The sequence below is a fragment of the Azospirillum sp. NS33 genome (assembly GCF_059703765.1).
Genome location: NZ_BAAKJB010000050.1, coordinates 1 through 42,193, shown reverse-complemented (window position 1 = coordinate 42,193; position 42,193 = coordinate 1). Strand labels below are relative to the sequence as shown.

Genomic DNA, 42,193 nt, shown 5'->3' with positions numbered 1-42,193 from the left:
CGGCAACCTCGGCAACGACACCATGGAAGGCAACGCCGGCGCCGACACCTTCGTCATGGCCCCCGGTGGCGGGGCCGACACCGTCACCGACTTCGACGCCGCCGCGGGCGACCGCCTGCAGGTGCTCGGCGGCATGACCTGGAGCGTCGGCGACGGCCCGGGCGGCGCCGTCGTCACCTTCAGCACCGGCGACCAGGTCACCCTGGTCGGCGTCCAGGCCACCGACGTCACCGGAAACTGGTTCGACGTGGTCGGCTGACGCCGCCCCCCGGGCCCGGCCCCGCGCCGGGTCCGGGAGCGGTCGTGCGGAACGGCGGCCGGCGCGTCAGTCGCCGGCCGCCGTTCCGGTGTCCAGGCCCGGCACCGGTGCGTCCAGCAGGGCCGCGGCAAACCGGTAGGCGTCGGCCACGGCGTGGGGGATCAGCGATCCGTGGGTCTCCCCGTCATAGCGGCGGAAGACGACGCCAACGCCCGGGCGGGCGGCCAACGCCGCCGCCACCTCCTCGCCCGTGGGGCCTGCCCGCAGCGCCTCCAGCCGGGCCATCTGGGCAGGATCGAGTCCCGGCCGCGGCGCCTTGGTCCCGGCGGTCTCGATCAGCACCCGGACGCCCGCCGGAGGGGCCCGGCTTGCCGACATCTCGGCAAGGATCGACCCGCCGTCCCACCAGATCGCCGGGTCCGCCGCGATGTACGCGCGGAACGCCTGCGGCCGCGTGACGAGGACGTGCAACGCGAAATGCCCGGCCAGGGAATGGCCGAACAGCGCCTGCCGGGCACGGTCGACCGGCAGGCGCTGCGCGATCGCCGGCTTCACCCGCTCCTCGATGAACCGCAGGAACGCCGCCCGGCCGCCCGTACGCGGCACCGGATCGCCCGGTCGCAACGGAATGGCCTCGGGCGGTGTCGGAGGGGTGAGGTCGTGGTAGCGGCGCTGCACCCGGGTGTCGGGCCCCCGGGTGTCGGGCCCCCGGGTGTCGGGCCCCCGGGTGTCGGGCCCCCGGGTGTCGGGATAGCCGATGCCGACGACCGCCAGCGCCGCGGCCCCCGGCACGCCATCGCGCCCGCGCCTGAGCGCGCGCAGCGGCGGCAGCGACAGGCTGCCGTCGAGCAGGTAGAGCACGGGGTGCCCGGCGGCGGGGGCCGGCGCGTCCGGCCGGACCAGCACGATTTCGTAGGCCTCGCCGGCGGCCGAGCGCAGGGTGAACCGCTCCTCCGCCGCCCGCAGCGGGCCGGCCGGCGCCGCCACCGCGGCGAGGCCGGCGATCACGGCAACGGCGGCCAGCGGTGTGGTGCGTCGGCGATCGGTCATACCGGGCCCCGGGGGGTGGGTTCCGCGGCGGACCGGTGTCGCGTCGCGGGCGCCGTCAGGGACGCCGCGGCCGGACGATAGGGCGAAATGCGAGGCGTTCGCAATCCCCGCCCTCCGGGCTGCGGTCGGGGACGGCGGGCGCCCCCAGGGGATCGCTCAGCCCACCGCTTCCCGGACGCTCAGACGGAACTGATCGTCCAGCCGCTCCACCCGCATGTAGAGGCGATGGCTGCGCTCCAGCAGGCTGCGGAGGCCGGCGGGAAGATCCTCGTTGTCGGGGCCGGAGGGATCGGTGCAGATCTCGCCGCCGGTGAGGGAGTAACCCTCCGACGCCTGGGCCTCGCTCATCTCGCCGGCGTGCACCGCCTTCTGCGCCAGCAGCCACGCCATCACCTGGGTGAGACGGCTGGTGACGCGCATGGATTCGTAGCTGACCTGCAGGCGCACCTGGGGCGGGCGCCCGCGCTGGTCGATGGCTTCGTGGTAGGCGATGTAATTCCTGGCCTCGACGAGGAGGGTCATCGTCTCGTCGTACGTGCCGTTGAAAAAGGTGGGATGTCCGTTCACGGCCTTTCCCTTCCCGCGGCCGCGTGGCCCAGACGTGAGCGTGGCCGCAACTGATTAACAAAACATGACCCGGAGCGGGCCGCCGGCAAGGCAGGCCGGGCGCCGAACCACGGATTCGCGCCCGGGGCACCCTTGAACGGGTGTGGACCTCGCCTATGTCTCAGGGCGCCGGAAGACGCCCGTACGGGGTCGTCCGGATCGACCGGATCGGGGGCCGACGCGGAGCGTGGCCCCCGGATGAAGTATCGCTCTTCAGGAGGATATGTCATGCGCAGCTACGACCTTTCGCCCCTGTTCCGTTCCACCGTCGGTTTCGACCGCCTGACGCGTCTGATGGAACACGCGCTCAACGCCGACGACGCGTCGGCCTCCTACCCGCCCTACAACATCGAGAAGGTGGGGGAGGACGCCTACCGGATCACCATGGCCGTCGCCGGCTTCGGTCCGGAGGACATCGAGATCACGGCCCAGCAGAATGCGCTGGCGGTCTCCGCTAAAACTAAGAAGGAGCAGGAGACCGGCCAATTCCTCTACCGGGGTATCGCCGGCCGCGCTTTCGAGCGGCGCTTCCAGCTTGCCGACTTCATCAAGGTGAAAGCCGCCTCCATGGAGAACGGGCTTCTGCACATCGACCTGGTGCGCGAGATCCCGGAGGCCATGAAGCCGCGGACCATCGCCATCGCGTCGAAGGCGGGCACCGCGGAGCTGCCGCGCCAGGCCGCCTGACCCGGCTCCTGCCCTCGACCGCAGGACGGCGCACCTTGGGGTGCGCCGTCCGCACGACGGTGCGGCGCCCGTTCCGGGGCGCCGCGCCGTCACGGCGCCACCGCGCGGAGCCGCGGCGGGGCCGGCCTGCGTGACGCCGTCGCCGTGCGCCGACACGGTGCCCGGCTGGTTCGTTCCCTGGACCGCACCGTGTCCTCCGTTCCCGTTTTGGCGCCGCGCCGGCACAGCCCTGCACGTGGCCGTTGCGGCCGATGACACTAAAACCCGGGAATGTTAAAGCGTGATGTCCGGTTTGACATCGACGGCGGGTTTCACCACCCGGAGCCGCCGATGAAGCGCGCCAGGGCCGCGCTGACCGGCCCCGGCGCCTCGAGCATCATCATGTGCCCGGTGTCCGGCAGCACGAGGACCTCGGCGTCGCGGGTCCGCGCCGCCAGCGCCCGTCCCGCCTTGGCCGGCGTCATGCGGTCGAGGGCGCCGAGCAGGAACAGCGCGGGGCACGCCAGGGCGGCGGCGGCGGCGGCCGCGCCGGCGTAGGCGTCGCAGGCCGCGAGGTCGACACCAAGGACGCCGCCGCCGGCGCGCGCCATCAGGCGCAGGCCCAGCGGGACCAGGGCGATCCCGGGCAGCGCGCTGCCACCGATCCGGCCGCGCGGCCCGGTGCCCCACGCCACCACCAGCGCGGCGGCCCGCGGATCGCCGTCGCGGGCGGCGGCCAGCAGGTCCGGGTGCACCGGCATCCGCTCCGCCACCCCGAGCAAGGCCACGCCGGCGACCCGGCCGGAATGGCGGGCCGCCGTCTCCAGCGCCACCAGGGCGCCCATCGAGTGGCCGACGAGGTGGGCCCGCGCCACGCCCGCCGCGTCGAGCGCCTCGGCCGTCCAGTCCGCCAGCCGGTCGACGCCGGCCAGCGGCGCTCCCCCGGACCGGCCGTGGCCCGGCAGGTCGAGGGCCAGCACCGCGACGCCGCGGCGGGCAAGGCGCCGGCTCTGCAGCGCCCACACCGTGTGGTCGAAGCCGGCACCGTGCAGCAGCACCGCCACCGGCCGCTCCGGATCGAGGGGGCGCCCGCCGGTGTGGGCGAAGACCGGCGCGCCGCGGACCGTGAGTTCCATCCCCGTTCCCTTCGTCCTTCCTTTTTGCCGGCCGCCCGTCGCCGGCCGCTCAGACCCTGGTCGCGACGCGCAGCGCCTGGCGCAGGTCGTCGATGAGGTCGTCGGAATCCTCCAGCCCGATCGACAGGCGGACCATGTCCTCGCCGACCCCGGCGGCGGCCAGCGCCGCCGCGTCGAGCTGGGCGTGGGTGGTGCTGGCGGGGTGGATGACCAGCGACTTGGCGTCGCCCACGTTGGCGAGGTGGGAGAACACCGTCAGCGCCTCGATGAAGCGGCGGCCCGCGGCACGGCCGCCCCCCGCCGCGCCGTCCGGCGGGCGGATGCCGAAGGACACGATGGCGCCGGCGCCGCGCGGCAGGAGCTGCGCCGCCAGCGGGTGGTCCGGATGGTCGGCCAGTTCGGGATAGGTGACCCAGGCGACGGCGCCGCCGGGCGCCGCCATCTCCGATTCCAGGAAGCCGACGACCCGGCGGGTGTTGTGGATGTGCCCCTTCATGCGCAGGGGCAGCGTCTCCACCCCCTGCAGGATGTGGAAGGCGTTGGCCGGGCTCAGGCACGCGCCGAAGTCGCGCAGGCCCTCGGCGCGGGCGCGCATGACGAACGCCGCCGGTCCGTACTCCTCGACGAAGTCGATGCCGTGATAGGCGGCGTAGGGCTCGGTCAGGGTGGGGAAGCGGCCCGACGCCTCCCAGTCGAAGGCGCCGCCGTCGATCAGCACGCCGCCCACCGCGACGCCGTGGCCGCCCAGCCATTTGGTGGCGGAGTGCATGACCAGGTCGGCGCCGTGCTCCAGCGGCCGGCACAGGTAGGGCGTGGCGAAGGTGGAATCCACCAGCAACGGCACGCCGGCCTGGTGGGCCACCGCGGCCAGGCCCGGGACGTCGAGCACCTCCAGCCCGGGATTGCCGATGATCTCGCCGAACACCAGGCGCGTCTGTGGCCGCACCGCGGCGCGGAACGCGTCGAGGTCGCGGGGATCGACGAAGCTGGTCTCGATGCCCAGGCGCGGCAGGGTGTGGGCCAGCAGGTTGCGGCTTCCGCCGTAGAGCGAGGACGAGGCCACGATGTGCCCGCCCGCCCCCATCAGGGTCAGCACCGCCAGCGTCAGCGCCGCCTGGCCGCTGGCCGTGCAGACCGCGCCGACCCCGCCGTCCAGGCGCGCCAGCCGCTCCTCCAGAACCGCCACCGTCGGATTGGAGATGCGGCTGTAGATGTGGCCCGGCGCCTCCAGCCCGAACAGGGCGGCGGCGTGGTCGACGTCGTCGAAGACGAAGGAGGTCGTCTGGTAGATGGGCACCGCCCGCGCCCCGGTCGCCGGGTCCGGCCGCTGCCCGGCGTGGAGGCTGAGGGTGTCGAACTTCAGGAACCTGGGATCGGCCATCCCCACTCCCCTTCCGGGCCTCCCGTGGCGGGATGCCCACTGCGCGCGTGGCGGCGCTTGCCCGCGCCCGCACCGGAAAGCCTATGGAGTGCCGGCAGTGGCGTCAAGGCGCGGCAGGGCGGCGAGCCCGGGCGGTTTGTCCCACCGCCCGGCCCGCGGTGCGGCGCGCCCGCGCCGTGACAGCTTGCCACGCGGCGGCCCCCCCACCGCCTGTGGCAGGCTGGCGCCCACCAAAGGACAAGGTTCGGAACGACCATGTCGGCGCGCACCACCGTCATCCTGGGCCTGGCAAGTCTGCTCATGGTGCTGCTCGGCACCCTGACGGTCGGCCGCGCGCCGGTCTACTACGCCGGCCTCGCCGTGGTGTTCGCTGTGCTGGCGGCGGTGCTCATGCTGGGCGGCCGCGGCGGGGGCCGGGCCGGCCGCCCCTGAGGGCCGGGCCGGGGGTGTACCGACGCCCGCCCGTCATTCGGGGCCGCTGCGGGCGCCGTTGCGGGCGCCGCCGTCCGGCCGCTCCGCGACGAACACCGTGGCGCTGGAGACGTTGCCGTCGGCGTCGAGCACCGTGACGTCGACGAAGCCGGTGCCGTCGGGCTGCCAGGTCGTGCCGCGGCGCCAGTCGCCGTCGCCCAGCGGCCGGTCGTTGACCAGCCAGCGCAGCGGCCGCCGCCCGCCCTCGGCGCGCAGCGGCAGGGCGTCCAGCCGCCCGTGACCGCCATCCGCCGCCGCCCTGGGCCGGGCGCCCAGGGACACCACCGACCCGTCGACCGGGAAGGCGATGCGCAGCCGCCCCGCGGCCTGGGCGACCCCGTGGCGGGCCACCGCCGGCGCATCGGCAAAGCGGCGCAACCCCTGGGGCAGATCGGCGGTGCCGCCGGCGATGACCCCGGCCGGCGGGCCGGCCACCATCACCGCAGGCCCGGCGGGCACCGGGAGCAGGTCGAACAGCCGGAACAGCAGCGGCGCCGCCGCCTCGATGCCGACGCAGCGCAGGCACGGCGCGCCGTCCGGCCGGCCGACCCACAGGCCGACCGTGTAGCGGTCGGTGAAGCCGACCGCCCAGGCGTCGCGGAATCCGTAGGAGGTTCCCGTCTTGAAGGCGATGCCGCGGGCGTCCCCGGCGCCCTGGACATCGGCGTAGCCGGGCGGGCGCGGCGCGCCGCGCAGCACATCGGCGACGTACCAGGCCGCCGGCTCGCCCATCAGCGCCTCCCCCACCGGCCGGTCGGGGCGCCGGCTCGCCGTCGGTGGCCGCACCGCCAGCGGTGCCACCCGCCCGCCATGGCTGAACGCACCGTACAGGGTCACCAGTTCCTCCAGCGACAGCCCCACCCCGCCCAGCGCGATCGGCAGGGTTGCCCGGCCGACGCGGCGGTCGAAGTGCAGCGTCACGCCGGCACGGCGCAGCGCCGCGTCGAAGCTGAGCGGTCCGACCCGGTCGAGCACCGCGACCGCCGGCACATTCAAGGAGTACTGCAGCGCCTCCGCCACCGTGACCTCGCCGGAGTGGCCACCGCCGAAGTTCTCCGGCGCGTAGGCGCCGAACCGCCGCGGCACGTCGGCGATCACGGTCATGGGGTGGACGATCAGCCGGTCGAAGGCCAGCCCGTAGATCAGCGGCTTGAGGGTCGAGCCCGGCGACCGCACGGCCTGGACCATGTCGACCATGCCCTCGCGGCTGCGGTCGAAATAGTCGCCGGCGCCGACATAGGCCCGCACCTCGCGGCTGGCGTTGTCGACCACCAGCGCCGCCAGGCCGGCCTTCGGCTCCAGCCCCTCGGCGCGGCGGCGCAGCAGCGCCTCCACCGTCTCCTGCAGCGCCGCGTCCAGGGTGGTCGCGATTCGCGCCTCCCCCGGGGCGCCGGCGCGCAGCCGCTCCGCCAGATGCGGGGCGAGAAAGGGAAAGGCCCGCCGTGCCGTCGGCAGCGGGGCGTCCTTGGCCCGCCCGGCCTCGGCCGGGTCCAGCACCCCGGCGGCGGCGGCCCGGTCCAGCACCTTGGCCCGGGCCGCCCGGGCGGCCGCACCGGCCGCCGCGCCGCCCGCCACGCCACGATCCGGGCGCAGCCGCGCCGGCGACTGCGGCAGGGCGACCAGCAGCGCCGCCTCGGCCGGGGTGAGGTGGCGCGGCTCCTTGCCGAACCAGGCCAGGGTCGCCGCCCGCACCCCCTCGAGGTTGCCGCCGAAGGGGGCCAGCGTGAGGTACATGGCCAGGATCTCGTCCTTGCCGTGGCGGCGCTCCAGCTGCACCGCCCGCGCCATCTCCACCAGCTTGGACCACAGCGTGCGCGGCCGCGGCTCCAGCAGGCGGGCCACCTGCATGGTGAGGGTGGAGGCACCGGACACCACCTCGCCGTGCCACACCGCCTGGCCGGCCGCCCGCAGCACGGCCAGCGGGTCGACCCCCCAGTGCCGCTCGAACCGCTTGTCCTCATAGGCCAGCAGCATGGCCCGGTAGAGCGGCGCCACCGCGTCGGGGCGGACCGGGAAGCGCCAGGCGTCGTCGGCCGCGGTGAAGGCGCGCAGCACCACCCCCTGCCGGTCCACCACTTCGGCCGCCCGGTCGCGGAAGCGCGACAGGTCGGGCGGGCAGGCGCGGTCGAGCGCATCCAGCCCCAGCCACGCCGCGCCCAGCAGCAGCGCGCCGGCCGCCGCCCGGCGCCAGCGGGGGAACGCGGGGGCCATGGCGCGTCCCGTCAGGGCGCCCGCACGGCCAGCCGCCCGGCGGCGCCGCGGGCGAACAGGTACGGGCGGTACATGTCCTCGACGTGGGGGCCGGGCTGGGCGAAGTCGCCCGCGGTGACCGCCCGCACGAGGTAGACCAGGCGGAAGGTCGGGCTCTGCGCCGTCAGGTCCACGGCGGCGACGAAGCGGTCGTCGCGGTAGTCGACGTGGCGCACCGCGCTGAGCTCGCCCAGCCAGGAGAGGTCGCCGAGCTGGGCGCTGTCGGCGAGGCGGACGTTCTCGATCTCCAGCCCCGCCGGCAGCAGATCGACCACCAGCGCCTGGTGGTCGATCTGGTCGGTGGAGCGGCCCTCCAGGATCACCACCAGCATGCCGCTCTGCGGCACCGGGCCATCGGCGGGATCGAGGGGCGAGCCGTCCATGGTGTAGATCGAGCGCCGCACCGTCATCCCCATCGCCTCCGCCGGCTGCGGCTCAAGCGGCACGCCGGCCACCGTCAACGCCTGGAACACCGGCTCCGACCCGGCGTTGCGCAGGGTCACCGGCGGGCCGTCCGGGTCGATCGTCTGGTAATGGGCCTTCTTGCCCTCCACGGCCCGGTCGCCGATCGCCACCCGCATGGGCGCGGCCTGGTCGACCAGCGCATGGGCCGCCATCAGCAGCCACGCCTGCTCCTGGGTGCTGGTGCGGCTCTGCCCGGCGTAGGCCTTGTTGAGCCGCACCGCCGCGGCCAGGAGACGGTCGCCGTCGACCACCCCGGACTCCGCCATCAGCGCCACCACCCCGGCCTCGTCACGCACCGCCGAGCCGTAGTCGCGCAGGCTGGCCTGGACCACCCGCGCGTGGTTCAACCCGGCGAAGGCGTCCGCCGCGCCGTCGCGGTCGCCCAGCGCCGCCAGGGCCATGGCCACCTGGGCGCGGGCAAGGTCGGTCTGCAGGCGCGCCCAGTAGGTTTCGCGGAAGTAGCGCACCGCGGCGACGTCGGTGGCCCCGGCGCGGGCCAGCACCATGAGCGCGTAGGCGCGGGCCGGCAGTTCGGCCTCCTCGTACCAGGAATTGTCGACCAGCCCCTTCAGCCACTCCAGCCCCTTGCGGTAGGGGAAGTCGGGCACCGTGTACCCGGCGCCACGGGCGCGCCCCAGGAAGTCCATCACGTAGGGCGTCAGCCACAGATCCCCGTCACCGCGCGGCGACCACATGGCGAAGGACCCATCGGGACGCTGCATGGTCATCACCCGCTCCACGGCGCGGGTGATCCGCGCCTTGAGCGCGTCGTCGCCGGCCAGCCCCAGCGAGCGCGCCACGTCGTTGACGTAGAGCAGAGGCAGCGCGCGGCTGGTGGTCTGCTCGGCGCAGCCGTAGGGATAGCGGTCCAGCGCCATGAGCAGGCCCGGCACGTCCATCTCGGGCAGCGGGCTGACGGTCAGGGCGAGCGCCGCGGTGCCTGGAAGGAACCCGGCCGCGAGGTCGTCGGTGACGGTCAGGCTGGCGCCCGGCTCCAGCTTCGTCATCATCCGCCGGGTGACCAGGGGATTGCCGGGACGGACGGCGATCTCCCAGCGGTGCTCCAGGCGCAGGCCGCCGGGTCCCTCCACGGTCATGGTGACGGCGCCGGGGCCGACCGCGTCGGCGCTGAGGATGCGCAGCGCCGTCGCGCGCCGGCCCGCCGCCAGGCCGGGAACCGTGATCGCCCCGTCCTCCAGGGTCACGCTGCCGCTGGCCGCCAGGGTGACGGCGTAGTCGCCGTCCGGCCCGTGCAGGTTGTCCAGCGTCGCCAGCACCTGGGCCCGGTCGCCGGGGGCCAGGAAGCGGGGCAGCGACAGCTCGGCGACGACGGGATCGCGCACCTGCATGGCGGCCTCGGCGTGGCCGACCCGGTCGCCGCTCCACGCCACCGCCATCAGCCGCAGGCGCCCCTGGAAATCGGGCAGCTCCAGCGGCACCGCCACCCGGCCGCCCTCGCCCACCGGCAGCACGCCGGAGAACAGCGAGACGATGCGGGTGGTCTTCTGCGGCAGGGCTCCCACCTGCTTCACCCGCTGCTCGTCGCCGCCGGTGCGGATGCGCCCGCGCCGTGCGCCCGACGGGTCGATCAGCTTGCCGTAGACGTCGCGCAGCTCGACCGCAAGGCGCCGCTTGCCCAGGTAGTGGTCGTTGGGATCGGGGGCCCGGTGGTCGGTGAGCTGAAGCACCGCCTCGTCGACCGCGGCCAGGGTCACGAAGGCGGGGGCACCGGGCTCGGCGCCGGCCACCGTCACCTCGGCGCTGACGGTGCGCCGCGGCAGGGTGTCGGCGGGCGCCGCCAGCGCCACCTCGAGCGACCGCGGCGCCGGGTCCATGGCCAGCCAGGACAGGCCGAGCGCGCGGCGCGGCGGCCCCTTGTGGGAGTCGTCGGGCACGGCGTAAGCGGTGGCGACGACGTAGACGCCGGCGGTCCAGTCCGGGTCGACCGGGATCTCCAGGAAGGCGCCCTCGGGACCGATCGGCCGGCTGAACGCCTGCCGGACCTTGCGGTCGGCGACGGCGATCAGCACCTGGCTGCGGTAGGGCGGCTTGACGTGCACCCATGCGGTCTCGCCGCCGCGGTAGCCCGGCAGCATCACCGTGACGTCGACCTTGTCCGGGCGGTCGCCGGCGCTGGGACCGACCCACCAGCCCGCGGCGAAGCGCACGCTGGTGGCCACCCCGGTGGCGCGGTCGAACACCTCCAACCGGTAGCGGCCGGCCGCCACCGGCTCCTCCACCACCGCCGGGGCGGCGGCCGCCGCGCGCACGGCGCCGCCGGTGACGCGGCGGTCGCGCACCGTCACCTCGTAGTCCCAGCGCCCGTTGGCCTGGTACCAGACGTAGTCGTACTCCTCCTCGAACAGCTCGTAGGCGAGGTCGGCCTTGTCCAGGGCGGCGCCGTCGGGCGCGACGGCGATCACGTCGAAGGCCACCGTGGCACCCTCGGGGACGGCGTCGCCGTCGAAGTGGGGGCGCACGCCGATGGCGAAGGGCTGGTGGCGCACCGGCAGCACCACCTCGCGGTTGACCGGACGGCCGCCGATGTCGAAGACGGTGGCGCGGATCGCCGCCTCCAGCGGCCGCGTGCTGTCCGGCAGGTCGGCCAGGGTGGCGTCGACGGTCGCCCGGCCGTCCGGTCCGGTGGTGAAGCCGGGCAGCTCGCTGCGCACCGGCAGGAACTCCTCCTGCTCCAGCCCGAAGCGGAATCCGGGATGGTCGGGATGGGCCGAGGACGCGGCGCGCAGGGTCAGCGTCATCTCGCCGGGCAGGCCGCCCGCCGGGGCGCCGTAGAAATAGCGGGCGTCGATGGTCAGCGGCGTCGGCGCGTCGGCCGTCATGGCCGGGGCGGCGCTCTCCAGCGCGAACTCCAGGCGCGGCGGCACGAAGTCCTCGACCAGGAAGTCGACGCTGCCGATGGCGGTGCCGTCGGGATCGGCGTGGACGGTCACGCTCCACTGCCCGGTGTAGGCGGTGCCCGGCAGGGCAAGGTCGATGGCGTAGCTGCCGGCCCCCTGGTCGGTGACCCGGCGCCGCTCGACCTCGAAGCCGTCGGGGCGCAGCACCTTCATGGTCAGCGGCAGGCCGGCGACGGCCCGGGCGTCGGGGTTGCGCAGCAGCGCCGCCAGCTGGACCGTCTCGCCCGGACGGTAGATCCCGCGCTCGGTGTAGACGAAGGCGTCGAGCGGCCCCGGGGGCTCGCGCCCGCCGACGCCGCGGTCGGACAGGTCGAAGCCGGGCGCACCGACGTCGAGAAAGCCGAAATCCTCGCCCAGATAGGCGAACAGCGCCTGCGCGGCGTTGCCGCCGTCGCCGCGCATCAGCCCGGCGTCGAGCCGGGCCATGCCGTCGGCGCCGGTGGCGGCGGTGCCGAGTTCGGCGTTGTTGCGGGCCAGCAGGCGGACGGTCACGCCCGCGACCGGCTCGGCCGTGGCCAGGGAGCGGGCGAACACCAGCAGCCCGTCCTCGGCCTGGATGGCGCTGAGGCCGAGGTCGGACACCACGAACCACTGGGTCGCCTTGGACTCCCACTCCTCCTTCTTCACCCCGTCGGCGCTGGCCACCGCGATGTAGACGCCGGGCTTCAGGGTGCCCAGCACGGCGTCGATGGGGAAGGCGGTGACCACCGGGGTGTTGCGCACCGTGTCGATGGCCATCTCGCCACGCCACACCTCCTCGCCGGAACGGTCGACGATCTCGCCGACCTCATACTCGGCGAGCTGCTGGCTGACGCGGCCGTAGTAGATCTGCTCCACCAGGTTGCGGTCGTTGATGCGCAGCACCTGCAGCTGGGCGCGCTCGACGTTGACGGTGCGCAGCGGCAGCCCTTCGGAACCGACCCGCGGCAGGATGTAGCCGGCACCGCGGAACGCCAGGGCCGGCGCCCGGTCGGGCACGGCGACGGGGTGGCGCTCCGCCGCCGCCAGCCGCTGCCCGCCGCCCGAGGGCAGCCCTTCGCGCAGGCGCAGGGTGTAGGACCGGCCGTGCTCCAGCCCCTCCACGCACAGGGTCTTGTCGCGCGCCGTCGCCACCGTCTCCACCGCCGTCCCGGCGGCGGCCGGCTCCACCACCACATAGGCGCCGTAGTCGACGGCGCGGGACTTCTCCAGGGGCTGCGAGAACGTCACGCAGACCTGCGGCACGTCGCGTTCGGCCACCACCTCCAGGTTGGTGACGGCGAAGCCGGTGTTCTCCGGCGGCGGCGGGTCGTCGGCCAGGGCGGGCGCCGACCAGGCGACGAGAACGGCGAGCGCGCGTGCCAGGAAACGGTTCATGGTGGAAAGGGCCCCCGAACCCGGTGTTGGGTGTTCCGGCCGCAGCACCCGTGCACCGCGCCATCCGCGCCAGAGTATGCCCAAACCGCGGCGAACCGGCAAATCCTGCCGCGCGGCCGGAATGACCGCCCCGCCAGCCCCTCCAGCCTTCCGGTTTTCCTATGCGTGCCCAAGGGCTTGGCGGGATCCGGCGGGATGGCCCGCAAGGTGCATCACCGGCCCCGGACGCATTCCAAATCCAAAAGGTGATCGGCATGGGCGGACTCTCCAGCATCAGCGGGATGGCAGCCAGCCTCCAGCAGTCGATCGACAGCGCGCTGAAGAAGATCCAGACCGACGCCGCCGCCAGCAACCCGGCGCCGGACAACGTCGAGCGATTCGAGCAGGACGTCCGCAAATCGTCCATCAACGCCACCCCGTTCGCCACCAACGTCGGCGTCCTCGCCAAGGACGAGAGCCGGCTGAACGTGTTCAGCATCCTCGGCGCCAACGACACCGTCGACTTCTACAAGTTCAAGGTGACCAGCGAGGGAGAGGTGGCGCTCGGCCGGGTCGGCGATTCCGGCCTGCGGGTCCAGCTCATGGACAAGACCGGCAACGTGCTGGCCGACAGCAACGAGTCCGCGGGCGACGCCCACGAGGCCTACAAGAAGCTGGCCGGCGGCAGCCTGACCCTGGGCCGCGGCGACTACACCGTGCGGGTGACGCGGGAGAAGGGGGTGCCGGCGGGCAAGGAGGTGCAGTACGCGCTGCAGCTCAGCCAGGGAACCTACACCAAGGACTACGACACCTTCGCCAAGCAGCCGGACAAGAGCAGCGAGATGCCGTCCTACGTCCGCACGCTGCAGCAGCTCCTGAACGGCGGCAGCGGCAGCGCCGGCACCGGCCGGCTGGCGATGCTGCTGGGTTCGCCGACCGGCAGCCAGACGAAGGGAAGCCTGTTCGACGGGATCTTCTGAGATCCGCGCCGTCCCCGAAGAGACCGGGGCGGGGGAGAGGACTCCCGCCCCGGCCCCTCCGGAAGGGAATGTCGCCGCCGCCGCCGTCAGGCCGCGGGCGCCAGCTCCCGCGCCACGATCAGGCGGGCATAGCCGTCGCGCTCGTCGCGCAGGCCGGAGAGCAGATCGGTGAGGCTGTCGCGAACGAACGCGTCGCTGTGGGCCACCAGCTTTTCCTTGGTAACCCGAATGAATTCATCGAGAAGGTCCGCGTGAACCTGCGCGGAGATCTTGATCTTGTGCGAAATCTGAGCCTCGAACATTCCCGTCTCCATCGGATGGGCGGCGACGACTGCCGCGTGTCTGATGACTCATTTGTCGCCGAACCAGGTTAACGAGTTACTAACGGCCGTTAACTCCTGGCCGGCTCTTGGGTATTACCCCGGGACCCGGTCATACTCCGTGGTATTACTTGCAAGGATTACCTCGAACGGCGCGGCGGGTCACGCCGCGCGGCCGATGGCCGCCAGCCGCGGCTCGGCGGTCCAGAGGTGGGCGCGCAGCCGCGCCCGGCCGACCAGGGGCCGCGAGACCGCCGCCAGCGGCGCCAGCGCCGGCGCCGGCGCGAGATCCGGGTCCGGTCCTTCCATCAGCAGCATCCCCTCACCCGCCGGGCCGATCACGGTCCAGCCGCGCCCCAGCATCTCGCCGGCGCGGGGCTGGGCGATGCGGGCGCGCACACGGTCGATGGTCGGGACGTCCATGGATCACCTCCCAGCAAAAAGAACGAACCATGAACCGTAGTGTGCCCCGTCGATCCGAACACTTCAAGAACAAACGCCCGTCGACGGCCCGACCCCTTGCCAGCGGCGGCGATGCGGTCGAGAGTTGCGGAACCCCAGGGGAGCGAGAGCGAGGACGAGGACCATGAGCGGCAAGCCGGCGGTGCGCAGCGAGACCGATTCCTTCGGCGCCATAGAGGTGCCGGCCGACCGCTACTGGGGGGCGCAGACCCAGCGGTCCCTGCAGAACTTCAAGATCGGCGGCGAACGGCTGCCGCAGCCCCTGGTCCGCGCGCTGGGCGTGCAGAAGAAGGCGGCGGCGCTGGCCAACATGGACCTCGGCGCGCTGGACCCGGCGCTCGGCCGGGCCATCGCCGACGCCGCCGACGAGGTCGCCGACGGCACCCTGGGCGATCATTTCCCGCTGGTGGTCTGGCAGACCGGCTCGGGCACGCAGTCCAACATGAACGCCAACGAGGTCATCGCCAACCGGGCGATCGAGCTGCTGGGCGGGGTCATCGGCTCCAAGCACCCGGTCCATCCCAACGACCACGTGAACCTGGGGCAGTCGTCCAACGACAGCTTTCCCACCGCCATGCACATCGCCGCGGCCGAGCAGATCCACCACGAGCTGGTGCCGGCGCTGGAGCACCTGCACGCCGCCCTGACCGGCAAGGCCGAGGAGTTCGCCGACATCGTCAAGATCGGCCGCACCCACCTGCAGGACGCCACGCCGCTGACCCTGGGCCAGGAATTCTCGGGCTACGCCACCCAGGCGGCCTACGCGGTGCAGCGGGCCAAGGCGGGGCTGCCCCGGCTGTTCGCGCTGGCCCAGGGCGGCACCGCCGTGGGCACCGGGCTGAACGCGCGGGCCGGCTTCGCCCGGGCCTTCGCCGAGCGGGTCGCCGCCATCACCGGCCTGCCCTTCGTGCCGGCCGAAAACCACTTCGAGGCGCTGGCGACCCACGACGCGCTGGTCGAGGTGCACGGCCAGCTCAACACCATCGCCGTGTCGCTGATGAAGATCGCCAACGACGTGCGGCTGCTCGGCTCCGGCCCGCGCTGCGGCATCGGCGAGCTGGCCCTGCCGGAGAACGAGCCCGGCTCCTCGATCATGCCCGGCAAGGTCAACCCGACCCAGTCGGAGGCCCTGACCATGGTCTGCACCCAGGTCATGGGCAACCACACCACCGTCACCATGGCCGGCGCGACCGGCCATTTCGAGCTGAACGTGTTCAAGCCGGTGATCGCCTACAACGTGCTGCAGTCGATCCGCCTGCTGGCCGACGCCGCGGTCAGCTTCACCGACAACTGCGTCGTCGGCATCGCCGCCAACCGCGAGCGGATCGCCCGCCTGCTGCAGGAGAGCCTGATGCTGGTGACCGCGCTCAACCCGCACATCGGCTACGACAACGCCGCCAAGATCGCCAAGAAGGCCCACGCCGAGGGCACCACCTTGAAGGAGGCCGGCGTCGCCCTCGGCCTGCTGACGGCCGGGCAGTTCGACGAGTGGGTGCGCCCGGAGCGGATGACGGGCCCGCGCTGAGCGGCGGACCCGGCCGGACCGGCGTCAGCCCGGCGCCGCGATCACCGCCTGGCGCTGCTCGCCCAGGCCGTCGATGCCCAGCCGCATGACCTGGCCCGGCCGCAGCCAGGGCTGGGGCTGGCGGCCCAGCGCGACGCCCGCGGGGGTTCCGGTGGCGATGACGTCGCCCGGCAGCAGCGTCATGTAGCGGCTGATGTCGGCCACCAGCTCGGCCACGCCGAAGATCATGTCGGCGGTGGCGCCGTCCTGCATGCGCACCCCGTCCACCTCCAGCCACAGGGCCAAGGCCTGCGGGTCGGGCACCTCGTCGCGGGTGACCAGCCAGGGCCCCAGCGGGCAGAAGCCGTCGGCGCTCTTGCCCTTCACCCACTGCCCCGTGCCCTCGAGCTGGAAGGCGCGCTCCGACACGTCGTTGACCACGCAGTAGCCGGCGACGTGGCCAAGCGCGGCGGCGCGCGGCACGCACCGCGCGGTGGTGCCGATCACCACGCCCAGCTCGACCTCCCAGTCGCCCTTCACGGCGCCCGGAGGCAGCACCACGGGGTCGGTCGGACCGGCGATCGCGCTGGTCGCCTTCATGAACAGCACCGGCTCGGCCGGGGCCGCCATGCCGGCCTCGGCGGCGTGGGTGGCGTAGTTGAGTCCGACCCCCACCACCTTGGAGATCCCGGCCACCGGCGGTCCCAGCCGGACATCGCCCGGCACCGCCGGCAGGCGCGCCGGGTCGAGGCGGCGCAGGCGGTCCAGGGCGGCGTCGGACAGCGCGGCCGGGGCGATGTCGGCGACCACGCCCGACAGGTCGCGGATGGTGCCGCCGGCATCCAGCAGGCCGGGGCGCTCCATGCCGGGGGGGCCATACCTGAGCAGTTTCATCGGACATCTTCCTTCGCCGTGGGGCATCGCGCTAGACTGGGACGAGGGTGGCCGGCCGGCGCGCACCGTCCCAGCCTGTTCCCCCCTCGTCGGGTTTGATGTACGCTTTTCCCCCGTCGGGGGGAACCAGACTGGAGGCGGTCATGCCGATCAAGCGCTGCTATCTCGTCCGGGAGGAATCGGGACGACTCGTCGACCTGCCGAGCCGCGCCTTCGACCACGCCGACGACGGGGTGGAGCCGATTCCCGCGTTCGCCGGCCGCTGCGTGGACCTGGTGTCGGCGATCCTGATCTCCGAACGGGGCGCGCGCCCCCACGTCGCCGAAGTGGCCTTCACCAAGCTCTATTTCGACGATTCCGGCTTCATCGACGCCGACAAGCGCGAGCGCATGATCCGCCTCATGCTCGAAAGCTGCGCCGACCGCCGCTGCCGGTCGCCGGAGACCCCGGACTGCATCGACCTCAACCGCCGCGCCTACGCCGCGCGCACCGAACTGGCCCAGGAATTCGGCTGGCAGCCCGGCCCGGCCGAGGTCCACGAGGTGCTGCACCGGCTCGATCCGCGCAGCGCCGGCGAGACCGCGGCGACGGTGCACTGAGCCGGCCGGCCGGGGACGGGCCGAAACCTTTTCGTGACCGCCGCGATCCCCTGTTCCGCCGGGCGGCGAAACCCCATATGCCGGTGACGACACAACCCTCTCGACACGACCCTCTCGACACGCCCCTCTCAACGCCGCATCGCCAGGAGCCCCCGGCCGCGCCATGCCCAGCCCCGCCACCGCCCTCTCGCCGCTCTCCCGCCTGCGACGGCGGCTGCTGATCGGGCTTGGCTGGGCGATCATCGCCTTCGGCGTCATCATCACGCCGATCCCCGGCCCGGGCGGCGTGCCCGTGGCCTTCCTCGGCGGCCTGATCGTGCTGCGCCATTCCCCGGATTCACGCCGGCTCTTCGTGCGCATGAAGCGGCGCCACCCGCGCCTGCTGTCGCCGTTCGAGCGCATCCGCGCCTATCTGCGCCGCCGCCGCCAGCGCCGTCTGGCGCCGGCCTTCGCACCGGCCTGAGGCGACGGAAAAGGGCGTTGCCGCCGCCCCGCGGAAACCGCCATTGTGTCGCCCCGCAGACGCGCGAGGAGACCGCACGGTGAAGCCCGCCAACCCCATCCTGTCCAGCTACGGAACCACCATCTTCGAGGTGATGTCGCGCCTCGCCGACGAGCACGGCGCGATCAACCTGGGCCAGGGCTTTCCCGACGACCGCGGTCCCGCCGACGTGCTGCAGGCCGCCGCCACGGCGCTGCTGGAGGGATGGAACCAGTACCCCTCGATGATGGGCACGCCGGAGCTGCGCCAGGCGGTGGCCGCCCACGGCCGCCGCTTTTACGGGCTGGAGCTGGACTGGCGGACCGAGACCATGGTCACCTCCGGCGCCACCGAGGCGCTGACCGCCTGCCTGCTTGGCCTGATCGAGCCGGGCGACGAGGTGGTGCTGTTCCAGCCGATGTACGACAGCTACCTGCCGATCGTCCGGCTGGCCGGCGGCGTTCCGCGCTTCGTCAACCTGGCGGCGCCGGACTGGCGGGTGACGCGGGAGGGGCTGGCGGCGGCGTTCTCGGAGCGCACCAAGCTGGTGCTGATCAACGACCCCCTGAACCCCGCGGGCAAGGTCTTCGACGCCGACGAGCTGGCCCTGGTGGCCGACGTCGTGCAGCGCTTCGACGCCTACGCCGTGTGCGACGAGGTGTACGAGCACATCGTCTTCGACGGCCGCCGCCACATTCCCCTGATGACCCTGCCCGGCATGCGCGAGCGCTGCCTCAAGGTCGGTTCGGCCGGCAAGACCTTCTCGCTGACCGGCTGGAAGGTGGGCTACGTGTCGGCCGCCCCGCACCTGATGCAGCCGGTCGCCAAGGCGCACCAGTTCCTCACCTTCACCACCCCGCCCAACCTCCAGGCCGCGGTGGCCTACGGGCTGGGCAGGGACGATGCCTATTTCGGCGGGCTCGCCGCCGGGCTCCAGGGCAAGCGCGACCGGCTGGCCGCCGGGCTCGCCGCGGTCGGCTTCTCGGTGCTGCCGTCGGCCGGCACCTACTTCGTCACCGCCGACATCGCCGCGCTGGCCGCCGCCATCGGCTTCGTCGGCGACGACAAGGCGTTCTGCCGCTGGCTGACGGTCGAGGCCGGCGTCGCCGCCATCCCGGTCAGCGCCTTCCACGTGGAGGACGCGCCGTCCACCGTGGTGCGCTTCTGCTTCAGCAAATCGGACGCGGTGCTGGACGAGGCGGTCGCCCGCCTCACCCGGCGGCTCGGCCGTCGCAACTGAGCGCACGCCCCTACACGAGCCCGTGACGGGCCTGGTAGTCCGGGTCGCCCAACGTCTCCAGCAGGTGGTCGATGAACGAGCGCACCTTGGGCAGCAGATGGCGGGTGGTGGGGAACACGGCGTAGATCGCCTCGTCCGCCACCTCGCGGTCGGTCAGCACCGGCACCAGCCGGCCACGGCGCACGGCGTCGGCGACGACGAAGCCCGGCAACCGGGCAAGCCCGACGCCGGCCAGCGCCGCCTGCAGCAGCGGAGCGAAGCCGTCGGCCACCAGGGTTCCGGACACCCGCAGCGTCTCCCGCCGGTCGCCGGCGGCGAAGCCCCAGTCCTGGCGGCTGCCGTCGTTCACGAAGACCAGGCAGTTGTGGCGCGCCAGATCGGCCACCTCCAACGGCGCGCCACAGCGGTCCAGATAGGCGGGGCTTCCCACCACCCGGTGGCGCAGCGGCGTCAGCCGGCGCGCCACCAGCGAGGAATCGGCCAGCCGGCCGCTGCGGACGGCCAGGTCGAGGCCCTCGTCGATCAGCCTGGCGGTGCGGTCGGTCAGGCTCGCCTCGACCGCGACCCGGGGATAGCGCTGCATGTAGGCCGGCAGCAGCGGCGCCACGTGCATCTGGCCGAACATCGCCGGCATGGTCACGCGCAAGGTGCCGCGCGGCACCTCGGTGGTCTCGGTCAGCGCCCGCTCGGCGTCGTCCAGGGCCGACAGGATGGTCCGGGCGCGGGCGCAGAAGGCGGCCCCCGCCTCGGTCAGCGCGAGCCGGCGGGTGGTCCGCGACACCAGCCGCGCCCCCAGCCGCGCCTCCATCTGGCTGAGGCGCCGGCTGACCGCCGACGCCGACAGGCCGAGCCGCTCCGCGGCCAGCGACAGGCTGCCGCTGTCGACCACCTCGATCAGCACGCTGAGATCGTCCAGACGGTCCATGGCAGCCTCGCGCAAACGTGATCTTTGCAGTTCGCGCAAAGATCCTGTGCAGACTTGGCCATTTTTCGCAAGGCTGGTCTGCGTCAGCATCCGATCGTTCGAGCCGCCAACCGTGGACCACCCGACGATGCACCTGCACCGCCGCCTGCGCGCCCTGCGACAGCAGTCCCGCACCACCCTTCCCGCTGCGATGGTGGACGCCATGGACCGCATGATCGCGGACCTGAAGGGGCGCGGTGTCGAGTTCGCGGCGTTGCGGGCCGGGACGCCGGCCCCCGACTTTGCCCTGCCCGACCAGATCGGGCGGACGGTGTCGCTGTACGACGCGCTGGCCCAGGGCCCGGTGGTCCTGGTGTTCTACCGCGGCGGCTGGTGCCCCTACTGCTGCGCCCAGCTCCGCGCCATGCAGCTGGTGCAACCGCAGCTGGCCGCCGCCGGAGCCCGCCTCGTCGCGGTGTCGCCGGAGCTGCCCGACCACAGCCTCAGCCTCGCCGAGCGCGAGGCCCTCGACTTCCACATTCTGTCCGACCTCGGCGGCGTCGTGGCCACCAGCTACGGGCTGGTGTTCCCGGTGCCGGACGCGGTCCGGGACGGCTACCGCGACCGCGGGATCGATCTCGGCCACCGCCAGGGGCGCCCGCCGGGCGCCCCGTGGGAGCTGACGATCCCCGCCACCTACGTGCTGGCCCAGAGCGGCGTCGTGCGCTTCGCGCGCATCGACGTCGACTTCACCCAGCGCCCGGAGCCGCAGGCGATCCTCGACCTGCTGCTCGACCCCGTTCCGGCCACCCCGGCCGGCACACCCACGGAGCGCGCCGGCTGAGCCGGCCCTCCGATCACGAAAGGGAGAGACCGATGACCGACAAGACCCGTGTTGCCCTGCCCCTCGCCACCCTCGTCGCCGGCGCGCTGGCCGTGCTCGCCGTCCCGGCGACCGCCCAGCAGTCGATGGAGAAGTGCTACGGCATCTCCAAGGCCGGCGAGAACGGCTGCGCCCACGCCAAGGGCCTGCATTCCTGCGCCGGCAACACGAACCTGAGCTACGACGGCGGCGACTGGAAGCTGGTGCCGGCGGGCACCTGCGAGGGCATGGACGGCAGCCTGACCCCCTACGAAGGCAAGAACCCGAAGAAGGACGCGTAAGGCCATGGCCGCGCCGGAGACCGCAACCGCCATCCCGCCGCGTGCGGGAATCGGCCTGCGCGAGCCGCATCTGCGGGACTTCGTCGCGGCCGCCTGCCCCGCCGCCTGGGTCGAGGTGCACTCGGAAAACTACCTCGCCCCGGGCGGTCCCCGGCCGGCCGGGCTGGACCGGGTGCGCCGCGACCTCCCCGTCAGCTGCCACGGCGTCGGCCTGTCGCTGGGCAGCGCCGAGGGCCTCGACCCCGACCACCTGCTGCGGCTGCGCGCGCTCTACGACCGCGTGCGGCCGGGCCTGGTGTCGGAGCACCTGTCGTGGAGCGTCCACGACGGTGCCTATCTCAACGACCTGCTGCCCCTGCCCTACACGCCGGAAAGCCTGGCGGTGGTGGCACGCAACGTCGACCACGCCCAGCAGGCGCTGGGCCGGCGCATCCTGGTGGAGAACCCGTCCTCCTGCCTCGCCTACGCCGCCAGCACGATCCCCGAGGGCGCGTTCCTGGCCGCCCTGGTCGAGCGCACCGGCTGCGGGCTGCTGGTCGACGTCAACAATCTGTACGTCTCCTCGGTCAACGTCGGGCTCGACCCCGCGGCCTGGCTCGACGCCATCCCCGACGACGCCATCGGCGAGCTCCACCTCGCGGGGCACGCCACCGTCCCGTTCGGCGACGAGGTCCTGCTGATCGACGACCATGGCAGCCGGGTCGGCGATCCGGTGATGGCGCTGTTCACCGCCCTGGTGCGGCGAATCGGCCCCCGGCCGACCCTGATCGAGTGGGACACCGACCTGCCGCCCCTGGCCGAGCTGCTGGCGGAGGCCGTGCGCGCCCAGGCGCTGCTGGACACCGCGTGCCCGATGGAGGCGGCGCATGCTGGATGACCTGCAGCGCGCCATGACCGACTGGGTTCTGGGCGGCGACCCCGCGGTGGCCGCCCACCTCGCGCCGGGCATGCCGGCGGCCCGCCTGGCGGTCTACCGCAACACGGTGCTGGGCTCGCTCGCCGCCGTGCTGGCGGCGGCCCACCCGACGGCGCGACGGCTGGCCGGCGCCGACGCGTTCGAGGCGGCCGCCCGGCGCTTCGCCGCCGAGAACCCGCCCTGCCGGCCGATGCTGTGGGCCTATGGCGCCGGCTTCGCCGCCAGCCTCGACGGCGCCGTCCCGGCCTGGATCGCCGACGCCGCCCGGCTGGACTGGGCCATGCACGAGGCGCTGTTCGCCGCCGACGCCGACCCGCTCGACCCGCAGCGCCTGGCCGCCGTGCCCCCCGAGCGCGTCGGCGGCCTGCGCCTCGTGCCCCACCCCTCGGTGCGGCTGGTGCGCTCGGACTGGCCGCTCCACGCCCTGTGGTCGGATGCCGCGGCGGCGGCGGTCGTCGCCCCGGCACCGGAGGCGGTGCTGGTCGGCCGTTGCGACGGCGAGGTGCGGTGCGCCCGGCTGGCCGCCGCCGACGGCGCCGTGGCCGAGGCCCTGCTGCGCGGCGCCGCCCTGGAGGAGGCCGCCGCCACCGCCGGCGGCGACACCCAGCACCTGCTCGTCCTGCTCCTGCAAAACCGGCTGCTGGCGGGCTTCGCCCTCGCCGCGCCATGACGTGGAGGAACGCCATGACACCGTCGCTGACCGCCTCCCGCGGCGAAGACCTCGCCGCCCTGGCCGAGCACACCCGGTCCGTGCTGCACCGCTACGCCGCCCCCCTGCTCGACCTGTGGATCCGCCTCACCATCGCGCCGATCTTCTTCCAGTCCGGGCTTCAGAAGATTTCCGACTGGACGGCGACCGTGTATCTGTTCGAATACGAATACCAGGTGCCGCTGCTGCCCCCCGGGGCCGCCGCCGTGCTGGCGACGGCGGCCGAAGTGGCGTTGCCGGTCCTCATCGTGGCCGGGCTCGCCACCCGGCTGGCGGCGGTTCCGCTGCTGGGAATGGCGATGGTGATCCAGTTCGTGCTCGGCGCCACCAACCCGGCGTTCGACAATCCGCAACACGTTCTGTGGATGATCCTTCTGGCCAGTCTGATCGTGCGCGGCGCCGGCCCGCTGTCGATCGACCATGTGCTGATGAAACGGTGGACGCGGAGGCGCGGATGAGCGGTGTAGGCGTGAAACTTGGCATCGCCCGGCTGGGCGGTCTGCTCTCGGCGGGGCTGGCCCTGGTCCTTCTGCTGGCGGTGGCGGTCGGTGCGGTGGCGGTGCGCGGCATCCAGGAGGTGGACGAGCGCTGGACCGCCTACGACCTCGGCGCCGCCGCCAAGGCCGACGCGCTGTCGGAGCTGCGGGCCGCGCTGGGCTTCGGCGGGGTGATCCACCGCTTCGGCGACTATCTCCTGGGCGGCAACCCGGCCATGGCCGAGGAGGTCCGCAAGAGCCTGCGCCGCGCCTCCGCCAACCTCGACGTCTACCGCTACGCCGGCACCCTGACCGCCGCCGAGGTTCCGGCGGTGGAAACCGTCGCCGCCACCCTGGCCCAGCTCGAGCAGCGCCTCGACGCGGCGTCGGCGGCCTTCGCCGCCGGCGAGCCACTGCCCAGGGTGGCCGCCGCCGCGGCCCTGGACACCGCCCCGGCGGTCGCCGCCATGAGCGCCATGAACGGCGAGCTGACCCGCGGGCGGGCCGCCCTGACGGAGGCCAACCGCCAGGGCATCGCCGACCTGCGCCTGGCCGTGCTGGCCGGCGGTGGCGTCGCGCTGGCCCTGGTCGCCGCCATCGGCGGCCTGCTGGCGTGGTTCACCCAGCGCCGCATCGTGCGGCCCCTGGGGGCGCTGGGCGGGGCGATGGAGGGGCTGGCCCGCGGCGACCTCGACACCGGGGTCCCCCATCTCGGCCGCGGCGACGAGATCGGCGCCATGGCCGGCACCGTGCAGGTGTTCCGCGACGGGCTGCTGCGCCTGCGCGAGGCCGGTGAGCGCGAGCGCCGCGACGCCGCCCGCGACCGCGAGCGCCGCGAGGCGCTGGAGCGCAACCTGCACGATTTCGAGGCGGAGATCGCCGCCCTGGCGCGCCAGCTCGGCAACCGCGGCGGCGCCCTGCACGGCACGGCGCAGAGCCTCTCGGAAAGCGCCGGGCACACCATCGCCCTGTCCCAGGACGTGTCGTCGGCCGCCGCCCGCACCGCCGAGAACGTCCAGGCCATCGCCGCCGCCACCGAGGAGCTGTCGGCATCGATCTCCGGCATCGGCCAGCGGGTGCGCGACTCGGTGGCGCTGGCCGGCGAGGCCTCGGGCCGGGCCGAACGCTCCTCGGCCACCATCGCCAGCCTCGCCGAGGCGGTGCACCGCATCGGCGAGGTGGTCGACCTGATCAGTGCCATCGCCGCCCAGACCAACCTGCTCGCCCTCAACGCCACCATCGAGGCGGCACGGGCCGGCGAAGCCGGCAAGGGCTTCGCCGTGGTGGCCGGGGAGGTCAAGAACCTGGCCGGTCAGACGGCCCAGGCGACCGAGGACATCACCCGGCAGATCACCGCCATCCGCCAGGCCACCGAAGGCGCCGTCACCGCCATCGGCGGCATCGGCGCGACCCTCGACAGCGTCCGCCGCATCGCCGACGAGATCGCCGACGCGGTGGGCCAGCAGGACGAGGCGACCCGCGAGATCGCCCGCGGCATCCAGGAGACGGCCGACTCCGCCGGCTCGGTGAGCGGCGCCATCGCGGGCGTCGCCCAGGCGGCCGAGCAGGTGGGCACGGTGGCCGAGGGCATCTTCACCGACGCCCGGCACATGCGCGAGGAGACGGAACGCCTGACCACCACGACCCAGCGCTTCTCCGAGACGCTGCGCGCGTGACCCGGGGCCGGGGACGGGCCGGACGACCGCCCGAGCCGCCGCACGAGCGGCCGGCCGAACGATCGGGCGCTCACCCGTCCCCGGCCAGGGCGGCCAGCGCCGCCCCGTCCAGCCGGTAGGGCCGCCAGTCCTCCATGGCGCGGAAGCCGATGGCCGCGTAGAAGCCGCGCGCCGGGTTCCAGTGCAGCACGTTGAGGTCGACGCGCCGGTATCCCTGGGCGAGGGCGCGGCGCGCCACCTCCGCCAGCAGGCGCCGGCCGACCCCGTGGCGGCGGGCCGCGGGCCGGACGTAGAGATCCTCGACGAACAGGCCCGGGCGTCCCTCCCAGGTGGAGTAGGTGCGGAACGCCAGGGCGAAGCCCACGGGCGCACCGTCCAGCTCGGCGATCAGCGCCGTGAAGGCGGGGTCGGGCCCCCAGCCGTCGCGGCGGAGGTCCTCCTCACCGGCCTTGACGGCGTCCGGCTCGCGCTCGAACACGGCGAGCTCCCGGACGAACCCCAGGATGGTCGCGGCGTCGTCCGCGGTCGCCGGACGGATGGTGACGATGGGCATGGCGCCGGGCCTCCGACGGTCGGTGGTGCGGGTCGCCCGCGACCATAGCGGCCGCCGGAACGGCGAACAACGGGCTTCCGTCGCACCCGCCGGGGCGTTCTAATGCCGACATCCGCCCGCCCGCTCCCCATCCCCTGGCCCCGCCCGTGCGCCGTTCGCCCCTGCCCCGCCTGCTGATCCGCCTGCGCCGGATCATCCACAACGATCGCATCGTGCTGGCGTTGCTGGCCCTGGTCGTGGGCGGGCTGTCCGGCCTCGCGGCGATCGGCTTCCGCGAGGCGGTCGCCTGGACCCAGGGTCTGTTCTACGGCTGGACCGACGAGCGCTTCGCCCACATCGCCGCGACCCTGCCGGCCTGGCACCGGCTGCTGGCGCCGGTGGCCGGCGGCCTGGTGGTGGGGCTGCTGATCCGCGCCATCGCTCCCGACGGGCGGCCCCAGGGGGTCGCCGACGTCATGGAGGCCGCGGCGGTGCGCGGCGGGCGCATGGACCTTGGCGCCGGTCTCGCCGCCGCCGCGGTCAACGCGGTGTCGCTGGGGGTGGGGGCGTCGCTCGGGCGCGAGGGGCCGGTGGTCCATCTCGGCGCCGCCATCTCCGCGTGGTCGGCGCGCGCCTTCCGCCTCTCGCCGACGCTGCGGCGCACCCTCCTGGGCTGCGGCGTGGCCTCGGCGGTGGCCGCCTCCTTCAACGCGCCGATCGCCGGCGTGCTGTTCGCGCTGGAGGTGGTGACCGGCAACTACGTGCTGTCGGCCTTCGCCCCGGTGGTGCTGGCCTCGGTGATCGGCACGGCGCTGGGCCGCGCCGTCTATGGCGGGTTCCCGGCCTTCGCCCTGCCCCTGCTGGCCGCGCCGCCGGCCATCGAGTTCCCGGCCTTCGCGCTGCTCGGCGTCGCCGCCGCGGCGGTGGCGCTGATCTTCATGCGGGCGATGCTGTGGAGCCAGAGCGCCTTCCTGGCGGCCGGGCGGCGCACCGGGGTGCCGCGCTGGCTCCACCCGGCGATCGGCGGGCTGCTGCTGGGCCTGCTGGCCATCGCCGCCCCGGAGGTGCTGGGGGTCGGCTACGAGGCGACGGACACCGCGCTCCAGGGCGGCTACGGCCTCGCCCTCTGCGCCGCCCTGCTGGCGGCCAAGATGGCGGCCGCCTGCGTGTGCTTCGGCGCCGGCTTCGGCGGCGGCGTGTTCAGCCCGTCGCTCTTCCTCGGCGCCATGGCCGGCGGCGTGTTCGGGCTGGTCGCCGACGCCGCGTCCGGCGGCGGCGGCTCCTATGTCGGCCTCTACGCCATGGTCGGCATGGCCGCCGTGGCCGGCCCGGTGCTGGGCGCCCCGATCTCCACCATCCTCATCATCTTCGAACTGACGGCCAACTACCCCGCCACCCTGGCGGCCATGCTGGCCATCGTCGTGTCGGCGACCCTGGTGCGCGCCGCCGCCGGCCACTCCTTCTTCACTTGGCAGCTGGCGCTGCGCGGCATCGACCTCGGCGACGGCGACGCGCAGCGCCGCCTCGCCACGGTGCGGGTGCGCGACCTCATGAGCGGGGACTGCCCGAGGGTGGCCGGCGACGCCGGCCGCGGCGACCTCGCCGCCGTCCTGCGCCAGGCCGGCGACCGCGCCATCCTGGTGGTGGAGGGCGACGGGGATCGGCTGGCCGGCGTGCTGACGCCGGGCGACGCCGCCGCCTGCGTCGTCGCCCCCGGCGACACGCCGCGGTCCGACGACGGGTTTACGGTGGCGGCCCTGCTGCGCCCGCTGCCGGTCCTCACCCCGGCCACCGACCTCGGCGAGGCGCTGCGCCGCTTCGACGAGACGCGCGCGGCGGTGCTGCCGGTGGTCGCCGACCCCGAGAGCCGGCGCGCCGCCGGCGTGCTCTACGAGCGCGACGCCCTGCGGGCCCACCGCCGCCTCCTCGGGGGCCGGGGGCGGGGGTGACGGAGGCGACCGTCCGCCGTGCCGTCGCCGGCGACGGCCGGGCCCTGCGGGCGCTGGCCGACGCGGCCGGCCACGGCGCCGATTTCCTGGTGCGCGAGCCGGGCGAACGGCCGGCCTGGGCGATCGACCTCGCGGCCTTCCAGGCGGCGGAGTCCGGCGCCCTGTTCCTGGCCGAAACCGCGGAGGGGCCAGTCGGCTGGCTGGCGGCGACGCGGGGCACCCTGGCCCGCACCCGCGGCGTGGCGACCCTGGCGGTCGCCATCCGCGAGGGGTGGCGGGGCCGCGGCCTGGGCACCCGGCTGTTCGCCGCCGCCGGCGCCTGGGCGGACACCCAGGGCGTGCATCGGCTGGACCTGACCGTGGCGGCCGACAACACCGGCGCCGCGGCGCTCTACCGCCGCCTCGGCTTCGTCGCGGAGGGGCGGCTGCGCGGGTCGCTGCGCATCGCCGGCCGGTTCCACGACGAGGTGCTGATGGGGCGCCTGCACGGGCCGCCCGACGCCGCGGCCTGGACCGCCGCCCCGGCCTGGACCGCCGACGCGCGACCGGCGACCGCCGGGCCGTGTGCCGCCGTCGCGATCACGATGCGTCCGGCCGGGCCCGGTGACGCCGCCGCGTTTCTCGCCTGCGACCGCGCGGTGCGGTGCGAGAGCCACTTCCTGCTGCGCGGTGCCGACGAGGGGCTGGGCGACGAGGCCCAGGCCCGCCGCTTCCTGGCCGGCCAGGCGGCCAGCGGGCGGGCCTTCACCCTCGCCGCATGGCACGAGGGCGCGGTGGTCGGCATCGCCTCGGCCTGGGGCGGGACGCTGGCCCGCACCGCCCATGACTGGTCGCTGACGCTGGCGGTGCGACGCAGCCATTGGGGGCGGGGCGTCGGCCCGCGTCTGCTCGACGCGACGCTGGAGCGGCTGCGCGGGGCGCCCCGGGTGTCGCTGTGGGTGCTCGCCCACAACGCCCGGGCGCTGGCGCTCTACCGCCGCCGCGGCTTCGCGGTGGAGGCGGTGGCACGGCGCGGCGCCCTCATCGACGGGCGCTTCGCCGACCACGCCCTGATGGCCGTCCCGGGGCCGGGAGACGCGGACGCAGCGCCGCGTTTCAGCCAAGCGTGACCGGGGCGGTCCCGGATCACATCTCCGCCAGGCCGAGGCCCAGGCCGGTCTCGTAAGTCTGCTGGGTGCGCACGGGCTCGTCGCGCATGCGCTTGGGCGCGTCGGGGTCGCGCTCGCGGTTGGTGTCGGCCTCGTCGGGCGTCTCCAGCGCGTTCAGGGCCAGCACCTGGTAGATCGACAGCGGGTTGGCCCCCGCCGGGTTGGCCGCCGCGGCCGGCACCTGGATGGTGAAGCCGTCGGGCATGTCGCCGCGGCGCACCCGCTCCGTGGCGTTGGTCGCCGCCGACATCAGCGGGCCGCCGGTCTCGTCGAACTTGGCGGCGAAGCGGTCGTAGATCGCCCGCAGCGACTTGGGCTCGCCGGTGGTGCGGTCGTAGAACACCGCCTTGTTGGCCCCGGCCGCGCCGGCGAACAGGTCGGCCGCCGGGGCCAGGGGCGATTCCTTCATGGCGTTCAGGAACTTGGAGGCCCCCGCCGAGCCCAGGAAATGGGCGAGGTACAGCTCGGTGGAGCCGATCTTCCCGCCGACGTTGGCCTGCAACGCCTCCATGTTGTCGCGGGTGAACTCCGCCGCCATCAGCGCCGACACCTCCGGGTCCTTGCGCAGGTCGAGGATCGTGCGCTTGAGCGCCGGGTCGGAGACCACGGCGCGGCCGTCGCTGCGGGTCTGGATGGCGTCGACGTACGTCCCCAGCCCATGCTTGTCGCCGTGCGCCTTCACCGTGTTCAGCCAGGTCTGGTCGATGAACTGGTAGAGCCCGGTGGCGCTGGAGGTGCTGGCCTTGACGTCGGTGCGGAAACCGCTCTCGACGGCAGCTTTTTCCATGAGATAGGCAAAATCGACCCCGGTGCGTTTGGCGGCGTTGCGCACCGCGGCTTCCACGTCGGCGGGGCCGCGCGGCGCCTGGGCGCGCTGGACCAGCGTTTCGGCTTGGCGGGCAAGGGCGGCGACGGTCATGGCACGGGCGTCCTCGGGTCAGGGGTCGCCCACCGTTCAGCAAGCGGCGTGCCACACGGCCGCCCGCGGGAGGCTCGCCAGCCGCCATGCGACACGGTATGGTGACGCGCACGTCAAGCGGACGCCAGATCCGCCACGACCGGGCACCACGACCGGGAAGGACCGCCACCGCCATGATCCCCTATGCCGCCCCCGTTGCCGACCTGCGCTTCCTGCTGAACCACGTGGTCGGGCTCGACCGCGTGGCCGCCCTGCCCGGCTGCGAGGCCGCCACCCCGGACCTGGTGGACGCGGTGCTGGAGGAGGCCGGCAAGTTCGCCGGCGGCGTGCTGGCGCCGCTCAACACGGTGGGCGACCGCACCGGATCGGTGCTGGAGAACGGGGTGGTCCGCACGCCCGAGGGCTGGGCCGCCGCCTACGCCCAGTTCGTGGAGGCCGGCTGGAACTCCCTGCCCTTCGACCCCGAGCACGGCGGCCAGGGACTGCCCTGGACGGTCCAGTTCGCGGTGCAGGAGATGTGGCAGGGCGCCAACCTCTCGTTCGGCCTGTGCCCGCTGCTGACCCAGGGGGCCGTCGACCTGTTGAGCGAGCACGGCAGCGCCGAGCAGAAGGCGCTCTACCTGCCGCGCCTGGTGTCGGGGGAATGGACCGGCACCATGAACCTGACCGAGCCCCAGGCCGGCAGCGACCTCGCCGCGGTGCGCACCCGCGCCGTGCGGGCGGGCGACGGGACCTACCGGATCGCCGGCCAGAAGATCTTCATCACCTACGGCGACCACGACCTGGCCGAGAACATCGTCCACCTCGTGCTGGCCCGGCTGCCCGACGCGCCCGCCGGGGTGAAGGGCATCTCCCTGTTCGCGGTGCCCAAGCGGCTGGTCAACCCGGACGGCACCCTGGGAGAGCGCAACGACGTGCGCTGCGCCAGCCTGGAGCACAAGCTGGGCATCAAGGCGAGCCCCACCGCGGTGATGGCCTTCGGCGACGACGGCGCCTGCGTCGGCCACCTCGTGGGCGAGGAGAATCGCGGCCTGGAGTACATGTTCACGATGATGAACAACGCCCGCCTCGGCGTCGGCGTGCAGGGCGTGGCGATCGCCGAGCGCGCCTACCAGCAGGCCCGCGACTACGCCCGGACCCGTGTCCAGTCCAAGGACCTGGCGGACCCCCGCGGCGGGGCGGTCGCGATCGTCCGCCACGCCGATGTCCGTCGCATGCTGCTGGAGATGCGGGCCAAGGCGGAGGCCGGCCGGGCGCTGGCGCTCTACGCCGGCACCCGGCTCGACACCGCGCGCCGGCACGCCGACCCCGCCGCGCGCGCCGCCGCTCAGGCGCGCGTCGACCTGGTGACGCCGATCGTCAAGGCCTGGTCCACCGACCTCGGCTGCGAGGTGGCGTCGCTGGGCGTGCAGGTGCACGGCGGCATGGGCTTCATCGAGGAGACCGGCGCCGCCCAGCACTACCGCGATGCCCGCATCCTGCCAATCTACGAGGGCACCAACGGCATCCAGGCCAACGACCTCGCGTTCCGCAAGGTGGGGCGCGACCGCGGCGCCGCGGCCGCGGCCCTGCAGGCGGAGATGCGCGACGCCGCCGCCGCCCTGTCGGCGCACCCCGGCGACGCCGCCGCCGCGATCGCCGCCGCGCTCGCCGCCGGGGTGGACGCGCTGGAGGCGGCGACGGCCTGGATGGTGACGGCGCAGGACACGGGCGACGCCACCGCCGCCGCCGCCGGCGCGGCCGGCTACCTGCGTCTGTGGGGCACGGTGGCCGGGGGCTGGATGATGGCGCGGGCCGCCGCCGCCGCGCTGGACGCGCGGGAGCGCGGCGACGGCGACGCCGGCTTCCTGGAGGCCAAGCTGGTCACCGCCCGCTTCTACGCCGAGCAGATCCTGCCCCAGGCCGGCGGTCTGCTGGCCTCGGTGCGCACCGCCCGCCACACCGTGATGGCGCTCGACGAGGACCGGTTCTGACGCGTCATCCCGGCCCGCGCAGGGTGCGCCACAGGCACATCGCCCCGTAGTAGACCGAGGTGGCCAGCCACACCCCGTAGACCACCGGCTGGCGGTCGGGGAAGGCGACGACCAGCCAGGCGCTGGCGACCAGCCATGCGGAGATCACGGCGATGTTGAGCCCCATCAGCCGGCGCACCCGGAACGGGTGAAGGAACTTGACGGGGACGAAGGTCAGCAGGCCCAGCACGACGATCACCGCCACGTTGATCCACGGGTCGAGGCCGAGCAGCCACAGGTACAGCGCCACCACGTTCCACAGGGCGGGGAACCCGACGAAGTAGTTGTCGGCGCTCTTCATGCCGGTGTTGGCGAAGCAGTAGAGCGAGGTCAGCAGGATCCAGCCGGCCCCGGCCAGCCCGAGATGGGGCGGCAGCAGCCCGAACCAGTAGAGGAACAGCGCCGGCACCACCACATAGGTCATGTAGTCGATGACGAGGTCGAGGGCCGAGCCGTCGATGGCCGGCAGCACGTCCTTGACCCGGGCGCGCCGGGCGAAGGTGCCGTCGACGCCGTCGACCACCAGGGCCACGCCCAGCCACAGGAACACCATCGCCGGGCTGCCGTCGAACACCGCCAGCAGCGCCAGCAGACCGAGCACGACGCCGCTGCCGGTGAAGGCGTGAACCGCCCAGGCGGACAGCCGCTGGCTGATGCCGTACCCCGTGTTGCCGCGGTCCATGTCCGCCGCCGCGCGCTCGCTGTCCATCTCGTCCACCCGTGGTTAGACCGACAGATGTAGCAGGCGGCGCAAGCGCCGCAAACAGGCGCAACAGGTGCCGCGGCTATTCGGCGGCGCGAACCGGCGCCGGCCCCGCCGCCGCGAAGGCCCGCTGCCCCCGCAGGGCGTCGGGCAGCGGACCGCCGGTGGCCCAGTCCAGCAGTTCCACCGTGTGCACCACCGGAATGCCGGTGCCGGTGGCGATCTGGGCGATGCAGCCGAGGTTGCCCGCGGCCACCGCGTCGGGAAGCACGCTGGCGATGGCGCGGACCTTGCGGTCGCGCAGCTGGCCCGCCAGCTCCGGCTGGAGCATGTTGTAGGTGCCGGCCGAGCCGCAGCACAGGTGCCCGTCCGGGATCTCGCGCACGGTGAAGCCGGCGGCACCCAGCAGGTCGCGCGGCGGCGCCTTGATCCGCTGCCCGTGCTGCATCGAACAGGCGGAGTGGTACGCGACGGCCTGCCCGGTCGCCACCGCCGGCGCCATCAGGCCGATCCCGGCCATCAGCTCGGTGACGTCCCTGGCCAGCGCCGCCACCCGCGCCGCCTTGGGCTGCCACACCGGGTCGCCGGCGAACATGTGGGCGTAGTCCTTGACCGTGGTGCCGCAGCCGGACGCGTTGATGACGATGGCGTCCAGCCCGGCCCCGTCGATCTCCGCCAACCAGGCGTCGATGGCCCGCTTGGCGCTGGCGTGGGACAGGTCGGTCTTGCCCATGTGGTGGGTCAATGCGCCGCAACACTCCGCCCCCTTGGCGATCACCACCTCCACGCCGTGGCGGGTCAGCAGCCGCACCGTCGCCTCGTTGATGGCCGGGGCCAGCACCTGCTGGGCGCAGCCCGCCAGCAGGGCCACGCGCTTGATCCGCGGCCCCTGGGCCGGGTGGGTCTGCGGCCGGTCGGCGGGGCTGGGCCCGGGCACGCCGCCCTTGGGCAGCAGCGCCAGCATCGCCCGCAGGCGGCGCGGCATCAGGCCGGCGAACGGCCGCGCCGCGGCCGCGCCCAGCAGGGCCAGGCGGAACAGGCGCGGGTTGGGCAGCACGCGGGCCAGCAGCGCCCGCAGCGCGCGGTCCACGGGCGGCCGCGTGTGGGTCCGCTCGATCCGCGCCCGGGCGTTGTCGACCAGGTGCATGTAATCGACGCCCGAGGGGCAGGTGGTGGCGCACGACAGGCAGGACAGGCAGCGGTCGAGGTGCTTCACCGTGGACTCGGACGGCGGCCCGCCCTTCTCCAGCATGGCCTTGATCTGGTAGATGCGGCCGCGCGGCCCGTCGAGCTCGTCGCCGAGCAGCACGTAGGTGGGGCACGTCGCCGTGCAGAAGCCGCAATGCACGCAGGCGCGCAGGATGCGCTCGGCCTCGCGCACGTCGGCCTGGGCGAGCTGGTCGAGGGTGAAGGTGGTCTGCATGGCAAGGGCCTCAGTCGCTCACACCCCGGCGTACATCCGGCCGGGGTTCAGGACGCGTCGGGGGTCGAATCCCGCCTTCACCCGCGCCGCCAGCGCGGCGAGAGGGGCGGGCTGCGGCTGGAAGACGTCGACGGCGGCGCGCACCGCCTCGGGCGCGCGCATCAAGGTGGCGTGGCCGCCGCTGAGCGCCAGGGCGGCGCGGATCGCCGCGGCCTGGGCGCCCATGTCGGTGGCGGGCGGCACCGCGAGCCACACCAGCCCGCCGCCCCAGTCCAGGAAGAACCGCCCGTCGCCCAGGCGCAGCAGCACGTCCTCCACCACCCCCGCCCCGGCGGCGGGCGGCACCGACAGCTTCCAGACCGCGTGGTCCGCGGGCGCGGCGAGCGGCGCGGCGTCGCGGATGGCGCGCCACAGGGCCACCGACTCCTCCCGCTCCAGCACGGCGTCGGCGCCCAGCTCGAGGGTCAGGGCGGCGAGCCGGGCGGCCACCGACGGGCCGACCCCCTCCAGCCGGATCGCCGTGACGCCGGCCTGGAGCGCCACCACCGCGGCGACCCCGGTGCGCTCGGCCACCGCCTCGGGCAGGTGGGCGGCGCCCGACACCTCGTGCGGGCTCTGCAGCGCCCGGGTCAGGGCCTGCACCGCGGCCTGCTCGTCGCGGCCGGCCAGCAGCAGCGTGCGGGTGTCCTCGGGCGCCGGCAGCACCTTGACCGTGACCTCGGTCAGCGCCGTCAGCGTGCCGAAGGACCCGGCCATCAGCTTGGGCAGGTCGTAGCCGGTGACGTTCTTCACCACCCTGGCCCCGCCCTTGTAGACCTCGCCGCGGCCGGACACGCCCTCCACCCCCAACAGATGGTCGCGCGCCGCCCCGGCGGCGACGCGCCGCGGCCCGGCCAGGCCGCAGGCCAGCACGCCCCCCAGGGTGCCGCCGCCGGCCGGCCGGCCGTAGAGCGGCCCGAGGTCGGGCGGCTCGAACGCCAGGTGCTGCCGGCGCTCGTCCAGCAGCGCCCGGATCTCGGCCATCGGCGTGCCGGCCTTGACGGTGAGCACCAGCTCCTCCGGCTCGTAGGCGACGATGCCCGCCAGGGCCGACAGGTCCAGCGCATGGGCGGCCTGGACCGGGCGGCCCAGGCCGGCCTTGGTTCCCTGGCCGCGCAGGTCCAGGGGCTCGCCCGCGGACAGCGCCCAGGCCACGGCATCGACGAGGTGGGCCGGGGTCTCGGGGCGGAGGGTGGTGATCGCCATGGTCGGGACCCGGGTCAGAAACGGGGAAGGTCGGGAAACGGCAGGGCGCCGCCGGAGACGTGCATGCGCCCCAGCTCGGCGCAGCGGTGCAGCTCGGGGAACACCTTGCCCGGGTTCAGCAGCCCGTCGGGGTCGAAGGCGCATTTCAGGCGCTGCTGCTGCTTCAGGTCGGTTTCGGAGAACTGGTGGCCCATGAGGTCGCGCTTCTCCACGCCGACCCCGTGCTCGCCGGTCAGCACGCCGCCGACCTCGACGCACAGCTTCAGGATGTCGGCCCCGAACTCTTCCGCCGCCTGCAGCTCCCCGGGCCGGTTGGCGTCGTAGAGGATCAGCGGGTGCAGGTTGCCGTCGCCGGCGTGGAAGACGTTGGCGACGCGCAGGCCGTGGCGCTGCGACATCTCCTGCATGCGTTGCAGAACCAGGGCCAGCGCCTTGCGCGGGATGGTGCCGTCCATGCACAGATAGTCGGGGCTGATGCGGCCCGCCGCGGGAAACGCCGCCTTGCGGCCGGCCCAGAAGCTCAGCCGCTCCTCCTCGGTGGTGGAGACGCGCAGATTGACCGAGCCCTTGGCGCGGGCGATCTCGGCGACCCGGTCGATCAGGTGGTCGACCTCGGCCTCCGGCCCGTCCAGCTCGACGATCAGCAGCGCCTCGACGTCGAGCGGGTAGCCGACCTGCACGAAGGCCTCGGCGGCGTGGATGGCCGGGCGGTCCATCATCTCCATGCCGCCGGGGATGATGCCGGCGGCGATGATCGCCGCCACGCAGTCCCCCGCCGCCTCGTTGCCGGGGAAGCCGATCAGCACCGCCCGGGCGATGGCCGGCCTCCTCAGGATGCGCACCGTCACCTCGGTGACGACGCCCAGCAGCCCCTCCGATCCGGTGACGACGCCCAGCAGGTCGTAGCCGCCGGGGTCCAGGTGCTTGCCGCCCAGGCGCAGCACGGTGCCGTCCATCAGCACCATCTCCACGCCCAGCAGGTTGTTGGTGGTCAGCCCGTATTTCAGGCAGTGCACCCCGCCGGAGTTTTCCGCCACGTTGCCGCCGATGGTGCAGGCGATCTGGCTCGACGGGTCCGGCGCGTAGTAGAAGCCGCGCTCGGCCACGGCGTTGGAGATGCCGAGGTTGGTGACCCCGGGCTGCACGACGACGCAGCGGTTGTCGTAGTCGATGTCGAGCACCCGGTTGAACTTGCCCATGCCCAGCAGCACGCCGTCGGCCAGCGGCAGGGCGCCGCCCGACAATCCGGTGCCGGCGCCGCGCGGCACCACCTTGACGCCCATCTCGCGGCACGCCGTGAGGACGCGGCTGACCTGGTCGGTGGTGGAGGGCAGGACGACAACCATGGGCGGCTGGCGGTAGGCGGTGAGGCCGTCGCACTCGTAGGCGCGCAGCTCCTCCTCGTCGACGATGACGCCCTCGCCCGGCACGATGGCGCGCAGGCGCTCGACGATCTCACGACGCTTGGCGATGACCCCGCGGTCCGGCTCGGGCATCCTCATGCCGGCTCTCCTCCTCGACCCCGCCCGTCTCACACCGCGGGCGTTTGCGGGATAAGTGGTATCACCACTTATCCCGGGGCACAAGGCGGCGGCGACTCGGCGGGGCGGACGCCCCGCCGACCCCGGCCCGGCCGGTCACTCCGGCTTTTCGAAGGCGGCGGAGATCGCCAGGTCGACCTCGTCGGACACCGACGGCACGGCGTAGCTGACCCCGAAATCGCTGCGGCGGATGGTGGTGGTGGCCTCGAAGCCGACGGTCCGGGTGTGGTGCATGGGGTTGACGCCGGCGCCGGTGAAGCGGGCCTCCAGCACCACCGGCTGTGTCACGCCGCGCAGGGTGAGTTCGCCGGCGATGCGGGCGCGCGTGCCGTCGACGGTGATGGCGGTGGAGCGGAAGCGCGCCGTGGGGTGGGCTTCGGCGTCGAAGAAATCGGCGCTCCGCAGGTGCTCGTCCAGCGCCGGGCTGGTGGTGATGACCTGGGCGACCGGGATCTCGATGGTGACGGCCGCCGCCTCCGGGCGCTGCGGGTCGATGGTCAGGGTGCCGGTGGGGCCGGCGAACAGGCCGCGGAAGACGTTGAACCCCATGTGGTCCACGGCGAAGGCGACCTGGCTGTGGTCGGGGTCGACGGCGTAGTCGCCGGCCGCGATTCGTGCGGGGTCCTCCTTGCCCGGGATCTCCGCGGCGGCGGTGGGGCCGGCGTGGGCAATGGCGAACAGCAGCGCCAGGGCGAGCAACGGCGACTTCATCTCGGCGGACTCCCGATGGTGATGGATGCCGCGATCATACGCCGACGAACGCAAACGCCCCCATAGTCAAATCAATGGGGGCAAATCGACGGGGAAAATCGATGGGGGCAAACCGCCGGGCGGCAAAACGACGAGCCGCGCCGGAAGTCCGGCGCGGCTCGTCGTTTCGCGTCGTGGCAGACACGGCCGGGGTCGCCGGCCGCCCGGTGTCAGCCCTGGCGGGCCTTGAAACGCGGGTTCTGCTTGTTGATGACGTAGACGCGGCCCTTGCGGCGGATCACGCGGCAGGCCTTGTGGCGCGTCTTCATCGACTTCAGCGAGTTGACGATCTTCATGACTGGTCTTCCTGGTGCGGTCGGCGGCTACGTACAGGGCGCGCACCATAGTGCGGCACCCCATGGGTGTCAACGGGCTGAGATGGGGTCGGAAACGGCCCGGCCGCTCCCCCTACTCCGCCGGCTTGATGGCGTAGAAGCGGTAGCAGCGCAGCCCGGCCTCCAGGGCGGCGACGCGCCGCACCCACATCTCGATCTCGTCCATCACCGCCAGCTTGGTCTGCTGGGTCAGCGCGTACTGCTCCAGATACCCGGCGAAGGCCTGGATGGCGACCAGGATCAGGTGGCGGTGGGTGTCGGTGATGTCCTCGGCGATGCGCAGGTCGAGGTTGCGCTGGGCGAACGCCCCCTCCATCCGCTCCGCCGACCACAGGTTGGGCTCCAGCGGCTCCTTGTCGGCCCAGGTCTCGATCACGGCGCGCTTGGCGTCGGGCATCAGCACGTAGTCGGTGAGCAGCACGTGGCCCCGCGGCTTCAGCGCGATCTCCATGCCGTCGAACAGCTGGTCCTTGTCCTGCACCGCGAACATGCCCTCCTTGTACAGGATGGCGTCGACTCTCTTGGAATAGCTGAAGCGCTCGGGATCGTAGGCCTCGATGGGCGCCTTCTTCTCGAGCCCGGCCTTGAAGGACCGGTTCATCCCCTCCTTGGCGAGCAGCGGCGAACTCTCCAGCCCGGTGACCCAGCACCCGTATTTCTGGGTCATCGCCCGGCTCGTCCCGCCCAGCCCGGCCGAAAGGTCGAGCACGCTCATCGCCGGGTTGAGCCCCATCGGCTTGACCAGGTAGGGCACGTGGTCGGTGGCGCCGGGCGTCGTGAAGCCCTCGCCCCACAGGCGTTCGGCGACCTCCATGCGGGTCGCCGACCACAGCGGCTTGCCCCAGCGGTTCATGCCGGATTCCGCGGCCGGCGCCGGCATGGCGGCCGCGCCGTCCGCGTCGTGGGAGGCCTCGCCCTCGCCCGCGCGGCGGGCCAGATCGGCCGGGTTGTACCCTTCCCACCAGGCGTAGAGGCGCGTCCGCAAACTCACGCCCCCGGCGGGGCCGGGGTCTTTCCTTTCGCTTTCCGCCATAGGCACCCGTCCTGCGCGCGCCGCCGTTTCGCCGCGGCCAAGGTAGACCTCCCGAAAGGCGTATTCCAGGAGTTAATTGCCGCCCCGCGGATCGCGACGCTCGGCCGCGGCCAACGTCGTGCCGTCGGCCTGGAACACCTTGGCGCAGGCCGCCGGAAGCGCCGGGTCCGGCGCCTTCCTCTTGTCCGGGGGGATCGGGCGCAGCGGCTCGATCCGGGCCATCCACCACGCCAGGTCGTCGCCGCAGCCGTCGCCCGGGGGGAACGGCTTCTGGGGCGTGCAGCCGGCGCTGCCGGGCGGGCAGGACAGGCGGACGTGCATGTGCCCGTCATGGCCGTACCAGGGCCGCACCTTGGCCAGCCAGCCGCGGTCCGGCCCGGCGCGCCGGCACAGGTCCAGCTTGATCACCGGGTTGACGAAGATGCGGTCGACCCGCTCGTCGCGGGCCGCCAGGCGCACCAGCTCGACCTGGCGGGCCGTCCACGCCGGGATCACCCGCTTGCGCCCGTAGTCGACGAAGTTGATCTCTTCCAGGGCTTCGCGCGAGTCGCGGCTCAGGCGCGGCAGGTCGAGACGCAGCCAGACGTCGGCGTCGAGGCCGCTCTGATGGCTGGCGTGCCCCGCCGGCATCGGCCCGCCGCGCGGCTGCGCCATGTCGGCGATCAGCGCGGTGCCCAGTCCGGCGGCGGCGACCCGGGCGCCGAAGGCTTGCAGGAACGCGACCAGCACCGGGTGGCCGAAGTGGCGGCGCCGGCTGGTGCGGATCACCTGGTAGCCGGCCCCCTCCGCCGGCAGCGCGACGGCCCCGGCCACGCAGCCGGCGGCGTAGCCGCCGATGGCCCGCGCCGCCCCCCGCGCCGGGGTGGTGACCTCGCTCCACGCCAGCGGGTGGGGCATCCCCGGCACCGCGCCGGTCTCGAGTCCCGCCTCCAGCCCGGCAGCGCGCGCCGGCAGCCCCGCCGCCAAGACGCCGAGCGCCAGCCCGAACCCGGCAAGCGCGCCGATCCCCATCCGTCCCATGGCCCCACCCCCCTGCAAGGACGGTCGCCATTTAACCCTAACCGGCGTTAACGAATCGTTTGGACGGACGGACGGACGGAGGTAGGGCCGGCGGGTCGGCGGCTACCCCGCCAGCGCCGCGGCGATCACCCCGCCGAGGCCGGCGATGGCGGCGTTGCGGGTGGCGAACGGCTCGGCGCTTCCCGTCTGGTAGACGGTGGCGATCACCGGCGGCCGGCCCGGCGGCCAGGCCACCGCCACGTCGTTGGTGGTGCCGAAGGCCCCGGCGCCGGAGCGGCTGGCGACGCGCCACCCCGCCGGCAGGCCCGTGCGCAGCTTGTCGTTGCCGGTGGTGGTGGCGACCATCCAGCCGGTCAGCCGCTCGCGCGAGGGGGCCGCCAGCCGGTCCCCCAGCACCAGCGCCTGGACGCTGCCGGCCATCGCCGCCGGCATGGTGGTGTCGCGGGGGTCGCCGGGACGGCATTCGTTGGCCGCGGGCTCCATGCGGTCGGCCCGGGTCACGGCGTCGCCCAGGGTGCGGACGAAGGCGGTCAGCCCGGCCGGGCCGCCGATCCGGCCGAGGACGAGGTTGGCCGCGGTGTTGTCGCTGTGGGTCATCATCGCCGCGCACACCGCCTCCAGCGTCATGCCGTCTCCGCCGGCGTGACGTTCGGTGACCGGCGACCAGGACACCAGGTCGGCGGCGGCGAAGCGCACCCGCCGGTCCAGGGACTCCGCCCCGGCGTCGACCCGCGCCAGCAGCGCCCCGCAGGCCAGCGTCTTGAAGGTGCTGCACATGGGAAAGCGCTCGTCGGCGCGGTGGCGCCACTGCCGGCCGTCGGCCGTGTCGTGGACGAACACGCCGATCCGCGCGCCCAGCCGCCGCTCCGCCGCCACAGCCGCCGCGACGACCGCGTCGTCCGCCGCCCAGCCCGCACGGGGCCGGACCAGGGCCCCGGCCAGCGCCAACCCCAGCAGCGCCGCCGCATCGCGCCGGCCCAGTTCCATCACCATTCCACCGCTCCTCGCACGGGGGTGCGGCCGCCCGGCCGACGGCCGGAGCGCAAACGCACCACCCCAAGTTGGATTTGTGCCGGTGCCATCCGTTCTTCGCTCCAGCACCAGCCGATCCTTGGTATCCCGCCTGGACCGGGGCCGCAAACGACGATATCTACGACGAGCCACAAATTGGATTTGGCCATTCATGGTCCGCCCCCACCTGCCGCTGAACGCCCTGCGGGCCTTCGAGGCGTCGGCCCGCCATCTCAGCTTCACCCGCGCGGCGATCGAGCTGCGGGTCACCCAGGCGGCGGTCAGCCACCAGGTCAAGCTGCTCGAGGGGCGGCTGAACGTCACCCTGTTCCGGCGCCTGCCGCGCGGCCTGATGATCACCGCCGAGGGCGAGGCGCTGCTGCCGATCCTGCAGGAATCCTTCGACCGCATGGCCGAGGCGCTGGAGCGGTTCGAGGGCGGTCACCTGCACGACGTGCTGATGGTGGGGGCGGTGGGCACCTTCGCGGTGGGCTGGCTGCTGCCGCGCCTGGCGGCGTTCCGCGGCACCCATCCCTTCATCGACGTCCGGCTGTCGACCAACAACAACCGGGTCGACCTGGCGGCGGAAGGGCTGGACTGCGCCATCCGCTTCGGCAACGGCGCCTGGCAGGGGCTCGACGCCGAAGCGCTGTTCGACGCACCCCTGGCGCCGCTGTGCGCCCCGGCCATCGCCGACACGCTTCGCCGTCCGGCCGACCTGCTCGAGCACACCCTGCTGCGCTCCTACCGCGCCGACGAGTGGGGCACGTGGTTCGCCGCCGCGGGGCATCCCTTCCCGGCGTCCCTGCTGAAGGGCGTGGTGTTCGATTCGTCCCTGGCGATGATGGAGGCGGCGGTGCAGGGGGCGGGCGTCGCCCTGTGCCCGCCCCGGCTGTTCGCTCGCCAGCTCGCCAGCGGCGCCGTCCGCCAGCCGTTCGCGGTGGAGGCGGCGGTCGGCGGCTACTGGCTGACCCGCCTGAAGTCGCGACCGCCGACGCCGGCCCTGGCGGCGTTCCGCGACTGGCTGGTCGCCGCCGCGAGGAGCGATGGCGCGGCGCCCGGTTTGGAGTAGCATGCCACACCAGTCCCCGGCGCCAAGGAGGCGCAAGCCACCGGCGCCAAGGAGGCGCAGCCGCGATGAACGACGCCGACGCCCTGCTCGCCCTCAACCAGGCCTTCTACCGCGCCCTGCACGACCGCAGTTTCGCGGCGATGGACGCCCTGTGGGCGCGGCGGCTGCCGGTGGTGTGCCTGCACCCCGGCTGGATGCCGCTGTGCGGCAGGGTGGCGGTGATGCAAAGCTGGAAGGACCTGATGAACGCCCCGGTGGCGACCTTGATCCGGCCCCGCCACGCCACCGTTCACCTCTACACCGACACCGGGCTGGTGCTGTGCGAGGAGGTGCTGGCCGAGGCGGTGCTGATGGCGTCCAACCTGTTCGTGCGCGAGGACGAGGAATGGCGCCTCGCCCACCACCACTCCGGTCCGGTCGCCCCGCAGGCCCGGGTCGAGCGCCCGTCGCGGCCCGGCGGCGGCGACGACGGGGCGCCGCCGCGGCGGCTGCACTGAAGCATCCGTTCAGGATGCACGGCACTGCTCAGAGACCGTTTGAAAACGGTTGGCCTTGGCGTTGTGTTATGATTCAAGCTTCGTATGTGGACGGATGCGACGCGCGGCCGGATGGCCAAGATCGAGAAGAAGACGAAGCGG

39 protein-coding genes and 1 pseudogene are annotated in these 42,193 nt (G+C 73.9%); 19 read left to right on the top strand and 21 right to left on the bottom strand.

Annotated features, from left to right (window positions below):
* Positions 1-259 (top strand): annotated as a pseudogene (locus tag AC6H2I_RS28345) (hypothetical protein); the annotation flags it as partial.
* A gap of 66 nt (positions 260-325) precedes the next feature.
* Here AC6H2I_RS28345 and AC6H2I_RS28340 read toward each other — a convergent pair.
* Both AC6H2I_RS28340 and AC6H2I_RS28335 read right to left on the bottom strand, forming a co-directional pair.
* Positions 326-1,309: an alpha/beta hydrolase gene (locus AC6H2I_RS28340; RefSeq protein ID WP_497504138.1), complete on the bottom strand. Its 984-nt coding sequence runs from the start codon at positions 1,307-1,309 to the stop codon at positions 326-328.
* A gap of 156 nt (positions 1,310-1,465) precedes the next feature.
* Positions 1,466-1,876, bottom strand: a complete 411-nt coding sequence (locus AC6H2I_RS28335) for a DUF1465 family protein (protein WP_497504137.1) — start codon at positions 1,874-1,876, stop codon at positions 1,466-1,468.
* A 267-nt stretch (positions 1,877-2,143) separates the two neighbouring features.
* Between AC6H2I_RS28335 and AC6H2I_RS28330 the strand changes: the two genes are divergently transcribed.
* Positions 2,144-2,602, top strand: a complete 459-nt coding sequence (locus AC6H2I_RS28330) for an Hsp20 family protein (RefSeq protein ID WP_497504136.1) — start codon at positions 2,144-2,146, stop codon at positions 2,600-2,602.
* A gap of 311 nt (positions 2,603-2,913) precedes the next feature.
* On the opposite strand, the gene AC6H2I_RS28325 is transcribed toward AC6H2I_RS28330, so the two are convergent.
* Positions 2,914-3,717 (bottom strand): alpha/beta fold hydrolase, encoded by an 804-nt coding sequence (locus AC6H2I_RS28325; RefSeq protein ID WP_497504135.1) that lies wholly within the window; start codon positions 3,715-3,717, stop codon positions 2,914-2,916.
* Positions 3,718-3,766: 49 nt separating this feature from the next.
* The gene (locus AC6H2I_RS28320; RefSeq protein ID WP_497504134.1) at positions 3,767-5,098 is read right to left on the bottom strand and encodes an O-acetylhomoserine aminocarboxypropyltransferase; all 1,332 of its coding nucleotides are present in this window, start codon (positions 5,096-5,098) and stop codon (positions 3,767-3,769) included.
* Between the two features lie 255 nt (positions 5,099-5,353).
* On the opposite strand from AC6H2I_RS28320, the gene AC6H2I_RS28315 reads away from it, so the two are divergent.
* Complete coding sequence (locus tag AC6H2I_RS28315; RefSeq protein WP_497504133.1) at positions 5,354-5,530, top strand: hypothetical protein; 177 nt, start codon at positions 5,354-5,356, stop codon at positions 5,528-5,530.
* A gap of 33 nt (positions 5,531-5,563) precedes the next feature.
* Here the strand turns inward: AC6H2I_RS28315 and pbpC are convergent, their stop codons facing one another.
* Together pbpC and AC6H2I_RS28305 are read right to left on the bottom strand one after the other, a co-directional pair.
* Positions 5,564-7,780: a penicillin-binding protein 1C gene (gene pbpC, locus AC6H2I_RS28310; RefSeq protein ID WP_497504132.1), complete on the bottom strand. Its 2,217-nt coding sequence runs from the start codon at positions 7,778-7,780 to the stop codon at positions 5,564-5,566.
* An 11-nt stretch (positions 7,781-7,791) separates the two neighbouring features.
* Positions 7,792-12,558 carry an alpha-2-macroglobulin family protein gene (locus AC6H2I_RS28305; RefSeq protein ID WP_497504131.1) on the bottom strand — a complete coding sequence of 1,589 codons (4,767 nt, stop codon included), beginning with the start codon at positions 12,556-12,558 and terminating at the stop codon, positions 7,792-7,794.
* Between the two features lie 254 nt (positions 12,559-12,812).
* On the opposite strand from AC6H2I_RS28305, the gene AC6H2I_RS28300 reads away from it, so the two are divergent.
* Positions 12,813-13,517 carry a hypothetical protein gene (locus AC6H2I_RS28300; protein ID WP_497504130.1) on the top strand — a complete coding sequence of 235 codons (705 nt, stop codon included), beginning with the start codon at positions 12,813-12,815 and terminating at the stop codon, positions 13,515-13,517.
* 86 nt (positions 13,518-13,603) lie between these two features.
* On the opposite strand, the gene AC6H2I_RS28295 is transcribed toward AC6H2I_RS28300, so the two are convergent.
* Complete coding sequence (locus tag AC6H2I_RS28295) at positions 13,604-13,819, bottom strand: hypothetical protein (protein WP_497504129.1); 216 nt, start codon at positions 13,817-13,819, stop codon at positions 13,604-13,606.
* Between the two features lie 180 nt (positions 13,820-13,999).
* Positions 14,000-14,260, bottom strand: coding sequence for a hypothetical protein (locus AC6H2I_RS28290; protein WP_497504128.1), 261 nt, complete (start codon positions 14,258-14,260; stop codon positions 14,000-14,002).
* Positions 14,261-14,423: 163 nt separating this feature from the next.
* Between AC6H2I_RS28290 and fumC the strand changes: the two genes are divergently transcribed.
* Positions 14,424-15,824 carry a class II fumarate hydratase gene (gene fumC, locus AC6H2I_RS28285; RefSeq protein WP_497504126.1) on the top strand — a complete coding sequence of 467 codons (1,401 nt, stop codon included), beginning with the start codon at positions 14,424-14,426 and terminating at the stop codon, positions 15,822-15,824.
* Between the two features lie 24 nt (positions 15,825-15,848).
* On the opposite strand, the gene AC6H2I_RS28280 is transcribed toward fumC, so the two are convergent.
* Entirely contained in the window at positions 15,849-16,697 is an 849-nt protein-coding gene (locus AC6H2I_RS28280) for a fumarylacetoacetate hydrolase family protein (protein WP_497504125.1), read from the bottom strand.
* Between the two features lie 143 nt (positions 16,698-16,840).
* Here AC6H2I_RS28280 and AC6H2I_RS28275 point away from each other — a divergent pair, with 143 nt between their 5' ends.
* The 3 genes from AC6H2I_RS28275 to AC6H2I_RS28265 all read left to right on the top strand — a co-directional run bounded on the left by AC6H2I_RS28275 (position 16,841) and on the right by AC6H2I_RS28265 (position 19,017).
* Positions 16,841-17,296 carry a hypothetical protein gene (locus tag AC6H2I_RS28275; protein ID WP_497504124.1) on the top strand — a complete coding sequence of 152 codons (456 nt, stop codon included), beginning with the start codon at positions 16,841-16,843 and terminating at the stop codon, positions 17,294-17,296.
* A 163-nt stretch (positions 17,297-17,459) separates the two neighbouring features.
* Positions 17,460-17,759 (top strand): hypothetical protein, encoded by a 300-nt coding sequence (locus AC6H2I_RS28270; RefSeq protein ID WP_497504123.1) that lies wholly within the window; start codon positions 17,460-17,462, stop codon positions 17,757-17,759.
* Between the two features lie 79 nt (positions 17,760-17,838).
* Positions 17,839-19,017 carry an aminotransferase gene (locus AC6H2I_RS28265; RefSeq protein WP_497504122.1) on the top strand — a complete coding sequence of 393 codons (1,179 nt, stop codon included), beginning with the start codon at positions 17,839-17,841 and terminating at the stop codon, positions 19,015-19,017.
* A 10-nt stretch (positions 19,018-19,027) separates the two neighbouring features.
* Here AC6H2I_RS28265 and AC6H2I_RS28260 read toward each other — a convergent pair whose 3' ends face one another.
* Complete coding sequence (locus tag AC6H2I_RS28260) at positions 19,028-19,942, bottom strand: LysR family transcriptional regulator (protein ID WP_497504121.1); 915 nt, start codon at positions 19,940-19,942, stop codon at positions 19,028-19,030.
* A 112-nt stretch (positions 19,943-20,054) separates the two neighbouring features.
* Here AC6H2I_RS28260 and AC6H2I_RS28255 point away from each other — a divergent pair, with 112 nt between their 5' ends.
* From AC6H2I_RS28255 to AC6H2I_RS28230, 6 genes are read left to right on the top strand one after another with little or no spacing between them, the layout of a single operon-like run.
* Positions 20,055-20,765, top strand: a complete 711-nt coding sequence (locus AC6H2I_RS28255; RefSeq protein ID WP_497504120.1) for a peroxiredoxin-like family protein — start codon at positions 20,055-20,057, stop codon at positions 20,763-20,765.
* Between the two features lie 32 nt (positions 20,766-20,797).
* Positions 20,798-21,085 carry a BufA1 family periplasmic bufferin-type metallophore gene (locus tag AC6H2I_RS28250; RefSeq protein ID WP_497504119.1) on the top strand — a complete coding sequence of 96 codons (288 nt, stop codon included), beginning with the start codon at positions 20,798-20,800 and terminating at the stop codon, positions 21,083-21,085.
* Between the two features lie 4 nt (positions 21,086-21,089).
* A complete protein-coding gene (gene bufB, locus AC6H2I_RS28245) occupies positions 21,090-21,962 on the top strand; it encodes an MNIO family bufferin maturase (protein ID WP_497504118.1) in 873 nt (290 codons plus the stop codon).
* The gene (locus AC6H2I_RS28240; RefSeq protein WP_497504117.1) at positions 21,952-22,671 is read left to right on the top strand and encodes an HvfC/BufC family peptide modification chaperone; all 720 of its coding nucleotides are present in this window, start codon (positions 21,952-21,954) and stop codon (positions 22,669-22,671) included. The genes bufB and AC6H2I_RS28240 overlap by 11 nt, the downstream gene beginning before the upstream one ends.
* A 14-nt stretch (positions 22,672-22,685) precedes the next feature.
* Complete coding sequence (locus AC6H2I_RS28235; RefSeq protein ID WP_497504116.1) at positions 22,686-23,168, top strand: DoxX family protein; 483 nt, start codon at positions 22,686-22,688, stop codon at positions 23,166-23,168.
* Positions 23,165-24,862, top strand: coding sequence for a methyl-accepting chemotaxis protein (locus tag AC6H2I_RS28230; protein WP_497504115.1), 1,698 nt, complete (start codon positions 23,165-23,167; stop codon positions 24,860-24,862). Before AC6H2I_RS28235 ends, AC6H2I_RS28230 begins: the two co-directional genes overlap by 4 nt.
* Positions 24,863-24,932: 70 nt before the next feature.
* Here the strand turns inward: AC6H2I_RS28230 and AC6H2I_RS28225 are convergent, their stop codons facing one another.
* Positions 24,933-25,415 (bottom strand): GNAT family N-acetyltransferase, encoded by a 483-nt coding sequence (locus AC6H2I_RS28225; protein WP_497504114.1) that lies wholly within the window; start codon positions 25,413-25,415, stop codon positions 24,933-24,935.
* A gap of 146 nt (positions 25,416-25,561) precedes the next feature.
* Between AC6H2I_RS28225 and AC6H2I_RS28220 the strand changes: the two genes are divergently transcribed.
* Both AC6H2I_RS28220 and AC6H2I_RS28215 read left to right on the top strand, forming a co-directional pair.
* Positions 25,562-27,343, top strand: a complete 1,782-nt coding sequence (locus AC6H2I_RS28220) for a chloride channel protein (protein ID WP_497504113.1) — start codon at positions 25,562-25,564, stop codon at positions 27,341-27,343.
* On the top strand, positions 27,340-28,452 hold the full coding sequence (locus tag AC6H2I_RS28215) for a GNAT family N-acetyltransferase (protein ID WP_497504112.1): 1,113 nt from the start codon (positions 27,340-27,342) through the stop codon (positions 28,450-28,452). The genes AC6H2I_RS28220 and AC6H2I_RS28215 overlap by 4 nt, the downstream gene beginning before the upstream one ends.
* Before the next feature lie 16 nt (positions 28,453-28,468).
* Here the strand turns inward: AC6H2I_RS28215 and AC6H2I_RS28210 are convergent, their stop codons facing one another.
* Positions 28,469-29,410 (bottom strand): hypothetical protein, encoded by a 942-nt coding sequence (locus AC6H2I_RS28210; RefSeq protein ID WP_497504111.1) that lies wholly within the window; start codon positions 29,408-29,410, stop codon positions 28,469-28,471.
* 173 nt (positions 29,411-29,583) lie between these two features.
* Here AC6H2I_RS28210 and AC6H2I_RS28205 point away from each other — a divergent pair, with 173 nt between their 5' ends.
* Positions 29,584-31,383, top strand: coding sequence for an acyl-CoA dehydrogenase (locus tag AC6H2I_RS28205; protein ID WP_497504110.1), 1,800 nt, complete (start codon positions 29,584-29,586; stop codon positions 31,381-31,383).
* A gap of 4 nt (positions 31,384-31,387) precedes the next feature.
* Here AC6H2I_RS28205 and pcsA read toward each other — a convergent pair whose 3' ends face one another.
* The 9 genes from pcsA to bla all read right to left on the bottom strand — a co-directional run bounded on the left by pcsA (position 31,388) and on the right by bla (position 40,465).
* On the bottom strand, positions 31,388-32,131 hold the full coding sequence (gene pcsA, locus AC6H2I_RS28200; RefSeq protein ID WP_497504109.1) for a phosphatidylcholine synthase: 744 nt from the start codon (positions 32,129-32,131) through the stop codon (positions 31,388-31,390).
* 76 nt (positions 32,132-32,207) lie between these two features.
* The gene (gene glcF, locus AC6H2I_RS28195; protein ID WP_497504108.1) at positions 32,208-33,548 is read right to left on the bottom strand and encodes a glycolate oxidase subunit GlcF; all 1,341 of its coding nucleotides are present in this window, start codon (positions 33,546-33,548) and stop codon (positions 32,208-32,210) included.
* Positions 33,549-33,566: 18 nt separating this feature from the next.
* Positions 33,567-34,793: a glycolate oxidase subunit GlcE gene (gene glcE, locus AC6H2I_RS28190; protein ID WP_497504107.1), complete on the bottom strand. Its 1,227-nt coding sequence runs from the start codon at positions 34,791-34,793 to the stop codon at positions 33,567-33,569.
* Between the two features lie 14 nt (positions 34,794-34,807).
* Positions 34,808-36,295 (bottom strand): FAD-linked oxidase C-terminal domain-containing protein, encoded by a 1,488-nt coding sequence (locus AC6H2I_RS28185; protein ID WP_497504106.1) that lies wholly within the window; start codon positions 36,293-36,295, stop codon positions 34,808-34,810.
* A 135-nt stretch (positions 36,296-36,430) separates the two neighbouring features.
* A complete protein-coding gene (locus AC6H2I_RS28180) occupies positions 36,431-37,045 on the bottom strand; it encodes a YceI family protein (RefSeq protein ID WP_497504105.1) in 615 nt (204 codons plus the stop codon).
* Positions 37,046-37,254: 209 nt separating this feature from the next.
* On the bottom strand, positions 37,255-37,380 hold the full coding sequence (gene ykgO / locus AC6H2I_RS28175) for a type B 50S ribosomal protein L36 (RefSeq protein ID WP_012973122.1): 126 nt from the start codon (positions 37,378-37,380) through the stop codon (positions 37,255-37,257).
* Between the two features lie 112 nt (positions 37,381-37,492).
* A complete protein-coding gene (locus AC6H2I_RS28170; protein WP_497504104.1) occupies positions 37,493-38,410 on the bottom strand; it encodes a methyltransferase domain-containing protein in 918 nt (305 codons plus the stop codon).
* A gap of 114 nt (positions 38,411-38,524) precedes the next feature.
* The gene (gene mepA, locus AC6H2I_RS28165; RefSeq protein ID WP_497504103.1) at positions 38,525-39,472 is read right to left on the bottom strand and encodes a penicillin-insensitive murein endopeptidase; all 948 of its coding nucleotides are present in this window, start codon (positions 39,470-39,472) and stop codon (positions 38,525-38,527) included.
* A 102-nt stretch (positions 39,473-39,574) separates the two neighbouring features.
* The gene (gene bla / locus AC6H2I_RS28160; RefSeq protein ID WP_497504102.1) at positions 39,575-40,465 is read right to left on the bottom strand and encodes a class A beta-lactamase; all 891 of its coding nucleotides are present in this window, start codon (positions 40,463-40,465) and stop codon (positions 39,575-39,577) included.
* Between the two features lie 190 nt (positions 40,466-40,655).
* On the opposite strand from bla, the gene AC6H2I_RS28155 reads away from it, so the two are divergent.
* Positions 40,656-41,555 (top strand): LysR substrate-binding domain-containing protein, encoded by a 900-nt coding sequence (locus AC6H2I_RS28155; RefSeq protein ID WP_497504101.1) that lies wholly within the window; start codon positions 40,656-40,658, stop codon positions 41,553-41,555.
* Positions 41,556-41,620: 65 nt separating this feature from the next.
* A complete protein-coding gene (locus AC6H2I_RS28150; RefSeq protein ID WP_497504100.1) occupies positions 41,621-42,052 on the top strand; it encodes a nuclear transport factor 2 family protein in 432 nt (143 codons plus the stop codon).
* Positions 42,053-42,193: the final 141 nt, after the last annotated feature.

What these genes read in the sequence shown, in the direction of transcription:
- pbpC (WP_497504132.1), bottom strand. Translation starts at nt 7,780, where the DNA reads ATGGCCCCCGCGTTCCCCCGCTGGCGCCGGGCGGCGGCCGGCGCGCTG.
- ykgO (WP_012973122.1), bottom strand. Translation starts at nt 37,380, where the DNA reads ATGAAGATCGTCAACTCGCTGAAGTCGATGAAGACGCGCCACAAGGCC.
- AC6H2I_RS28325 (WP_497504135.1), bottom strand. Translation starts at nt 3,717, where the DNA reads ATGGAACTCACGGTCCGCGGCGCGCCGGTCTTCGCCCACACCGGCGGG.
- AC6H2I_RS28295 (WP_497504129.1), bottom strand. Translation starts at nt 13,819, where the DNA reads ATGTTCGAGGCTCAGATTTCGCACAAGATCAAGATCTCCGCGCAGGTT.
- AC6H2I_RS28270 (WP_497504123.1), top strand. Translation starts at nt 17,460, where the DNA reads ATGCCCAGCCCCGCCACCGCCCTCTCGCCGCTCTCCCGCCTGCGACGG.
- pcsA (WP_497504109.1), bottom strand. Translation starts at nt 32,131, where the DNA reads ATGGACAGCGAGCGCGCGGCGGCGGACATGGACCGCGGCAACACGGGG.
- AC6H2I_RS28260 (WP_497504121.1), bottom strand. Translation starts at nt 19,942, where the DNA reads ATGGACCGTCTGGACGATCTCAGCGTGCTGATCGAGGTGGTCGACAGC.
- AC6H2I_RS28305 (WP_497504131.1), bottom strand. Translation starts at nt 12,558, where the DNA reads ATGAACCGTTTCCTGGCACGCGCGCTCGCCGTTCTCGTCGCCTGGTCG.
- AC6H2I_RS28230 (WP_497504115.1), top strand. Translation starts at nt 23,165, where the DNA reads ATGAGCGGTGTAGGCGTGAAACTTGGCATCGCCCGGCTGGGCGGTCTG.
- AC6H2I_RS28275 (WP_497504124.1), top strand. Translation starts at nt 16,841, where the DNA reads ATGCCGATCAAGCGCTGCTATCTCGTCCGGGAGGAATCGGGACGACTC.
- AC6H2I_RS28185 (WP_497504106.1), bottom strand. Translation starts at nt 36,295, where the DNA reads ATGAGGATGCCCGAGCCGGACCGCGGGGTCATCGCCAAGCGTCGTGAG.
- fumC (WP_497504126.1), top strand. Translation starts at nt 14,424, where the DNA reads ATGAGCGGCAAGCCGGCGGTGCGCAGCGAGACCGATTCCTTCGGCGCC.
- AC6H2I_RS28280 (WP_497504125.1), bottom strand. Translation starts at nt 16,697, where the DNA reads ATGAAACTGCTCAGGTATGGCCCCCCCGGCATGGAGCGCCCCGGCCTG.
- AC6H2I_RS28290 (WP_497504128.1), bottom strand. Translation starts at nt 14,260, where the DNA reads ATGGACGTCCCGACCATCGACCGTGTGCGCGCCCGCATCGCCCAGCCC.
- AC6H2I_RS28340 (WP_497504138.1), bottom strand. Translation starts at nt 1,309, where the DNA reads ATGACCGATCGCCGACGCACCACACCGCTGGCCGCCGTTGCCGTGATC.
- AC6H2I_RS28250 (WP_497504119.1), top strand. Translation starts at nt 20,798, where the DNA reads ATGACCGACAAGACCCGTGTTGCCCTGCCCCTCGCCACCCTCGTCGCC.
- AC6H2I_RS28240 (WP_497504117.1), top strand. Translation starts at nt 21,952, where the DNA reads ATGCTGGATGACCTGCAGCGCGCCATGACCGACTGGGTTCTGGGCGGC.
- bufB (WP_497504118.1), top strand. Translation starts at nt 21,090, where the DNA reads ATGGCCGCGCCGGAGACCGCAACCGCCATCCCGCCGCGTGCGGGAATC.
- AC6H2I_RS28320 (WP_497504134.1), bottom strand. Translation starts at nt 5,098, where the DNA reads ATGGCCGATCCCAGGTTCCTGAAGTTCGACACCCTCAGCCTCCACGCC.
- AC6H2I_RS28205 (WP_497504110.1), top strand. Translation starts at nt 29,584, where the DNA reads ATGATCCCCTATGCCGCCCCCGTTGCCGACCTGCGCTTCCTGCTGAAC.
- glcF (WP_497504108.1), bottom strand. Translation starts at nt 33,548, where the DNA reads ATGCAGACCACCTTCACCCTCGACCAGCTCGCCCAGGCCGACGTGCGC.
- bla (WP_497504102.1), bottom strand. Translation starts at nt 40,465, where the DNA reads ATGGTGATGGAACTGGGCCGGCGCGATGCGGCGGCGCTGCTGGGGTTG.
- AC6H2I_RS28235 (WP_497504116.1), top strand. Translation starts at nt 22,686, where the DNA reads ATGACACCGTCGCTGACCGCCTCCCGCGGCGAAGACCTCGCCGCCCTG.
- AC6H2I_RS28315 (WP_497504133.1), top strand. Translation starts at nt 5,354, where the DNA reads ATGTCGGCGCGCACCACCGTCATCCTGGGCCTGGCAAGTCTGCTCATG.
- glcE (WP_497504107.1), bottom strand. Translation starts at nt 34,793, where the DNA reads ATGGCGATCACCACCCTCCGCCCCGAGACCCCGGCCCACCTCGTCGAT.
- mepA (WP_497504103.1), bottom strand. Translation starts at nt 39,472, where the DNA reads ATGGGACGGATGGGGATCGGCGCGCTTGCCGGGTTCGGGCTGGCGCTC.
- AC6H2I_RS28300 (WP_497504130.1), top strand. Translation starts at nt 12,813, where the DNA reads ATGGGCGGACTCTCCAGCATCAGCGGGATGGCAGCCAGCCTCCAGCAG.
- AC6H2I_RS28180 (WP_497504105.1), bottom strand. Translation starts at nt 37,045, where the DNA reads ATGAAGTCGCCGTTGCTCGCCCTGGCGCTGCTGTTCGCCATTGCCCAC.
- AC6H2I_RS28210 (WP_497504111.1), bottom strand. Translation starts at nt 29,410, where the DNA reads ATGACCGTCGCCGCCCTTGCCCGCCAAGCCGAAACGCTGGTCCAGCGC.
- AC6H2I_RS28155 (WP_497504101.1), top strand. Translation starts at nt 40,656, where the DNA reads ATGGTCCGCCCCCACCTGCCGCTGAACGCCCTGCGGGCCTTCGAGGCG.
- AC6H2I_RS28330 (WP_497504136.1), top strand. Translation starts at nt 2,144, where the DNA reads ATGCGCAGCTACGACCTTTCGCCCCTGTTCCGTTCCACCGTCGGTTTC.
- AC6H2I_RS28150 (WP_497504100.1), top strand. Translation starts at nt 41,621, where the DNA reads ATGAACGACGCCGACGCCCTGCTCGCCCTCAACCAGGCCTTCTACCGC.
- AC6H2I_RS28225 (WP_497504114.1), bottom strand. Translation starts at nt 25,415, where the DNA reads ATGCCCATCGTCACCATCCGTCCGGCGACCGCGGACGACGCCGCGACC.